The sequence below is a fragment of the Candidatus Marinarcus aquaticus genome, from assembly GCF_004116335.1.
Lineage (GTDB): Bacteria > Campylobacterota > Campylobacteria > Campylobacterales > Arcobacteraceae > Marinarcus > Marinarcus aquaticus.
Genome location: NZ_PDKN01000002.1, coordinates 56,762 through 114,432 on the forward strand (window position 1 = coordinate 56,762; position 57,671 = coordinate 114,432).

General features: G+C 34.6%; 60 protein-coding genes (2 of these 60 running past the window's edge). 40 read left to right on the plus strand and 20 right to left on the minus strand.

Annotated features, from left to right (window positions below; genetic code table 11):
• The 5 genes in view from CRV04_RS02940 to CRV04_RS02960 are tightly spaced (at most 12 nt apart) and all read right to left on the minus strand, a layout consistent with a single transcriptional unit that may run on beyond the window.
• Positions 1-539, minus strand: partial view of a sensor histidine kinase gene (locus CRV04_RS02940; RefSeq protein ID WP_128995227.1) — the 5' end (the start) only. 586 nt of this gene lie to the left of the window's left edge; the window shows 539 of its 1,125 coding nt (coding positions 1-539); its start codon is at positions 537-539; the stop codon falls past the left edge of the window.
• Positions 523-1,185 carry a response regulator transcription factor gene (locus CRV04_RS02945; protein ID WP_128995229.1) on the minus strand — a complete coding sequence of 221 codons (663 nt, stop codon included), beginning with the start codon at positions 1,183-1,185 and terminating at the stop codon, positions 523-525. Before CRV04_RS02945 ends, CRV04_RS02940 begins: the two co-directional genes overlap by 17 nt.
• Positions 1,182-2,075, minus strand: coding sequence for a cache domain-containing protein (locus CRV04_RS02950; protein WP_128995231.1), 894 nt, complete (start codon positions 2,073-2,075; stop codon positions 1,182-1,184). The genes CRV04_RS02945 and CRV04_RS02950 overlap by 4 nt, the downstream gene beginning before the upstream one ends.
• A 12-nt stretch (positions 2,076-2,087) precedes the next feature.
• The gene (gene ftsY / locus CRV04_RS02955) at positions 2,088-3,020 is read right to left on the minus strand and encodes a signal recognition particle-docking protein FtsY (protein ID WP_128995233.1); all 933 of its coding nucleotides are present in this window, start codon (positions 3,018-3,020) and stop codon (positions 2,088-2,090) included.
• Positions 3,020-3,577, minus strand: a complete 558-nt coding sequence (locus tag CRV04_RS02960) for a TlpA family protein disulfide reductase (protein WP_128995235.1) — start codon at positions 3,575-3,577, stop codon at positions 3,020-3,022. The genes ftsY and CRV04_RS02960 overlap by 1 nt, the downstream gene beginning before the upstream one ends.
• Before the next feature lie 61 nt (positions 3,578-3,638).
• Here CRV04_RS02960 and CRV04_RS02965 point away from each other — a divergent pair, with 61 nt between their 5' ends.
• Positions 3,639-4,178, plus strand: a complete 540-nt coding sequence (locus CRV04_RS02965; RefSeq protein WP_228126454.1) for a 5-formyltetrahydrofolate cyclo-ligase — start codon at positions 3,639-3,641, stop codon at positions 4,176-4,178.
• Positions 4,179-4,219: 41 nt separating this feature from the next.
• Complete coding sequence (gene rny / locus CRV04_RS02970; RefSeq protein WP_228126477.1) at positions 4,220-5,761, plus strand: ribonuclease Y; 1,542 nt, start codon at positions 4,220-4,222, stop codon at positions 5,759-5,761.
• Between the two features lie 59 nt (positions 5,762-5,820).
• Here rny and CRV04_RS02975 read toward each other — a convergent pair whose 3' ends face one another.
• Complete coding sequence (locus CRV04_RS02975; protein WP_128995239.1) at positions 5,821-6,660, minus strand: aldo/keto reductase family protein; 840 nt, start codon at positions 6,658-6,660, stop codon at positions 5,821-5,823.
• Positions 6,661-6,733: 73 nt separating this feature from the next.
• The gene (locus CRV04_RS02980; RefSeq protein WP_128995241.1) at positions 6,734-7,222 is read right to left on the minus strand and encodes a DUF4405 domain-containing protein; all 489 of its coding nucleotides are present in this window, start codon (positions 7,220-7,222) and stop codon (positions 6,734-6,736) included.
• A 133-nt stretch (positions 7,223-7,355) separates the two neighbouring features.
• Here CRV04_RS02980 and rsmD point away from each other — a divergent pair, with 133 nt between their 5' ends.
• The 3 genes from rsmD (at position 7,356) to CRV04_RS02995 (ending at position 9,258) form a co-directional block, all read left to right on the plus strand.
• Positions 7,356-7,946 (plus strand): 16S rRNA (guanine(966)-N(2))-methyltransferase RsmD, encoded by a 591-nt coding sequence (rsmD, locus tag CRV04_RS02985; RefSeq protein WP_128995243.1) that lies wholly within the window; start codon positions 7,356-7,358, stop codon positions 7,944-7,946.
• A 9-nt stretch (positions 7,947-7,955) separates the two neighbouring features.
• Positions 7,956-8,756, plus strand: coding sequence for an ABC transporter permease (locus CRV04_RS02990; RefSeq protein ID WP_128995245.1), 801 nt, complete (start codon positions 7,956-7,958; stop codon positions 8,754-8,756).
• Between the two features lie 67 nt (positions 8,757-8,823).
• Positions 8,824-9,258, plus strand: a complete 435-nt coding sequence (locus CRV04_RS02995) for a hypothetical protein (protein ID WP_128995247.1) — start codon at positions 8,824-8,826, stop codon at positions 9,256-9,258.
• 33 nt (positions 9,259-9,291) lie between these two features.
• Here the strand turns inward: CRV04_RS02995 and CRV04_RS03000 are convergent, their stop codons facing one another.
• Positions 9,292-9,972: a response regulator gene (locus CRV04_RS03000; RefSeq protein WP_164969110.1), complete on the minus strand. Its 681-nt coding sequence runs from the start codon at positions 9,970-9,972 to the stop codon at positions 9,292-9,294.
• Positions 9,973-10,086: 114 nt separating this feature from the next.
• Here CRV04_RS03000 and CRV04_RS03005 point away from each other — a divergent pair, with 114 nt between their 5' ends.
• From CRV04_RS03005 to CRV04_RS03030, 6 genes are all read left to right on the plus strand, one after another.
• Entirely contained in the window at positions 10,087-10,590 is a 504-nt protein-coding gene (locus tag CRV04_RS03005; RefSeq protein WP_128995251.1) for a lysozyme, read from the plus strand.
• A gap of 9 nt (positions 10,591-10,599) precedes the next feature.
• Positions 10,600-11,910 (plus strand): TAXI family TRAP transporter solute-binding subunit, encoded by a 1,311-nt coding sequence (locus CRV04_RS03010; protein ID WP_128995253.1) that lies wholly within the window; start codon positions 10,600-10,602, stop codon positions 11,908-11,910.
• Positions 11,911-12,016: 106 nt separating this feature from the next.
• Complete coding sequence (locus tag CRV04_RS03015; RefSeq protein WP_128995255.1) at positions 12,017-12,610, plus strand: DUF2589 domain-containing protein; 594 nt, start codon at positions 12,017-12,019, stop codon at positions 12,608-12,610.
• 59 nt (positions 12,611-12,669) lie between these two features.
• The gene (locus tag CRV04_RS03020) at positions 12,670-12,924 is read left to right on the plus strand and encodes a hypothetical protein (protein WP_128995257.1); all 255 of its coding nucleotides are present in this window, start codon (positions 12,670-12,672) and stop codon (positions 12,922-12,924) included.
• 10 nt (positions 12,925-12,934) lie between these two features.
• Positions 12,935-13,486 (plus strand): DUF2589 domain-containing protein, encoded by a 552-nt coding sequence (locus CRV04_RS03025; RefSeq protein WP_128995259.1) that lies wholly within the window; start codon positions 12,935-12,937, stop codon positions 13,484-13,486.
• A 14-nt stretch (positions 13,487-13,500) separates the two neighbouring features.
• Positions 13,501-13,896 carry a hypothetical protein gene (locus CRV04_RS03030; RefSeq protein WP_128995261.1) on the plus strand — a complete coding sequence of 132 codons (396 nt, stop codon included), beginning with the start codon at positions 13,501-13,503 and terminating at the stop codon, positions 13,894-13,896.
• On the opposite strand, the gene CRV04_RS03035 is transcribed toward CRV04_RS03030, so the two are convergent.
• Positions 13,893-14,714: an SDR family NAD(P)-dependent oxidoreductase gene (locus CRV04_RS03035; protein WP_228126455.1), complete on the minus strand. Its 822-nt coding sequence runs from the start codon at positions 14,712-14,714 to the stop codon at positions 13,893-13,895. The genes CRV04_RS03030 and CRV04_RS03035 overlap by 4 nt on opposite strands.
• A gap of 64 nt (positions 14,715-14,778) precedes the next feature.
• Here CRV04_RS03035 and CRV04_RS03040 point away from each other — a divergent pair, with 64 nt between their 5' ends.
• The 7 genes from CRV04_RS03040 to CRV04_RS03070 all read left to right on the plus strand — a co-directional run bounded on the left by CRV04_RS03040 (position 14,779) and on the right by CRV04_RS03070 (position 23,171).
• Positions 14,779-15,489: an SIR2 family NAD-dependent protein deacylase gene (locus CRV04_RS03040; protein ID WP_128995265.1), complete on the plus strand. Its 711-nt coding sequence runs from the start codon at positions 14,779-14,781 to the stop codon at positions 15,487-15,489.
• Entirely contained in the window at positions 15,486-16,250 is a 765-nt protein-coding gene (locus tag CRV04_RS03045) for a TIGR02757 family protein (RefSeq protein WP_128995267.1), read from the plus strand. Before CRV04_RS03040 ends, CRV04_RS03045 begins: the two co-directional genes overlap by 4 nt.
• 159 nt (positions 16,251-16,409) lie before the next feature.
• Complete coding sequence (locus tag CRV04_RS03050; RefSeq protein ID WP_228126456.1) at positions 16,410-18,515, plus strand: PAS domain S-box protein; 2,106 nt, start codon at positions 16,410-16,412, stop codon at positions 18,513-18,515.
• A gap of 65 nt (positions 18,516-18,580) precedes the next feature.
• The gene (locus CRV04_RS03055) at positions 18,581-20,008 is read left to right on the plus strand and encodes a phytoene desaturase family protein (RefSeq protein WP_128995269.1); all 1,428 of its coding nucleotides are present in this window, start codon (positions 18,581-18,583) and stop codon (positions 20,006-20,008) included.
• Between the two features lie 66 nt (positions 20,009-20,074).
• The gene (gene thiD, locus CRV04_RS03060; RefSeq protein WP_128995271.1) at positions 20,075-20,884 is read left to right on the plus strand and encodes a bifunctional hydroxymethylpyrimidine kinase/phosphomethylpyrimidine kinase; all 810 of its coding nucleotides are present in this window, start codon (positions 20,075-20,077) and stop codon (positions 20,882-20,884) included.
• A 200-nt stretch (positions 20,885-21,084) separates the two neighbouring features.
• Positions 21,085-22,041 carry an HD-GYP domain-containing protein gene (locus CRV04_RS03065; protein ID WP_128995273.1) on the plus strand — a complete coding sequence of 319 codons (957 nt, stop codon included), beginning with the start codon at positions 21,085-21,087 and terminating at the stop codon, positions 22,039-22,041.
• Positions 22,042-22,079: 38 nt separating this feature from the next.
• Complete coding sequence (locus tag CRV04_RS03070) at positions 22,080-23,171, plus strand: glycoside hydrolase family 3 protein (RefSeq protein ID WP_128995275.1); 1,092 nt, start codon at positions 22,080-22,082, stop codon at positions 23,169-23,171.
• On the opposite strand, the gene CRV04_RS03075 is transcribed toward CRV04_RS03070, so the two are convergent.
• A complete protein-coding gene (locus CRV04_RS03075) occupies positions 23,148-26,039 on the minus strand; it encodes a sensor histidine kinase (protein WP_128995277.1) in 2,892 nt (963 codons plus the stop codon). The two genes, CRV04_RS03070 and CRV04_RS03075, sit on opposite strands and share 24 nt — an antisense overlap.
• The gene (locus CRV04_RS03080) at positions 26,036-28,042 is read right to left on the minus strand and encodes an EAL domain-containing protein (protein WP_128995279.1); all 2,007 of its coding nucleotides are present in this window, start codon (positions 28,040-28,042) and stop codon (positions 26,036-26,038) included. Before CRV04_RS03080 ends, CRV04_RS03075 begins: the two co-directional genes overlap by 4 nt.
• A 141-nt stretch (positions 28,043-28,183) precedes the next feature.
• Here CRV04_RS03080 and CRV04_RS03085 point away from each other — a divergent pair, with 141 nt between their 5' ends.
• On the plus strand, positions 28,184-29,461 hold the full coding sequence (locus CRV04_RS03085) for a nitroreductase family protein (RefSeq protein ID WP_128995281.1): 1,278 nt from the start codon (positions 28,184-28,186) through the stop codon (positions 29,459-29,461).
• On the opposite strand, the gene CRV04_RS03090 is transcribed toward CRV04_RS03085, so the two are convergent.
• The 3 genes from CRV04_RS03090 to abc-f are packed head-to-tail and all read right to left on the minus strand — an operon-like array spanning position 29,458 to position 33,158.
• Positions 29,458-30,717 (minus strand): diguanylate cyclase, encoded by a 1,260-nt coding sequence (locus CRV04_RS03090; protein ID WP_128995283.1) that lies wholly within the window; start codon positions 30,715-30,717, stop codon positions 29,458-29,460. The two genes, CRV04_RS03085 and CRV04_RS03090, sit on opposite strands and share 4 nt — an antisense overlap.
• Positions 30,718-30,720: 3 nt before the next feature.
• The gene (locus CRV04_RS03095) at positions 30,721-31,164 is read right to left on the minus strand and encodes a GatB/YqeY domain-containing protein (protein ID WP_128995285.1); all 444 of its coding nucleotides are present in this window, start codon (positions 31,162-31,164) and stop codon (positions 30,721-30,723) included.
• Positions 31,165-31,208: 44 nt separating this feature from the next.
• Positions 31,209-33,158 carry a ribosomal protection-like ABC-F family protein gene (gene abc-f, locus CRV04_RS03100; protein WP_128995287.1) on the minus strand — a complete coding sequence of 650 codons (1,950 nt, stop codon included), beginning with the start codon at positions 33,156-33,158 and terminating at the stop codon, positions 31,209-31,211.
• A 258-nt stretch (positions 33,159-33,416) separates the two neighbouring features.
• Here abc-f and CRV04_RS03105 point away from each other — a divergent pair, with 258 nt between their 5' ends.
• The 3 genes from CRV04_RS03105 (at position 33,417) to CRV04_RS03115 (ending at position 36,818) form a co-directional block, all read left to right on the plus strand.
• Positions 33,417-35,309, plus strand: coding sequence for a HAMP domain-containing methyl-accepting chemotaxis protein (locus CRV04_RS03105; protein WP_128995289.1), 1,893 nt, complete (start codon positions 33,417-33,419; stop codon positions 35,307-35,309).
• Positions 35,310-35,486: 177 nt separating this feature from the next.
• Positions 35,487-36,161 carry a hypothetical protein gene (locus tag CRV04_RS03110; protein ID WP_128995291.1) on the plus strand — a complete coding sequence of 225 codons (675 nt, stop codon included), beginning with the start codon at positions 35,487-35,489 and terminating at the stop codon, positions 36,159-36,161.
• An 81-nt stretch (positions 36,162-36,242) separates the two neighbouring features.
• Positions 36,243-36,818, plus strand: a complete 576-nt coding sequence (locus CRV04_RS03115; protein ID WP_128995293.1) for a hypothetical protein — start codon at positions 36,243-36,245, stop codon at positions 36,816-36,818.
• A 4-nt stretch (positions 36,819-36,822) separates the two neighbouring features.
• On the opposite strand, the gene CRV04_RS03120 is transcribed toward CRV04_RS03115, so the two are convergent.
• The 3 genes from CRV04_RS03120 to CRV04_RS03130 are packed head-to-tail and all read right to left on the minus strand — an operon-like array spanning position 36,823 to position 39,324.
• Positions 36,823-37,260, minus strand: a complete 438-nt coding sequence (locus CRV04_RS03120) for a rhodanese-like domain-containing protein (RefSeq protein WP_164969111.1) — start codon at positions 37,258-37,260, stop codon at positions 36,823-36,825.
• 1 nt (position 37,261) lies between these two features.
• Positions 37,262-38,146, minus strand: coding sequence for a cation diffusion facilitator family transporter (locus tag CRV04_RS03125; RefSeq protein WP_128995297.1), 885 nt, complete (start codon positions 38,144-38,146; stop codon positions 37,262-37,264).
• A gap of 5 nt (positions 38,147-38,151) precedes the next feature.
• Positions 38,152-39,324 (minus strand): pyridoxal phosphate-dependent aminotransferase, encoded by a 1,173-nt coding sequence (locus CRV04_RS03130; protein WP_128995299.1) that lies wholly within the window; start codon positions 39,322-39,324, stop codon positions 38,152-38,154.
• A 106-nt stretch (positions 39,325-39,430) separates the two neighbouring features.
• Between CRV04_RS03130 and CRV04_RS03135 the strand changes: the two genes are divergently transcribed.
• Positions 39,431-40,027 carry a M48 family metallopeptidase gene (locus tag CRV04_RS03135; RefSeq protein ID WP_128995301.1) on the plus strand — a complete coding sequence of 199 codons (597 nt, stop codon included), beginning with the start codon at positions 39,431-39,433 and terminating at the stop codon, positions 40,025-40,027.
• On the opposite strand, the gene CRV04_RS12955 is transcribed toward CRV04_RS03135, so the two are convergent.
• A complete protein-coding gene (locus tag CRV04_RS12955) occupies positions 40,014-40,247 on the minus strand; it encodes a hypothetical protein (protein ID WP_228126457.1) in 234 nt (77 codons plus the stop codon). The genes CRV04_RS03135 and CRV04_RS12955 overlap by 14 nt on opposite strands.
• 153 nt (positions 40,248-40,400) lie before the next feature.
• Between CRV04_RS12955 and CRV04_RS13015 the strand changes: the two genes are divergently transcribed.
• From CRV04_RS13015 to CRV04_RS03210, 16 genes are all read left to right on the plus strand, one after another.
• Positions 40,401-40,526, plus strand: coding sequence for a hypothetical protein (locus CRV04_RS13015; RefSeq protein ID WP_265588967.1), 126 nt, complete (start codon positions 40,401-40,403; stop codon positions 40,524-40,526).
• Positions 40,526-41,977 carry an L-aspartate oxidase gene (nadB, locus tag CRV04_RS03145; RefSeq protein ID WP_128995305.1) on the plus strand — a complete coding sequence of 484 codons (1,452 nt, stop codon included), beginning with the start codon at positions 40,526-40,528 and terminating at the stop codon, positions 41,975-41,977. Before CRV04_RS13015 ends, nadB begins: the two co-directional genes overlap by 1 nt.
• The gene (nhaD, locus tag CRV04_RS03150) at positions 41,977-43,365 is read left to right on the plus strand and encodes a sodium:proton antiporter NhaD (RefSeq protein WP_128995307.1); all 1,389 of its coding nucleotides are present in this window, start codon (positions 41,977-41,979) and stop codon (positions 43,363-43,365) included. Before nadB ends, nhaD begins: the two co-directional genes overlap by 1 nt.
• Positions 43,366-43,549: 184 nt before the next feature.
• Positions 43,550-45,085 carry a glutamine-hydrolyzing GMP synthase gene (gene guaA, locus CRV04_RS03155; protein WP_128995309.1) on the plus strand — a complete coding sequence of 512 codons (1,536 nt, stop codon included), beginning with the start codon at positions 43,550-43,552 and terminating at the stop codon, positions 45,083-45,085.
• A gap of 278 nt (positions 45,086-45,363) precedes the next feature.
• A complete protein-coding gene (locus tag CRV04_RS03160; RefSeq protein WP_128995311.1) occupies positions 45,364-46,158 on the plus strand; it encodes a hypothetical protein in 795 nt (264 codons plus the stop codon).
• A gap of 155 nt (positions 46,159-46,313) precedes the next feature.
• Positions 46,314-47,888: an RNA-directed DNA polymerase gene (locus CRV04_RS03165; protein WP_128995313.1), complete on the plus strand. Its 1,575-nt coding sequence runs from the start codon at positions 46,314-46,316 to the stop codon at positions 47,886-47,888.
• The gene (locus CRV04_RS03170) at positions 47,881-49,491 is read left to right on the plus strand and encodes a DNA polymerase (RefSeq protein WP_164969112.1); all 1,611 of its coding nucleotides are present in this window, start codon (positions 47,881-47,883) and stop codon (positions 49,489-49,491) included. Before CRV04_RS03165 ends, CRV04_RS03170 begins: the two co-directional genes overlap by 8 nt.
• Positions 49,492-49,555: 64 nt before the next feature.
• On the plus strand, positions 49,556-49,831 hold the full coding sequence (locus tag CRV04_RS03175; protein ID WP_128995317.1) for a putative quinol monooxygenase: 276 nt from the start codon (positions 49,556-49,558) through the stop codon (positions 49,829-49,831).
• A gap of 228 nt (positions 49,832-50,059) precedes the next feature.
• Positions 50,060-50,665 carry a pseudouridine synthase gene (locus CRV04_RS03180; protein WP_128995319.1) on the plus strand — a complete coding sequence of 202 codons (606 nt, stop codon included), beginning with the start codon at positions 50,060-50,062 and terminating at the stop codon, positions 50,663-50,665.
• Positions 50,666-50,749: 84 nt separating this feature from the next.
• The gene (locus CRV04_RS03185) at positions 50,750-52,456 is read left to right on the plus strand and encodes an AAA family ATPase (RefSeq protein ID WP_128995321.1); all 1,707 of its coding nucleotides are present in this window, start codon (positions 50,750-50,752) and stop codon (positions 52,454-52,456) included.
• Positions 52,457-52,531: 75 nt separating this feature from the next.
• Positions 52,532-52,906: an HTH domain-containing protein gene (locus CRV04_RS03190; RefSeq protein ID WP_228126458.1), complete on the plus strand. Its 375-nt coding sequence runs from the start codon at positions 52,532-52,534 to the stop codon at positions 52,904-52,906.
• Between the two features lie 76 nt (positions 52,907-52,982).
• Complete coding sequence (locus CRV04_RS03195) at positions 52,983-53,381, plus strand: hypothetical protein (RefSeq protein ID WP_128995323.1); 399 nt, start codon at positions 52,983-52,985, stop codon at positions 53,379-53,381.
• A 46-nt stretch (positions 53,382-53,427) separates the two neighbouring features.
• Positions 53,428-53,817, plus strand: coding sequence for an adenosylcobinamide amidohydrolase (locus CRV04_RS03200; RefSeq protein WP_128995325.1), 390 nt, complete (start codon positions 53,428-53,430; stop codon positions 53,815-53,817).
• Between the two features lie 129 nt (positions 53,818-53,946).
• Entirely contained in the window at positions 53,947-54,108 is a 162-nt protein-coding gene (locus tag CRV04_RS12850; RefSeq protein WP_164969113.1) for a hypothetical protein, read from the plus strand.
• A complete protein-coding gene (locus tag CRV04_RS03205; protein ID WP_128995327.1) occupies positions 54,105-54,680 on the plus strand; it encodes a pseudouridine synthase in 576 nt (191 codons plus the stop codon). Before CRV04_RS12850 ends, CRV04_RS03205 begins: the two co-directional genes overlap by 4 nt.
• Before the next feature lie 106 nt (positions 54,681-54,786).
• Positions 54,787-55,650, plus strand: a complete 864-nt coding sequence (locus CRV04_RS03210) for a DMT family transporter (RefSeq protein ID WP_164969114.1) — start codon at positions 54,787-54,789, stop codon at positions 55,648-55,650.
• 26 nt (positions 55,651-55,676) lie between these two features.
• Here CRV04_RS03210 and CRV04_RS03215 read toward each other — a convergent pair whose 3' ends face one another.
• Positions 55,677-56,429, minus strand: coding sequence for a hypothetical protein (locus CRV04_RS03215; protein ID WP_128995329.1), 753 nt, complete (start codon positions 56,427-56,429; stop codon positions 55,677-55,679).
• Between the two features lie 194 nt (positions 56,430-56,623).
• Between CRV04_RS03215 and CRV04_RS03220 the strand changes: the two genes are divergently transcribed.
• Entirely contained in the window at positions 56,624-57,148 is a 525-nt protein-coding gene (locus CRV04_RS03220; RefSeq protein ID WP_128995331.1) for an NADPH-dependent FMN reductase, read from the plus strand.
• Here CRV04_RS03220 and CRV04_RS03225 read toward each other — a convergent pair whose 3' ends face one another.
• Positions 57,149-57,671, minus strand: the 3' portion of a protein-coding gene (locus CRV04_RS03225; protein ID WP_128995333.1) for a hypothetical protein. 554 nt of this gene lie beyond the right edge of the window; the window shows 523 of its 1,077 coding nt (coding positions 555-1,077); the start codon falls outside the window, past its right edge; it ends in the stop codon at positions 57,149-57,151.

Sequence of the window (57,671 nt, forward strand, 5' to 3'; positions counted from 1 at the left end):
GGGGTTTTGAGTTCATGCATGGCATCATTAAAAAAAGCATCCAAGTACTCATTGACTTTTTTATAAGGTTCAATGCTTGCTTGAATAAGCAAGAAGCTTGAAATAACAATAAAGAGTCCCACACAAATGACTAAAAGGAAGATTTTTAAATAAATCTCTTGATAACTGATGTTTTTAGAGATAATCAGTTTACTCGCACCCAAGCGGTTGTGTGCAAGGTTAAACTCTATACTCACAGGTTGTTTGATGTTCTCTAAGTGTGAAGTTTCATAAATAACATTGTCCTGTTTATCAAGTAACATCACCTCATACTTAAATGATTTTGGCACAACAAAAGTATCGCTTTTAGAGGTTGAAAAATCATAAATGGCACGTTGAATTTTTTGTGCATGTTCAAACAAAACACGTTGTTGAGCTGTGATGTGATTCTCTATTTCAAGTTGACCATAGAAGTATGAAGGTAAGGCAATAAAGATAAAAAAGATGGCACTGTATATCAGTGTGATACGCAGGATGAAGTGTCTACTGTTTTCGAGCAATTTTATATCCTAAACCTCGTTGGTTGATGATAAACTCTTTTGAGGTTTTATCGCGTATTTTTTTAATGCAGACACGAATATCTGCTTCACAAATATAGCGATCATCCCAAACTTCACTTCGAAGTTGCTCGATGGAAATGTATTGGTTCTGTTTAGAAATCAGACAAAAAACCACTTCACTCTCTTTTTTAGTCAGTGAAACCAACTCATTATTTTTAAAAAGCTCCTGTTTAACAACATCATAGGTGTAATCCTCAAGCAGTTCTAGTCGTTGATGACTCTTTGCATAATAGAGTTTAATGAGTTGTTCGAGTCGATACTTCAGCTCTTTTGGGGAGAAAGGTTTTTTTAAATAGTCATTGCAGCCCAACTCATACCCCAAACTTAAGTTATTGATATCTGTCAAAGAGGTGATATAAATCACTGGAGTCTCATCTCCTCTTGAACGTAACTCTTTAACCAGTTCATATCCATTGAGTGTGGGTACACGAATATCTAAAATCAAAATATGGTAGTTGTTATCATAAATTGCATCAAGAGCCTCTTGCCCATCTTCATAAGCATCCACGTCATAGCCTAAAGACTCTAAATACTCTTTGATACTTTGGTTATAATCGAAATCATCTTCAAGTAAAAGCAGTTTCATTCTATGTTCACCTTTGATTTGGATATATACGGTGCAGTGTTATTGTAGTTGCTGTTAAGTTGAACATGGTCTTCGTTATTAATGCCCGTTAAGATATAACCCAATTTGTGATGACTTAAATCATAATACGCAAAATAACTGAATGAATAGTGTGGGGTTGAAACATAACCATAATCTTTGAGATGAGTTAAGTTCAAATGTTCAAGTGCAACTGGAGAAACATCATTGACCACAACATACTCTTGGTAAATGGGCTGTTGTTTAAGTTCTGTAGCAATGTTAAGATGTTTTTTATCCAACAATACAAACAGCGTGTACCCTTTTTGTTTGAGTTGAGAAGAGAGATACTCAAAATCAATGATGGTTTCAAGTGAACCAATCATGTCATTATCTTCCATAATAGGAGAGATGGCTTTGATATTGAGACGTTTTCCCAGTTCAATTGAGACAAGGGGCTTTTTATCTTTTTTGACTTTGACCAAACCTTGTCTGAAATCTCGAAGTAAAACATCTTTGATAGAGATATCCCAGTTTCTTAAATAAGTTGTCAGATTTCGGTTGTGAATTTGTACTTCAAAATGGCTGTTTTGAAGCATCTTAAGTGTCTGTATTTTTTTATTGACAATGGAAAAACTCTCATCACGGTTTTGCTCTTTAAAGCTTTCGATGATCTCTTTGTCTTCTGCTAAAAGAAGTGAGAGTGAAAGGGCATAACGTTTCTGCTCTTCAAAGAGGTTTCGAGTCGTGTTCAGAGCATTTTCAAGTTGATTGATTTGAGAGGTATTATTATTAATTTGTGTGAGCACGTAAAAGACGCACCCAATTAAAATGGAGGCTAAAATAACGATGATACTTAAGTATCTGTTGGTTTTAGAACGCCAAAAGTTCATCGTTATGTACTCTTATTGAGTATAAATTTCATCAAGTAAAGAGTCTACAAACTCATCAGGGCTAAACGGCATTAAATCATCCGCTTGCTCACCAATACCAATATAAAAAATAGGCAATTCAAGTTGATTTGAAATAGAAAAGAGTGCGCCCCCTTTTGCTGTACCATCAAGCTTGGTGACAATAATACCATCTACACCGACCATTTCGTTAAATGCTTTGGCTTGTGCAATGGCAGTATTGCCTTGTGTTCCATCTAAAATCATGATTTTTTGATGTGGGGCACCTTCACACGCTTTTGCACACACTTTGACAATTTTTTTAAGTTCATTGCTTAAGTTGGTTTGAGTTTGTAATCGACCCGCAGTATCCACAATGACGTGGTTGATGTTTTTTGCACGTGCTGATGAAATCGTATCAAATGCAACCGCACTTGGGTCATGCCCTTGTTTGGTTTTAATAATAGGCACACTCAATTTGTCTGCCCAAGTACTTAACTGCTCAATGGCTGCAGCTCTGAAGGTATCACCTGCACCTAAAAGCACACTTTTCCCACTTTTTTTGTACATATTGGCAAGCTTTGCAATGGTCGTGGTTTTACCTGCACCATTGACCCCAATAATAAGTTCCACAAAGGGTGAGGGCATATTGCTCACATCAATTTCAGGAGCATGTTCAAAGAGCATGACCAAACGGTGTCGAAGTTGAGGGCGTGTAATCATCTCAGGAAGTCCATCCATGGCTTTTTCGATGATTTCATACTCCACATCTGCTTCAATTAAAAGCTCTTCAACCTCTTCAAAAGCTATCTTCTCTTTTTTTTGAGGCACGACATTTTTGATGTTGTCAAAGGTTTTTTCTAATGCTTTGGAGAGAAAGCTTTTTGATGCGTTGCTGCTTTCAATACTCTCTTGTGTTGCCTCATTTTTTTTGAAAATTCCAAACATTATTCTGCTTCCAACCCTTTTTTGATATCAATTTCTAACATCTCTTCAGGAACAATACCGATGTACTTACGAATAAGCGTTCCATTTTTGTCAAAAAGCAACATTGTTGGAATCGATTTGACACCACCTACGGCATCGGCAAGAGTGAAATTTGTTGTATGATTGGTCACAGGAAATTGAATTTCATACTCTTCAATAAAAGCATTCATATCCTCTTTGGTTTTACTTTTCTCAACCAATACACCAATGACTTCAAACTGCTCTTTGTAACGCTCTCTAAGTCTGTTTAAATGAGGAATTTCTGCCTTACATGGAGGACACCATGTTGCAAAAAAGTTGAGCAATACCACTTTGTTCTCTTGCCCTGAGAAGATGATTTTATTCTTAGAAATAGTAGTGCTTATGAGTTGGTCATTGTTTGTTTTTAACTCAATAACGGTTGGTTCTTGTTCTTTTGCAATCGCATTTTTAATTGCTTCTGGATCTTTTGAATCACAACCTGTTAACAAAAAAATAATAGATAAAATTACAAAAAATGATATGTTTTTAAACTGCATTTTAATTCCTTTGGGTAAAATCATTTATTGGGTTTGAATTCTACCCAAGTAAGGCTTAAATATGATAAACAAAGATCACTGTAAAAGTGATTTTAGAAAATCGTGTATTAATAAATTAAGGTTTATTAGTTCATACAACAATTTGAAGAAAGATAAGATAATAGTTAATAAACTGCAGGAAGTTATTGAGACACTGAATGCAAAAAAGATTTTAATGTATATTCCTATGGATATAGAAGTAGACATTTTACCTTTAATTCATAAACTTCGACAAAGGGGGGTTGAAGTTTTCGTACCACGGATGGAAGGTGAAAGTTTTAAAGCAGTTAAATTTAGGTTGCCGTTGCACAAAAAAAAGTTTGGTATCAAAGAACCATCAAACTCACACTTAAAAACAAAGATTGACTTGGCCATTGTTCCTGTGGTAGGAATTGATGGAGCAGGGAAGCGTATCGGCTTTGGAAAAGGCATGTACGATCGATTTTTTTATGCACTGAAACAACAACCGACTATTGTTTTTACTCAAAGAACACTTTGTATGACTCACCAAATCTTAAGTAATCAATACGATATTCAAGCAGATTATATAATTACAGGTTAAGTCGCAATAACCAAGTTTATTTTAAAGGTTTGGAAATGGAGATGTTTATAATAGAGGGATTATTTGTCGCTATTTTCAGCAGCGTCATTACTGCTTATGTAGTACGGAAAATTAACAAAGCAAAATTTGATATTTATATTGAACAAGCAAAAGCAAAAGCAAAAGTAATCGAACACGAAGCTGAAGTGATTTTAAAAGATGCACAAATAAAAGCAAAAAAAGAGTTTGAACGTGAATTTAAACACGCCAAACGTGACTACGATGATATGTTTTCTAAAATTCAACGAAAAGAGAAAGAACTCAATGAACATTTAGAATCCGAACTGACATCAATTAAAAAATCCAAAGAAGATATTGAAGAGAAAAATCGAATTATTACAACCCTAAAAGAGGGATTGAAAAATCAGAAAAAGACATTTGAAGAGAAGATTTCAAAAGCACTGAAAGTACTTGAAAATGCTTCAGGATTAACACAACAAGAGGCAAAAGAGCTGATGATTGAAAAGGTCAAAGAGGATTCAAGAGCCCAAATTGCTTCAATTTTTAGAAAGAAATATAAACTGGCAGAACAACACGCCAAAGAAGAGATTAATAACATGCTTTCTCAAGCAGTGACCAGATACGCTGGTGAGTTTGCAGCTGAACGTCTGATCAACAATATTCCAATTAATGATGAAGAGACCAAGGGAAAAATTATTGGTAAAGAGGGTCGTAATATTAAGGCTTTAGAGATGCTTTTAGGTGTGGATATTATCATTGATGATACGCCTAATACCATTACAATTTCTTCATTTAATCTCTACAGACGCGCGGTGGCAACAAAGACCATACAAGAACTTCTTGAAGATGGACGAATTCAACCTGCACGTATTGAAGAGATTTACAATAAAGTGAAAAACGAGTTTGACAACAACATCCAAAAAGAGGGTGAAGATGTGGTGATGGATTTAGGGATTAAATCGATGCATCCAGAGTTGATTAAACTTGTGGGAAGACTGAGATACAGAGCTTCATACGGTCAAAATGCCTTAGCGCATACACTTGAAGTAGCGCACCTTTCAGGTCTTCTTGCTGCGCAAATGGGTGGTGATGCAATTTTAGCACGGCGTGCAGGATTGATGCACGACATTGGAAAAGCATTGACACATGACATGCCAGGCAGTCATGTCGATTTAGGGGCACAAATCTGTAAACGGTATAATGAACCAGATACCGTGATTAATGCGATTTATGCTCATCATGGACATGAAGAACCAATCAATGTTGAGAGTGCATCTGTGTGTGCAGCTGATGCATTAAGTGCTGCTCGACCAGGTGCGAGAAGGGAAGTTTTAGAGAGTTTCTTAAAACGAGTAGAAGAGGTTGAAAACATCTCTACGAGTAAAATGGGCGTCATTAATGCCTTTGCTATTAATGCAGGACGAGAGGTTCGTGTGATTGTAAAAGCAGAGTTGGTTAATGATGATGAGGCGGTATTGCTTGCATCTGAGATTGCAAAAGATATTGAAGAGAAAGTTCAATACCCAGGTGAAATTAAAGTGAATGTGATTCGTGAGTTAAGGGCAGAATCATACGCACGATAAGAAGAAGCACTCGCTTCTTCAAACACTTTAGTGCTTAAAAGGTTTCATACCTTTTGCAACTACAGTAATGCATCTATACGAAGCAACTCTTCTTGATTGAGTTTAAATTCAAAAATACTCAAATCCTCTTGCATATGTTTTACTGAAGTAGTACCAATGAGTGGAATGATTTGTCGTTGTGTTAAATAACGATAAAAGAGTTGGGCTGGTGTTTTTTGATATTTTCTGGCAATATGAAAAAGAGTTTCACTGCCTAAAATATGAGGATTGGCGGTAAGTGTCCAAAATCCCAAATATAAAATACCTTTTTCATTGCACCAAGCTCTTATTTTTTGATCATAATTGGTATCTTTGTAAAAACGGTTTTGAACAACTGCTGGTTTGACTTTGGCATTTGTATAGAGTTTCTCAATTGTTTGCAGGTCATAACAGTTTGAAATACCCAGTTGTTTGACCTCTTTGTTTTCATACAGACTCTCCATAGCGCTCCAAACACTCATTAAAGATTTAAATGGAAAAAGAGGCGAGTGTAAGACTAAAGAGTCAATATAATCTGTTTGCAGGTTTTTTTGGCTTACTTGAAATGAATGAAGAACTTGTTGAAACAAAGTGTCGTTGGGGTTATAGGGAACAGAGTTTTCGTCTTGACCCTCTTTGGGCGTAAACTTGGTCTCTAAAAAGAGCTCTTCACGTGTGAGTAAACCACTTTGTATTGCTTGTGCAATACCATCCCCCACACCTTTTTCATTATAGTGTCTGGGTTGACATGCCGTATCAATGCCTCGAAATCCCGCTTTTAAAGCGGCTTCAACTAAAGTGGCTGTTTCCTCTTTTTTCCATGCCGTACCATAAAGTAAAGCAGGGATTTGAACGTTTTCATTGCTTATAAGATAATTCATACTGACTCTTTATATTTTTTATAAAGAGTATAACCACAGCAACTTTAGGTCAATGTTAAATAAAATGTGAAGGTTATTGTTTTAAAAGAGAAATAATGTTAAATCCTGAAGTGTTGTTTTTTTGAGCAAACTCTTCTAAACTATGTTCGTTTGATTCTACTACAAACCCTTTTGCTTCTAACACTTTTTTAGCTTCACTCTCATCTACTTTTAACACTTTAAAGACGTCTTGAAGAGGTGCTTTCATAATGCTTGTTAAGATAATAGCTTTGCCACTTGGGGGTTGATTTAGACTTTGAACAATAAATCCACTGGTCACAATAAACATCAAAGCAACACTGGTATAAAATGTTCTTTTATTGAAGTAACTTTTCATGGCATTCCAGTTTACCATCACGTGTCCCAATACGATTATTATAAATGCTAAACCTAAAAGCTCATGCAGAAGTTTAACATTGGCATTAAATATATGAAAATAGAGCATGATTCCTGTTAAACCCATTACAAAAAATCCTACGGTTGTAAGAGATGTTGCCCACTCTCTGAATTGTCGTTTGTTCACTTATTCTCCTTTATGTAATGAAAGTATAGCAAGCTTTTCATAACAGCAGTTAAACTTTATATTAATGAAATCTTAATAAACCTAACCCTTATGAAGTTTTGATTATAATGTCAAAAAAACAGATGAAGAGTATATGAAAAATCAAAAATTACACACACACATCATTGCAGGAAAATATCGAGGGAAAAGGCTGGAATTGCCATCATTGGATGTCACACGAAGTTCAAAAGCACGACTCAAAGAGTCATTTTTTAATGTATTGCAATTTGATATTATAGATAAAATTTTCATTGAAGCATTTGGGGGAAGTGGTTCCATTGGACTTGAAGCCATCTCAAGAGATGCAAAACGAGCCTATTTTATAGAAAAAGATAAAAACTCATATAATATTTTGGTGAAAAACTGTAAGGCCATTGAAGCACAAAAGTGTCAAACGTTTTTTGGAGATACTTTTAAAGAGTTGCCTACTATTTTAAACTCATTAAAAAACTCAACGGATGAATTGGTTGTTTATATTGACCCACCGTTTGATTATCGAGAGGGGATGAGTGATGTTTATGAACATTCATTTAAAATGGTGGAACAAATTGAAAACGACAATATTTTCTTAATCTGTTTTGAACATGAAAGCAGCATCGAAGTACCACAAACTTTAGGACTATTTGAACAGTACAAATCAAAAAGATTTGGTAAAAGTACTTTGACGTACTATCAACAAAAGTAGAGGAATCGTATGTATAAACTTGCAGCAGCTATTTTAATTGCGCTGATTACAATGGTTTTTTTGATGCCGTTTATATATACTGTTTCTCCTTATGAACTCAATCCCAATGCCATTTTGCTGCCTCCAAGCTTTGAATACCCTTTTGGAACAGACAGATTAGGCCGAGACATCTTGGCTCGAATTTTACAAGGGGGACAAACCTCTTTGATTATTGGTTTTTTAAGTGCGGCCATTTCATCACTACTGGGGCTTTTTATTGGGATTAATGCAGGTTATTTTAAAGGTAAAATTGATAAAAGTATTACGATTATCATTGACCTATTTTTGACGTTTCCCACCTTCTTTTTACTGTTGGCATTGGTGTCGTATATTCAAGCATCATCATTGGTGCTGATTATAGTTATTTCCATTACAGGCTGGATGGGAATGGCCAGAATGATACGCAGTGAGAGTTTTGCAATTACCAATAAACCGTTTATGAAAGTGTTGACACTTTCGCGTATGAGTCCTTTTAAAATCATCTTTAAATATTTTGCACCATTGTTGGCTCCTATTTTTCTCATCTCTTTTACATTTGGAGTAGGGGGTGCTATTTTAGCTGAGTCTGGGCTCTCTTTTTTAGGATTGGGGATTAATCCTCCTCAAATGTCGTGGGGGAGTCTTTTAAGCAGTGGAAAAACAGTCATGGATATTGCATGGTGGGTGAGTTTTTTCCCTGGTTTGTTTATTTTTTTAGTGACGTTTAGTTTGATGCAGATTTCAGACTTTTTACAAAGTAAAGCCAATACTAAAGAGATACAAAACTCATAACCTGACAACAAATTTTCTTCAAATTTTCCTTTTTTATAATGTCATATCTTAAAATAAAGGAAAAGATATGACAAATGTAGTTATTGCATCAAATGATGAGGTATGCCAAAGTGCAAAGAATTGGTTTGTGAATTCACAAGGGTATTTAGAAGGTTTTGAAAACTTCAGTGAACTGTCTGAAGACTCAAAGTTAATTATTATTGGACATGATGAGGAGTTAGGCGATGGAGATGAGTTATTGGCTTTATTGCAAGAACAAGATTTTCCAATGGTCGATTTTGAAGTGATTTTAATTGTTTGTTCGGCACATTCATTAAAATGCACAAAAGATATTATCACACCTGCTGAAAAAATTGCTAACAGTTTAAGAAGAGTTGTCTGGGCAGCCACAGATACTGTTTATGGTCAATGGGATCAAGATGGAGCACATTTTAGTGGTACTTATATTGCAGTAGAACCAGACAGTGATATTCTCTCTAAATTCAGACAAATGACACTTTAATAAGTTAAGTATCCTTTTTAGGATACTTAACCTTCAAAGAATAGTGTAGCCATGCTCTTTACTGTTGTGTATTTTTAATAGTGGCAGTTTTCTTTTGATTCTAAAAATAGAACCTCTGATTTTATTTAAGCAAAACTCCTCTTCTTCCCATACTTGTGAAAAAAGACTCTCATAAGAGACATAATTGTTTTTATTTTTGCAAAGTACTGAAACCAAAATTCGCTCTTTTTTTGTAAGGTTTATCTCTCTGTTTTGATAATAGAGGGTCAGTTTCTCTGTACAAAAAGAGAACTCATCGCTCAAAGTGATTTTTTTATCTTCTGGGGTAGGTTGGTTTTCATGTTGATGATTCAAGACAAAATAGATTTGCATGTAGAGTTGTTCATAAATAAAAGGTTTTGATATATAGCCATAAGCACAGCTTTGTTGTATGAGTTCAAGGGTTTCATAGTCATAAAAACCACTGACAAAAATAGTTGGAATATTATATTGATAATGAATAATATTACAACTTTGAATACCATCAATATTCCCTTTTATATTGATATCCATTAAAATCAAATCCACATTATGCTTTTTGAGTGCCTCCATTGCTTCATCATGACTTTTAACGATATCAACGACTTCAAGATCATACAGTTTTAAGGCTTTTTTCATGCTCAAGGCAATCATTATTTCATCTTCAACGATCAATAAATGTCTCTTTCTGAACATTTTTCCCTCCTTTTGAGGCAATAGTAGTATAAAAAATGATGCGAAAAACAAATTTACTGCAAATTTTTGCGAAATAAAATAATAAAAGAGTTCATTATATAAAGGAGGTAATATATGCAATACTCTATTAACAAACAAGGGCTTGAACTGATAAAACATTTTGAAGCACTCAAACTTGAAGCATATCAAGACAGTGTGGGGATATGGACAATTGGTTGGGGACATACAAGCAGACAAGATGGCACTGTTTATGAAGGCCAAGTCATCACGCAAGAAGAGGCAGAAGTGTTGTTGAAAAAAGACTTAATACATTTTGAAGCACGTGTGAAAGAGTTGGTGAGTGTTCCAATCAATGAGAATCAATTTTCAGCTTTGGTGTCATTTGCTTTTAATATAGGAATAGGCAATCTGAAAAGTTCGACGTTGTTAAAACATTTAAATCTACAAGATGAATTTAATGCATCCAAAGAGTTCGTAAAATGGAGCAAAGCAGGAGGAACAAGGTTAAAAGGATTGGTGCGCAGAAGAGTTTCAGAACGCAATCTTTTTTGCTCTTTTACTCGTATTATTGTTGAAGAACTTGCAGAGGATTGGAAAGATAACTATCTTAATATATAAAGAGTGAACATGCAGTATTGTAGAGTCTTAATTGTGGTTATATTAACAGTGCTCATCGCATTGGTTTTTGTCTATAAGTTTTTTATCAATGTGATACCCAACAATCTTAAAATTGCAACAGGACGAGAATCAGGCGGATATTACTATTATGCAAAAAAATATCAAAAAAGTTTAGAAAAAGAGGGAATACAATTAGAGATCATACAAACAGCAGGTTCTTTAGAAGCATTGGAGTTATTAAACAAAGGGGAAGTGGATATTGCCTTTGTACAAGGAGGAACCGCAAAAAATTCTCAAACAAATAATTTACTTTCTATGGCGAGTCTTTTTTATGAACCTTTGTGGGTTTTTTATAATGATGATTTGAGTGTCAAGTACTTAACCGATTTAAAAAATAAAAAAGTCTCTATTGGTGAAAAAGGGAGCGGAACGCGAGAACTTTTTCAAATATTGTTTGAGCAAAATGGCATTGAATCGAACCAATTGCTTGCTTTACATGATCAAGATGCTGTTAAAAAATTGCAAAAAAAAGAGATAGATGCACTTTGTTTGGTCATATCTCCTGAAGCTCCTGTCATAAAAGAGTTGCTCAGTACCAACGGCATTAAATTGATGAATTTTAATCGAAAGCTTGCTTATCGAGATAGATTTGATTATATCAACAGTGTTAACTTAAGTGAAGGGGTGATTGATTTGGCAAGAAACATTCCAAATCATGATATTAAACTCTTAGTAACAACTGCTTCACTGGTTGTGAAAAAAGATTTTAACCATAACTTGCAACGCTTGATTATTAAAAATATTAAAGATATTCACCGTCATGGAGGGATCTTTGAGCCTGAAAACTTTTTTCCCTCCATTCAATTTGTAGAGATCCCCATCAGTGAACACACCAAAGCCTATTTAAAAAAAGGAGAAACATGGGCAGAAAAATATCTTCCATTTTGGTTTTCCTCTTTGATTGAAGCCTTATTGGTTGTCATTGTGCCTTTGATTCCTATTTTGATTATTTTTATAAAAGTGGTTTTGCCCTCATATTCACTCTATTTTAAATATAAGATTTATACATGGGAGAATCAAATCTATTTGTTGGATCGCAAAATCAACAATGAAAAAGAGAATAAAAAAGAGTATATCTTAGAGGAGATTGAACTTTTAAAACGTATTATTAAACACAGCTGTGTCATTTATTTTTTTTATACACATCAATATTATGATTTGCTTTTAAAACTTGATGGTTTACGAGATACATTATTAAGTAAAAAAATGGTTCATAACCATTTTGTAGAGTATCAACATGAGTTGTATGGCTTATCTTAAACTATAAATAACAAATTTAACTCAAATTTTCATATGACACAATGTGTTTGCTTATTCAATGAAATGTCGACATTTTGTCTAAGTAATTTAATACAAAGGATGTAAGATGGCATTAGGTGAAGAATTCAAAGGCTTACCAATGGAGTCCTTAATTGGAGCTCCTTTAACAGCTGCATGCGACTCTAACTTAAAGTTAGCACGAACGACGGCTGAGTTTATTGATTCAGTGGGTTTCATCACAGAAAAAGATGGTACTAAAACGGTAAGAACAGCACAATTTGCTTACAACGTTATGACCGATAAAGGAGTCGAGAAAAAAGTCGATATCGATGTTCCTTTACTCGCAGTTGTACAAATTCCAAGTTTAAAAGTGGACATGGTGGATATCACGTTTGATATGGAGATTAAAACTTCTGAACAATCAAAAGAATCCAGCAGCAAAGAAGGAAGTTTTCAAGCTGAATTATCTGCAGGTTGGGGACCCGTGAGCATTAAAGCTTCTGTCTCAGGTTCAGTCTCTTCTCATAAAGAAAACACCCGAAGTACTGATAAATCTGCAAAATATCATGTCCAAGTCAAAGCTGTAGATCATGGTATGCCAGAAGGGCTTGCGCGTGTGCTTGATATCATGAACAAAGCGATTGTTCCCAAAGGATTACCCGAAAACAAAGAGAGTAAAAAACAAGAAAAAGCGGCATAAGATAAATGCAAAGCAAAAAACAGAGGGTACAGTGATGTACCCTTTTTAAAGGAGTCAGTGTGGATACACCATTTGCTCTTTCAGATGTAAAGTGTATAAAACGTATAACAGTTGGTAATATCGATCCAAATAGTCCAATGACCGATGAAAAAAAAGAGGAACAAATTAAAAAGTTAAATGATTATTTGAATGGGTATCCCAAAGGTAAACTTATAGGAAAAGATGTGAGTTTTGGCATTTTTCAAGTGGGCGAACACCAATTGACTATGCAATCAACAACGTATCATATTGGTTTTCCAAGAGAAGTACAATAAAAGGATTATCATGGCTATTTTTTTAGATAATGTGCTCAAAGCAATTCATAATTCAGTCATTGAAGCTCAAAAAATTTCAGAACAGCAACACATGCGTGCCTTGGGACGTTATTTTTATTTGAATAAAAATAAAGAGAGCATGGAACAAGAGGGAATCAGCATTGAGGATTTAGGTATGCCTAAAAATGTGGATGTTAAACTCCCTTTTTTAACCGAAAACCAAATTGTTTATCATGATGTTGCCATCCCTTTAATCGCTTTGAACCCTCCAAGTTCGATCAAAATTAAGAATATGAAAGTCAGCTTTGAAGCCAAAATCACAGGTGTGGATGAGAGTCAAAAAAAAGAGAAGGGTTTTTTTCGTTATTTTCAAACAAAAGATGGGCAACAACAAATTGAAAAACCAAGCGATAACTCTCCCAAAGGGCCAATTCAGCTTGATTTAACAGGAAGCAATAAAAATGCAGGAATGGCAAAAATCGAAATTGAGTTTGAGAATTCAGACGTACCCGAAACCTTTGCCCGAATCAACGATCATATCGTTAAAAGTTTTCCATTTTAAATAAAGGAGTTAGTATGAAAAAAAATATTCTAGTTATGTGTCTGTTTATTGGTTTGAACCTTTGCGCTGAGGTTCTTTTTTGGGAGGTGCCAAATGATGAACAAGCGGAGTTTACAACAGCCTTTCAAACACATTGTTCAATAATAGATGAAAAATTTACTCAGAGTCAAAATCGTTCAGCTGTGGTTGTGGGTAATTATCATGCTTCACCCTCAGATTATAAATGGCATTATCTTGTCAGGTTGTATGATTTACCTCTTAATGAGTTAACGAAACAAGGTCAGTTGACGCATGTAAGTGAGTTTGATTATGAGGGCAACCAATATGTAGCTTCATATCATGTCTATAAAGCTGCTCCATGCCGAAAAATGAGTCAAAAATCTATTTGGATTAGAAAAGATTCAAATTAAATTTTATTGAGCAATCTGTCCAACCATGAAGTAGGAAGAATACGCTTAAAGGCTCCTAAAAGATGTGTGGCTTTAGTGATATAATATCGTGGTTTAGGCTGTTTTGTTTCTATGATTCTAAGAACAACTTTTGCCACTTCAATAGCAGGAAGGTTAAAAGGTGTGCTGTCTTGAGTATTCTCTAAGCGTGCTTTGAGTTCATTTTTGTATACTTTTTCAAACGCACTTCCTTCTATTTGGATATTTTGTTTAAATTTTTTAAGGGCATTCTCTCTGAATTTACTCGTAACAGGCCCTGTATTAAGCACAGAAATATGAATATTACTGCCCATGAGTTCTTGCCGTAAGGTATCATTTAATCCTTCAATGGCATATTTACTCGCATTGTATGCTCCTCTGAATTTTAACGCAATGATGCCCAATACGGAGCTGTGTTGGATGATTTTGCCATAACCTTGTTGTCTCATGATTTTAATAGCTGCACAAGTGAGTTCATGTAGACCAAATAGATTGCTTTCAAACTGCTCTTTTAAAACTTCGGTTGTTAAATCTTCCACGGCACCGGGTTGTCCATATCCTGCATTGTTAAAGACCACATCCAAACTGCCTGCTACAGCTAAAATGTTTTCAAGTGTTGAGTGTATTGTGTCGTATTGAGTAAGATCAAGCAAATAACTCTCTAAGCCCAATGTTTGAAGTTCTTGCACATCTTCTTGTGTTCGTGCGGTTGCAAATACACGATGTGAATGCTGTTTTAAGTACAGTGCGGTTTCTCGTCCAATTCCACTTGAACAGCCCGTTATAAGTATGTTGGCCAAAACAATCCTTTTATGGTAAGCTACTAAAATTTTGGTATTATAACAAAAAAAGATTGGATACAAGATGAGTGCAAAGGTGATTATTTTCAGTGGTGCAGGTTTGAGTGCCAGCAGTGGTATTTCTACTTTTAGAGAGCGTGATGGGCTTTGGGAGAAACATGATATCAATGAGATTTGCATGGCAGGATGTTTAGAGTGGAACTATGATAACACGATTGAATTTTACAACAAACGTCGTAAAGACATTAAAGACAAACACCCCAATGCCGCTCATAAAATGATTGCACAATTCAAAGAGAAGTTTTCTCAATATATTGAAGTCATTACTCAAAATGTGGATGATTTGCTTGAAAAAGCAGGGTGTCAAGATGTGTTGCATTTGCATGGATTTTTAAAAGAGTTACGGTGTATGCAGTGTGAAACGGTTGTGACTGTGCAGTATGAAATACAAACAAAAGAGAACTCAATTTGTAAGAAATGTGGTGCAAAATTGCGTCCTAATATTGTCTTTTTTGGTGAACATGCACCCCTGTATGAAAAACTTTATGAAAAGCTTCAATCATGCGGACTGTTAGTGGTTATTGGCACCAGTGGCAATGTGATTGATGTGAATTATCTCTCTCAATATGCTGATATTGCAGTGTTAAACAATTTAGAGAAAAGCGATGCAATTTATGAAGAGTGTTTTGAAAAAATCTATTATGAAGATGCCGTCACTGCTTCTAAAAAGATTGAACAAGATATTATAAACTACATTGAAAATGGATATGTATGACATTAAAAGAGCAATTAGATTTAGAAGTAGCTTACAGAAATAAAGAGTGTGAACTCTCTTTGGATAAACCTGATCCACTATTAGTTGCTCGAACGTGCGAAGATGAGTTCAGTATGCTGTTGTGTGCTCTGTTTGCTTATGGCAATGCAAAACTCATTGTACAATTTCTTCAAAGTTTGGATTTTTCACTTCTAAATGAATCTGAAGAACGCATACAAAAAGAGTTACAAGGGAAGTATTACCGTTTTCAAAATGAAGCAGATATTCAAAATATTTTTATTGCACTGCGCAGGTTAAAACAAGAACAAAGTTTAGAAACAATCTTTTACAAAGCATACTCAAAAGAGCAGAGTGTACTTGAAGGCATTGATGCACTCATTGCCGCTATTCGTTCTGTGTCAGAATATGAGTCTCAAGGTTACAATTTTCTACTCTCTAAAGCGATGAAAAGAGATAAATTCCATCAGATAAAAACTGTGGGCAATGCCCCTTACAAACGTTGGAACATGTTTTTGCGTTGGATGGTGAGAAAAGATTGCTTGGATTTAGGCTTTTGGACTAAGGTTGAGAGTAAAGATTTGATTCTGCCTTTGGATACACATACGTTTCATGTATCTCGCCATTTGGGTCTGTTAGAACGAAAAACATATGATTTACATTCAGCCGTACTGGTCACAGAAAAACTCAAAGAGTTTGATGCGCAGGACCCTGTTAAATACGACTTCGCATTGTACAGAATCGGGCAGGAGAAAATATATTAAATAAAAATAAAAATTAATTATTATTTTGTTACAATGAGTTAATATTAATAAAATAAATTAGGATATTATTTGAATAGTTGTGAATCAAGAATACAATTTAATCCCTCTTTTGTACATATTATCGTTCTCAATCAAAATAACACATGGCAAAAAGATGTCATGAAAACTCTTACAAAAGAGGGGTTTAATACAGTTGAACTCTCTGACATAAAGGAAGTATATAACTACTTGGATACCCACGAGGTGGATTATCTTTTAATGGGGAGTAAAAGCAATGAGTTTACAAGTCTTATTGAACAAAAAAATTATAAACACGTTAAAAAAATTATTTTTGATGACTCTTTGGAGTTAATTGATGAAGCGTTATTGCTTTCAAATCGCATCATTGAAGTCATTGGTACTCAATACGATATTGAATCAAAAATAAAAAACTTACCCAATTTGTTAGAACGTTTTGAAAAAAACAGCTATAAAACGGTGTTGGTAACTTCTGAGGATGAACAAACACTCAAAAAAATAGAGTTGGCTTTAATCAATCGTAATTTTGAAGTATTAACTTCTCAATCCAATAATGAAGTGCTTGAATTGGTTCAAAAACACACTATTGATATGGTATTACTGGACTTAGAACTTAATGAAAAGACATATGAGTTTTTTATTCAAAATCGAAATCACTTAATTGAAGAGTTGGGGGTAAGTTTGATTGTTTCAACTGCTTCACATATTTCAGCACAATTTATTAAAAATACACTTCGAAGTGGAGTCGTAGATATACTGCGAAAGCCTCTTTTGCTCGATGAGCTAGTGGTTAAAATTGAGTTAAGTATTGAAAACAGTGAACAAGCGTGGGAATTGAAATGTTCCACTCAATTGTTAGAACAGTACAAAAGTACAGTTGATCGTAGCAGTATTGTCTCTAAAACAGACCCTAAAGGTATGATTACCTATGTCAATGAAGCATTTTGTAAAATCTCAGGTTACACTCAAAAAGAACTCTTAGGCAAAGCACACAATCTTGTCCGACATCCTGATATGGATCCTTTAATATTTAAAGATATGTGGTACACCATTAAAGAGTTGAAACAACCTTGGAAAGGTAAAGTTAAAAACCGAAAAAAAGATGGCAGTGATTATTGGGTACAAACCATCATTAATCCCATAATTAATGCCAATGGAGAGATCATAGAGTATATTGGTATTCGCACAGATATTACTGATGTGGAACGAACCAAAGAGTATTTTCAAAAGCAGTATAACATCACACGAGGAAACTTCAATGAAGTGATGAACCTTTCAAAACTTTATGAAGATGCGATTGAACAAAGCAATATTATTTTACGAATAGATACCCAAAGAAAAATCACCTATGCCAATGAGATGTTTTATGAGATAAGTGGTTATAGAAAAGAGGAACTTATTGGTCAACCTTATAATATCATTAAACGTCCCGATGATGTAAAAAAGAGTTTCATTGATGCCATGTGGAAAACCATTGAAGCAGGAAAGATATGGAAAGGACAACTTAAAAATATCAATAAGAAAGGAAAAGTGTATCACTCAATAGCTACGGTGGTGCCTATTAAAAATGCTAAAGGTGAAATTTTAGAGTATATGAGTATACGAAAAGACATTACACCTGTTGTTGAGTTACATGAAGAACTCGAAGCCACTCAAAGAGAGATTGTGTATAAAATGGGTGAAATAGGGGAAACAAGAAGCAAAGAGACTGGCAATCATGTTAAACGAGTTGCTGAGTACTCTCAACTTCTTGGAAAGCTTTCTGGTTTAAGTGAAAAAGAGTGTGAGATCCTTTTTACTGCTAGTCCAATGCATGACATTGGAAAAGTAGGCATTCCTGATGCAATTTTACATAAACCAGGAAAACTTGATGAAAAAGAGTGGAAAATAATGAAATCACACTCAACTATTGGGTACAACATTTTAAAAAATTCAAAGCGAGAAGTCTTAAAAGCAGCAGCAATTGTTGCACGAGAACATCATGAGAAATGGAATGGAACAGGCTATCCAAGAAAACTTAAAGGTGAAGATATTCATATATTTGGACGTATAACTGCACTTGCAGATGTATTTGATGCTTTGGGAAGTGACCGATGTTATAAAAAAGCGTGGAAAGATGAGGATATTTTCAAACTTATAAAAGAAGAACGGGCAGAACACTTTGATCCCAATTTAGTGGATCTGTTTTTTGATCATGTGGACTCTTTTAAGGCAATACGAGATAAATATCAAGATAAAATAGAGTAAATAAAATGATGCTCTATGTTGATGTGATACAGCATGACACACTGTATGGGTGTGAAAGGTAGAAGATGAGTTCAAATATAAAAGATTTGATTATCGTAGGTTCGGGTATGGGTGGTGCACTTACAGGTGTACTTAACCAAGATAAAGAGACACTCATACTTGAAAAAGAACCAAACTTAGGAGGTTGCGCGAGCAGTTTTAAACATCATGGATATTATTATAATACGGGTGCTACAACGTTAGTGGGGTATGAAGAGAACCATCCTTTAAAACGTATTTTTGATAAGGTGGGTTATACACCCAATCTAAAAAGAAGTTCCATTGCTATTCGAACCATTCAAAACGGTAAAGTACTGGACAGAGTTAAAGATTTTGAGACGTTTTTAAAAGCACTGGATGAGGTCTATTATCATCCAAACAATCGACTTTTTTGGGAAACAATCAAAACACTCGATGAACTCTTTTGGCAACTAAAATCCGTGCATTATGCAAAGCACTCTTTGAAAGCCTATCAAAAGACATTGTCATGTGTTTGGGAGCTATATGGTACGTTTAAAAACCTGCTTTTTAAAGAGGCATCATCGTATATCAATGAAGTGTTGCCTAATATCTCTAAAGAGTACCAAGCTTTTATTGATGCTCAACTTCTTATTACGGTGCAAAGCAGTTCTAAAAATATTCCTCTTTTAAGTATGGCTTTGGGATTAAGTTATCCTTTTCATGATGTCTTTTATGTCAATAATGGAATGGGACAAATTTTCAAAGAGTTGCTTGAACCTTTGAATGTGCAGAAAAATGAAGAGGTTTTGAAAATAGAGAAACATAAAAATGTACTTTTAGTGAAAACACGCAAAGAGGAGTATCAAACAAAAAATGTGGTGATAAATCTGCCCATTTTTGAGAGCTTTAAACTTTTTGATGATTATGATTCATATCTTTTTTATGAACAGTTTCATGCTCATGAACAAAGTGCGTTTGTGGTCTATTTGAAAATTAAAAGCAAAGAGAAATTTTTGCACCATTATCAACTCATACTCAATAAGCAAATTGCGCATACCACATCACAAGCGATGTTTGTCTCTTTTTCAGACAGTGAAGATACAGTTCTGAGTAAAGATGGCTACAGTGTGACCATATCCATGCATACAAATGTAAACTTTTGGAAACAGCTCTCAATCAGCGATTATGAAGTGCAAAAACATCGTACACAAACACAAATGATTAAAGAGTTTTTAGCTTGTTTTGAAACACTTAAAGCAGAACACATTGAGAGTTTTTTCTCAGCCACATCAAAGACATTTCAGCGTTATATCAACCGAAGCAATTGTGGAGGACACGTGTTAACCATAGAGAATATGTTGAGATTTCCTGCTTGTACAACGCCTTTTAAAGGGGTGTATCATGTCGGTGATTCGGTGTTTGCAGGTCAAGGGTGGCCAGGTGTGGCTTTGGGTGTGGAGGTTTTACAAGAAGAACTTAAAAGAAGATTTTAGATTGTTTAATTAAAGGCATACTGAAGAAAATGTCACTACCATACTACTTGTAAATAAAGGAGAAGTATGAACGTTGTTTTAAGTATTGCAGGCAGTGACAGCAGTGGTGGAGCAGGCATACAAGCCGATTTAAAAACTTTTGAAGCCTTTGGTGTGTTTGGGTGCAGTGTATTGACCGTATTAACTGCACAAAATACGACAGGTGTGAATGCTATTTCTGAAATAAAGCCTGAGTTTGTAAAAGCTCAAATAGAGGCTGTTATGAATGATTTTGATGTAAAAGCGATTAAAATTGGTATGCTTTTTTCCAATGACGTCATTGATGTCATCAAAGCATTTTTACAAACAGTCGAGCATATTCCAGTGGTATTGGATCCCGTTTGTATCTCTAAAAGCAATGTAAAACTTCTCAGTGATGATGCCATAGAGAATTTAAAAACACTTTTCCCCTACAGCACGCTTATTACTCCGAATTTATATGAAGCAAAAATGCTTTTTTCTGATGGTTTTGATACAAAAAAAATGAGCAGATTTGATGAGTGTGCTGTGGTGATTAAAAATCAAAAGTTACATATTAATGGGCATGACCGTTCGGTTGATACGTTATATAAAAATGGAAAAACCATTCAGTTTGATACGCCATTTTTACAAAGCAGCCATACTCATGGCACAGGTTGTAGTTTTTCAAGTGCCATTGCTGCAAATTTGGCATTGGGCAAAGAACTTAAAGAAGCCATTGCTTTATCAAAAAAGTTTATCTATTTGGGCATTAAAAATGCACCCCATATTGGTCATGGGAAAGGGCCTATTGCACATAAAAAAGCAGCAGAAATTTGTTTTATCAAAGAAAAAAGAGAAGAAAATAGAAAGACATAAGGGTTATTAAAAGAAAATTATTTTCCATAAAACATACTTTTTGTATCTTAATAATTTATTAAATTATTAGATTGTTTTATTTTTTTAAAAATTTTTAAAAAAGTCTCCAAAGTGTACTTTTTTGCTATACTTCTTGCTTCTAAAATGGTATAATATTAAGCAATAGAAACAATTCAATTTGTAGAAATAAAGAAGATATTATGAATCAGAAAAGTTATATCTTTACTCCCATAGTAAAAGATATTTTAAAAGAGGGTGATTCTTACCCTTATTCATTGTACAGACAAGTGGATGAAAAACTTTTTGGTTTAATATTAAAAAAAGAGCAGCTTCTTGACCCTACTGTTGACACCTCATTTTTGAGAGATACGACCCCTGTCTTTATTAAATCAAGTGAACGACACTATTATCAACAATACATACAAAAAAATATTTCAGAAATTTTAGATAACGATGAAGTCGATTTAGACTCCAAAGCGACTTTAATCAACCATATTGCTATTGAGACCATGAATGATCTTTTTGAAAGCGATGTGACATCAGAAAATTTGATTAAAATAGATAAGGTGATTAATAATACCATTAAACTGATGCTCAGTGAGTATAAAGCGATGTACTCTATGCTTAAAGTCACTACATATGACTATTATACCTATACGCACTGTATTGATGTAGCAACGTATGCTATTGCATTTGGTATCTATTTGAACTTTACCAAAGAGGATTTAGAGGTTTTAGGTAAAGCTGCCATGTTGCATGATTTGGGGAAAAAAGAGATTGACAGTCGAATCATCACCAAACATGGAAAACTGACCAAAAATGAATTTGAAATTGTCAAGGACCATCCTGTTTTTAGTGTGAAAATTTTGCGTGATTTGGGTGAGACCGATATCAGACTTTTAACTGCGATTGCCCAACATCATGAGAAGTGTAATGGAAAAGGGTACCCCTTAGGGTTAAAAGCAGATGAAATTTCTGAGTTTGCTAAAATAGTCTCTATTTGTGATGTATTTAATGCCTTAACTACGCGACGTACTTATAAAGATAGAATGAGTACTTTTAGTGCCTTTCAAATCATGTGTAAAGAGATGATGCACGATTTGTCTATTTATCATTTACGAGAATTTATACAGTTTATGGGGTATAAAGATATTTAAATAATTCTTGCTATAATGGATTAAAAACAGGACACTTTATGCTGTATCGACTTTTTTTCGCTCTTATTTTTCCTTTCATGATATTACATGCTCAACCCCCTTCTGAAATGCGTATTAAAAAAGAGATAGCGCATATGCTTATCATTGGTTTTGATGAAAAAAAACTCTCTTCTCAAAGTCAATTTATACAACAAATAAAACAGTATGAATTGGGTGGTGTAATACTTTTTGATCGCTTTTACGATGATGCAACTCGGACAAAAAATATTGCTTCGTTTGAACAACTCAAAGCTTTAACGACTCAACTTAAAAGCGCCAATGCAAATATTTTAATTTCCGTTGATCAAGAGGGAGGAAGAGTAGAGCGTTTAAAAGTCAAACAGGGTTTTAAACATACACCAAGTGCTCAAACAATAAGCAGTTTACCTGACAGTGAAGCAAAAAAAGCGTACGACACACTCGCTTTACAATTGCGAGAAAGTGGGGTTAATACCAATTTTGCTCCAGTGCTTGATTTGGCTTTAAATTTAAACAATAAAGTGATTTATCAGTTACAACGCAGTTATTCTAAAGAGCCATCACAAGTGGTGCAATATGCCTCCGTATTTATGGATGCTTTACGTGAACAAAATATTATCAGTGTATTAAAGCACTTTCCAGGGCATGGGTCTTCATCAGAAGATTCACATAAAGGGTTTGTGGATGTCTCTGATACTTGGAGTTCAAAAGAGTTAGAGCCTTATAGACAACTCATCAAACAAAAACAAGTACCCATGATCATGATAGCTCATGTCTTTAATCAAAAATGGGACACACACTATCCTGCAACGCTTTCATACAACGTCAATACAAAGTTATTGAGAGAGCAATTGGGTTTTAAAGGTGTCATTGTCAGTGATGACATGCAAATGAATGCCATACGAGCACACTACAGTTTAGAACAAAGTGTTGTATTGGCAATCAATTCAGGGGTCGATATACTGCTTTTTGGCAATCAATTGGCGTACGACTCTTTAGAGAGTATTATCAATACCATTTATAAAGCATATGAAAAAGGACTCATCACATATGAACGTATTCATACTGCTAATCAACGAATTGATCTATTAAAGCGTCGATTTCTTAGGTAATGAGATGATGAAAGAAGAGCCTTTTAAGCTCTCTTTTGTAACCTCTTTATAGAGTATTTGACCACTGAAAGTGTGTTCAATAAGGGTTTGACAAATATAGAGTCCAAGCCCTGTACCCATCTCTTTGGTTGTATAGTAAGGTTCAAAAATTCTCTTAGAATCTGATGTGTTAATTCCACCTGCTAAATCATTGATGATGATTTCGACAAGACTCTTTTTGTTTTTTATAATAATCTCAATAAAACGTTGCTTTGGAGTTGCATTGCTTAGAGCTAAAATGGCATCTTTACTGTTATTCAAAAGGTTTAGAACCACTTGTTTTAAATCACTTGGAGAACCCATCAACGTCACATCATCTTTGCACTGCTCAATCGGTATTAATTGCGAGTTTGAGTCTTCACACATGACGTCAATAGTAATATTGTGTGCTTTAAATTGTGCCCAAGAGAGTTTGATGACCTCTTCAATATTTTTATATAAACCAAACTCAACTCTTTGATCTGTTTTCGTAAAAAAGTTTCTGAATTCATCAATGGTATCGGACATAAGTTGCAGTTGTTGCATGATCTCATTTTTGGAGTTATGTAAATAGGTCTCATCCAACTCTTCATATTTATAAGCATACGTCAAATCTTGCATGGTGATACCAATAGAGTTTAAGGGTTGTCTCCATTGGTGGGCAATGGCAGCAACCATTTCACCCATGGAAGCGAGTTTAGATTGTTGCATTAAAAGCAGTTCTTGCTGTTTCTCTTTGTTAACCAGATGTTTGATTTGAGTGATGTCTTGACAGGTACCAAATAGTTGCACAACATCCTCTTCTGCTTTTTTGATTTGACCTTTGGCATGAATGATTTTTTCTTGGTTATTGACAAGAATTCGATACTCGGTATCAAAAGGTTTTCCAGTGCGGATGGTGTCATTAATGCGCTGTTTTACATTTTGTTTATCATCGGGATGAATAGTGGCAAGCATGGTTTCATACTCAAAAGAGCTTTTGTCAGATGTAAGATCAAAAATAGTTTTCATCATTTCAGAACACGTAAATGTGTTCTCTTTTTGTTTCCAGTCCCAATGTCCCAATGAAGAGATTTTCTCTGCCTCAACCAGACTCTTTTGAGTCTCTTGTAAGTTTTCAAACACTTTTTTTCGTTCACTGATGTCTTCGATAACAGCAATAAAATATTCAATCTCATCTTTCTCTTCACTGACATACACTGCTGTTACAGTGAGGTTCACCCAAACAATATGCCCTTTTTTGTGAATGTACCGTTTTTCAAAGGTATAGATGTTGATCTCTTTTCGGATAAGTTGGTGTACCAATTCTAAATCTTTTTCTAAATCATTGGGGTGAGTGATGTCTTGAAAGGTTAAATTTAATATCTCCTCTTCACTGTAACCAATGATGGAGGTAAACTGAGTGTTGGTTCTCCAAAAAGTTCCATCTTCAAGAACCAAAGCAATGCCCAAGGGCGAAGTTTTAAAAACCGTTTCAAAGAGTTTTTTATTGTGCTTTTCTACACTGATATTTCGCACAGTGCCTATAAAAAAGAGTTCATCGTGAATGACCATTTTAGTGATGACCAAACTGATGGGTATGAGTTGACCACTTTTATGCTGACCAAAAAGGTCACGCTCTGAATTAATCACCGTAGAGTGTTGCTCTTTTTTATAGTTTTTAATGTAGTTGTCATGATTGTCATGGTAAGGGTGCGGCACTAAAATATTGACATTTTTACCAAGAAGTTCCTCTTTGTTGTATCCAAACATTGTTTGTGTGGCTTGATTGATTTGTTGGATAAGGCCTTGTTTATTGATGATGACCATCGCATCAAAGGTATTATTAAAAATAGAGTTCAGACGTACTTCTCTCTCTTGAAGTTGCCATTTATCATTTTCGATGCGTTTCACATAATTACGGATTATTTTAAGCAGTGGCAGAATGGGAATAATCAAGCCCAACAAAATAAAAAGTCCAATTTTTTTGATTTGTTCGTGATAGGATTGCACATAACGTTCTTTGATTTTATACGCAATATAGTAATCATGGTTCATGATTTCTAAATAAAAAGAGATTAAGTTATTGTTTTTATTACTCATAAAATCATTGAGTTTGATGTGTTCAAACTCTTTTGTGTCATTATATCTCAGAGGAACCTTTAAATATTTTGACCAATTGAGGTTTTCTAAAGCGTGACTGATAAAATACCCTTCATCATCAATGAGATAAGTATCAACAAATGATGAAGAGAAAACTTCATTGAGCCAATCTCCCACATAATAGTTAATCACAATCAGAAATTTTTGATGTTTATATGTAATTGGTGTTGCAATACGGATTGTCTCTCGATACGGTTTTTCAATCTCACCAAACTCTTTGTTTAAATCAATACGTGTGAAACCAATTTCATTATCGTCAAGCTGTGAGAACTCTTTAAAATAGTCTCGATGCGATTTATTTTGTAATTTTTCTTGTGGAACAACAAATACTTTTTTAATACGACTGTCTTGATCAATTTTAACAAGCTCATTTCCTAAAGGGTCAATGATACGTATTTGCATCACATAACGATCTGCTTTGACTTGATTTATAAAGAGTTTCTCAAGCTCTTGTTTGGTTTGTACAGAAGGGTTTTGTATAAAGTTGTTGACGGTTTTATTCTCTTTAAGTGCTTGAATGGTGACTTGTTTATTGTATTTAAAGATATTAACCTGTCGTTGTATGAATTCGTGTTCATGTTCAATTTGAGATTGATATGACTCAATTAAACTCTCTTTGTTTATTTGAAAGAGTAAATAAAAAACGATTAAAGAGAGAACGAGAGCAATACCTAAAACAATCCAATACTTCTCTTTTTTTAAATTCATGATAACTCTTCTAATTTTTCTTTAGAGATAGGCTCACTGAAATAATATCCTTGTGCTAAATCAACACCCAACTCTTGAATCACATCAAATACCTCTTGTGAATTTACAAATTCAGCAACGGTTTTGATATTGAGCTCTTTGGTAAAACTCAGAATGGATTTTACAATTGAACGACTGCTGATATTTTGATCGATGTCTTTGATTAAAGAACCATCAATTTTTAAAATATCAATATCCAGGCTAATTAAGTGCGCAAAATTGGAGTAACCCGTACCAAAGTCATCAATGGCAATTTCTATACCATGCCCTTTGAGCTTTTCAACAATATCAATTACTTTATTGTAGTTATCAATTCCTTCAGATTCTAATATTTCAATAATTATGCGATTGAATAAATGGTGCTGTTGTACTTCTTTGATAAGAAAATCGATGGTCTGTTCATCCACAATGTCTTCAATAGAGAGATTAATACTGAACTTCTCTTTGCGTTGTGAAAAGACTTCACACGCTTTTTGAATGACCACTTTGGTGATGTCGTTATAAAGACGTGAACGTTTGGCTACTTCTAAAAAGTAAAAGGGAGAAATGACACTTCCATCACGTTCGATGTATCGAACCAAACACTCAAATTTTACTGTCTCTTGTGTAATGGTGGAGACTAATGGTTGAAAGTAGATATCAATACGGTCTTCATTTAATGCATCTTTGATTTTTTTTGTCCATTCAAAGTTGTATTCATATGCTTTTTGTTGGTTTTTATCTTGTGAATACAAAGAGTAGAGTTTGTGCTCTTTTCTGGCATCTGAAAGTGCCGATTCAGCCATACCTATGAGCATGTTGTTATTGATATCTTGTGTGTTGGTCACAATTCCATAGGTAATATCAATATCAAAGCTGATATTATTCTCTTCAAAGGGCATGAGTTTTATATCTTGTTCCAGTTGATTGATGGTCTCAATAAGTTTCTCACTGCTTTGGTTGTGACTTAAAAGGATAAATTCATCAGCAGAGATACGATAACACGAACACTCTCTTTGTAAAGAGAGGTATTTGAGTTTTTGTGCAATAAATATCAGAATTTTATCTCCAAAATCAAGTCCAAAGAGGTTATTGGTTTCATGAAATTTTTCAATATCTAACAAAATGATGGATGCACTTTGAAACTCTTTAAGGTCTTGTGATAGTTTGATTCGATTTGGTATGCCTGTGAGTCTGTCGGTGACGATCTCTTTTTGTAAATCACGCTTGTTATTAACCAGTTCAGTGACGTTGTTTTTAATGGAGATAAACTCTTCAATGTTATTGTTTTCATCTAAAATAGGAGCAATGGTGGTCTCTATATAAAAAGCATCCCCATATTTGGTTTTACTTTTAATGGTGCCATGCCATGTCTGTTTATTTAAAATGGTTGTCCACATACGTTTGAAAAATGAAGCAGGCATATCTTCATGACGTACAATATTGTGAGGACTACCTATGAGCTCTTCTTGTGTATAACCACACAGCTTACAAAAACGATCATTGGCATAGGTGATAGTGCCTTTAATATCGGTTTTAGTGATGTGATTGCTTTTATCAACGACTTCCTTATATTCATTGAGCAGTTTATTTTTTGCATGGTACGCTTTTTCGATGGTAAGATTTTTCTCTATTTCTTTGAGTTGATATAACAGTTCATCAATATCAATGGGTTTGACCAAAAAATTTTCAACTTTGAGTTTTATGGCTTTTTGAAAATAAGCAGGTTCACTGAATGCTGAAGCGACAATCACTTTGATAGGCAGATTGAGTTTTCGAATCTCTTCCACCATTTCAAGACCACTCATTTCAGCCATTTTGATGTCGGTTAAAATGATATCGGGCATTATCTCTGGAATTTTTCTAAGCGTCTCTTTTGCACTTGAAAATGCATAAACCACTTCAACTTCTCTTTTAAGAATTTTCTCCAGTTTTTCACGTAAGAATGTTTCATCCTCTACGAGTGCTAATGTTAGATGAACCATATTGATTAACCTTCAGTTTAATTCATAATTATTCATTCTAACCAAAAAAGCTGACTTTGACAATAAAGCATAAGGTTAATTTTGATTTTATATTGATGTGTAAAGATAGTATGGTTATAGTGGGGCAAAAAAGAGGTTTTTATGTTTACAAGCATACCAGAGTATCATGCTGCGACCAAACACTCTTATTACTCTGTACGAAGCATGCCCAATCGATTAGATTGGGACAATCAGCCTTGGGCTTTTAAAAGTTATCCTGAAAATTATTTGGGCATACCTTTAAATTTAAAGTTAGAATCACATGCTTTTTTATACTATATTGCGAGCATTGATGCTAAAAAGAGTTATCCTGGGGTAGAGTATTATTTACGAATTAACCCAAGTGCAGGGGCTCTTTACCCCAATGAAATCTATTTTCAAAGCAGAAATAATGAAGGCATTGATGATGGGATTTATCATTTGAATATTGCTCAAAATGCCATCACGTTACTTAAACCCATCAAAGAGGAGGGCATTGAGCCTTTTTTACATTTGAACAAACAAATTGAGGGTTTTATCTTTTTGAATTCAGCTTTATATTACCGAAGTGCTTGGAAGTATAAAAACAGAGCATTTCGATATTGTTTATTGGATTCGGGACATCTTTTAGGCTGCATTGAAAACAGCTGTTATGTACACGAAAAAGAGTATGAGCTTGTTTATGATTTTGAAAAAAAGAGGTTGAATACCATGTTTGGTTTTTCAAAAGAGGAGTTTTTCTTGTCTGCATGTGTGGTTGGAAAAACAACTCAAAATTCTGTATTGCAACTTCAAATGAATTTAGAAAACATCGATGGTACAGGTGTATTTGAAAGAAATGAGATGATTGAAACAGCGTATCAAAATAGTTGTGAAGTAAGTTATAAAATACCTCAATATTTAAAACCACAATTTCATTACCAAAAAGAGATGTTTAAAGAGGTGATGTTAAAACGAAGGAGCATACGTGGGTTTGAAAAACGAGCCATTTTAAAAGAGCAACTGCACACTTTGCTTTCTCTTTTAAATCAACCCATCACTTCCGATTGCGATGAACAAATTGATATTTATTATGTCATCAATCGAGTTAAAGGGATGCCTTTGGGTTTATATAAAAATGGCGAACTGGTCATTCAAGGGGATTTCGCTTCAAAAGCAGGTTATTTGTGTTTAGAACAAGAGTTGGGTGCACACAGTGCGGTGACCTTTTTTTTGACCAGCACTTCCAAAAATTATCAAGCGATGTATCAAAAAGCAGGTATTATTGGTCATCGACTCTATTTAGGCAGTAATTATATGCACATAGGGTGCAGTGGTATTGGGGCTTATTACGATGATGAAGTGTGTGAGTTTATAAATGAGAATACACAAGTGCTTTATGCACTTGCAATTGGTCATTAGATGACTTTACCATCATCAATGACAATTTGATTTCGTCCACCATTTTTAGCATCATACAACAGTTCATCGGCTTTTTTGACGGCACTTTCATAGTCGTTGTAACTGCTTCTTAACGCCACTCCTGCACTAAAAGAGATATGAATACGTTGATCTTTATAGATAAATTTGTTGTCTGCAACGATGGTTTTGATTCGTTTTAAATACCCTAAGAGTTCTCGTTTGAGTTTATAGTGTACGATGGCAACAAACTCTTCTCCACCGTATCGACACACTACATCAAGTTCTCTGGTCTGTTTGAGCAGAATTTGAGCAAAAGTTTTAAGTACAGTATCACCTGCATCGTGCCCATAAGTGTCATTGATTTTTTTGAAGTAGTCAATATCAAAGAAAACAACGGCATACTCAATGGTATTTCTTTCATAATTACTCTCTATTTTTTTAATCTCTTTTTCATAGGAGCGTCGCGTTAGAAGGCCTGTTAAGTGATCTGTTGCACTCTCTTTTTGTGCGGTTTCAAGTTCTGCTTCAAGTGTTTTAATACGATCTTCTAAACTGCACACATTGTTTTGATCTTTGGCCAAGTTTTTATTGACTTGTGACATCTCATTTTCAATGTCTTCAACGGCATTGACCAAACGACTTTGTAAATCGGATAAATCTTTGGGATTGCTTTTTGATATGTCGATGGCTTGAATTTGTGCTTTAATACCTGAAACATTTTCACTTCCAGAGGTATTGTTGGTGATGGCATCATTGAGGTATTTTCCCATAAGTGTTACGAGTTTTGCAATGTCTTCGGTTTTTTGTTTGACAAACGCTTTATCCGCATGAAAACGTTCAGTAATAAAGTCTTGCATCTCTTTTTGAATGTCTTCTTCAAAAATCAAAGCAGGAGAGTTGCCAATTTTAATGTTAAATTTTGCCAGTTTTTCATCCAGTTGCAGACTGATTGATGGAATAAGTGAATTAGATAACATCTCACTTAATGAACTGACATTTTTAACCGCAATTCGTTCAAGTAAAATAGGAATAAGGTCTTCTGGAGTTTGAATTTTTCGGTTTTCAACCTCTTTAAGCTCCTCTTCGTTGAGCTTTTGAATAAACTCTTTAAATTTTTTGCAATCTTTCACCGGAACATCAAACTCTTTTGCAACCAAACAGAACTCTTTGTTGTACTGTGCAGGTGTAGCAAGGATGTTTTTCTCTTTTAAGTTTAAAAACGTTTGCTTAACGACTTTCGCAATCTCTTTACTCATAAGTTATCCTAATAGTTTTTTCACCATTTCATTGATTCTTTTCCCATCTGCTACGCCTGCAAATGTTTTAGTAGCCATGCCCATGACTTTTCCCATGTCTTTCATGGTGGTTGCTCCTACTTTGGCAATAATCTCTTTCATACCACTTTCAAGCTCTTCATCGCTTAATTGTTTAGGTAAATATGCCTGAAAAACTTCCACTTGTTCAAGCTCTTTGTTGACCAACTCATCACGTCCAGCCTCTTTGTATTGAGCGGCAGCTTCTTCTCGTTGTTTGATGCCTCGTTGGATGAGTTTAACAACCTCTTCATCGCTTAAATCTTTTCTTTCATCCACTTCAATTTGTTTGATCATGGTATTAATCGCACGAATACTGTCTCTTTTGACAATCTCTTTTGCTCTCATTGCTTCTTTTAAATCGTTTTTCAGTTGTTCTTTCAGACTCATTTTCTCTCCAAATATATCAAAAATTGTTATTTCATTATAATCAATTATTCTTTAAAGCTCTCTACGAGCTCTTCAAGTTCCAAAAAACGTTCGACTTTCTCTTCATAAATTGCTTTGATCTCTTCAAGCTCCTGTGAAACCGCTACGATGCCTTTTTGTTCATAACATGCGGGGTTACTTAAACAGGCATTGATTGCTTCAATTTGTGCTTCAATTTGTTCTATCTCTTTAGGCAGTGCATCATAAACAATTTGGTCTTTATAGCTGAGTTTATTCTGTTTCTTTTTTGCAGGTTGTGTTGTTTTTGAACTGTTAGAATTGTTCAGTTCTTTTTCAAAGCTTTCTAATTCATGAAGCTCTTTTTCAATCTCTAAATACTCCGTATAGGGTTGGTAACTCTCAAAGACTTCTCCTTGTCCTTTAAAGACAAAGAGTTTTTTGGCAATTTTATCGACAAAATATCGGTCATGGCTTACAAATATCAAGGCTCCTTGGAAGTTTTGCAGATACTCTTCAAGGATATTAATCGTTGGAATATCCAAATCATTGGTGGGTTCATCTAAAACCAAACAGTCCACTTTTTTAGTAAACAGCAGTGCCAAAGCCACACGGTTTTTTTCTCCACCACTTAATACCCCAATCTTTTTATCCAAGTACTCTCTTGGGAATAAAAAGTTTTTTAAGTATCCAAAAACATGCAAGTTTCGCCCGTCTTGTAATACAACTCGATCACCTCCATTGGGACAGAAGGTTTCCATGAGGTTTTTAGAGTCATCGAGCATCTCTCGGTGTTGATCAAAATATCCAATCTCAAAATCCCCTTTTTTAAATTGCCCTTTGTCTATTTGAAGTTTTCCCATAAAGATTTTAAGCAATGTCGACTTTCCACTTCCATTCGGGCCCACAATTGCAATCGTATCTTTTTGTAAAATTCGAGTAGTAAAATCTTTTATGAGCAGTTTATCACCTAAAGATTTTTCAATATCATCAAGTTCAAAGAGCATCTTCTTTCTGTTTTGTTGTTTCTCTTCGGTGTTAAAAGATTTTTGTTCTCTTTGAAGTTCCAGACTCATTTTTCGTATTTGTGCGGGGTTACTTTTGGCCTGTTTTTTAAGGTCGAAATATTCCGCTTTTCGACGTTCATTTCTTTTTCTTCGAGCAGTCACACCTCGTTGCATCCAGTGTGCTTCTCTTTTAACTAACCGAAGCAGGTTTTCATGGTCTTTTTGCATGTTCTCTAAAATTTGTTGTTTTTGCTCTAAATAACTGCTGTAACCACCATTGAACTTTCGTAAAACGCCGCCATCTATCTCAACCACACTTGAAGCGATGTTATCAATAAAGTATCGGTCATGCGAGATAAAAACCAGTGTGAAGTTGTTCTTTAAAAGAAGACTTTCTAAAAACTCCACCATGTATACGTCGAGGTGGTTGGTGGGTTCATCGAGCAGAAGCACATCGGGTTTTTTAAGCAGAAGTCCTGCTAAACTTACTCTTCGTTGCTCTCCTCCACTTAAAAGGTTGACGTCTTTAAACTCATACTCTTTGAGTTGAAACTCTTTAAGCACACGTTCAATCATATTGTCCAAGTCCCACGCGTTGTGAAAGTCAATAAAGGTTGCCAGATGGGCTTGTTGATTCAGTAAATTTTGATTTTCATAATCTTCAGTTAAAGCATGCGTGACCTCTTCATACTTATCTTTGGCCTCTTTGAGTTCTGTCAGTTGTGCTTCAATGGCTTGCCGTACAGTCAGGTTATCTGGAAATTTTGGTTGTTGTGCGAGCATCTCTATTTTAATGGATTTATCAATAGAAATTTCTCCACTGTCAACTTCAACCTCATTCATGATGACTTTCATTAAAGTCGATTTCCCTTGTCCATTTTGCCCAATCACAGCAACACGCTGTCCTTCAAGAAGTGTAAAATTGACATTTTTTAAAATAACTTTTGTATCGTATTGTTTTGAGATGTTTTGTAAGTCGACGAGTGCCATAAGTGTAAAATTGTCCTTATAATAATAAAAATAGATATGGGTTTTAAAGTGATAGTGTATCGTAAAATGAGTTAAGGCTTGTTTCTTAAAACCAGAAGTTGTTTCTAATCTTTTTTATGCAGTCATTTGTCACTAAAAGATTGGAAGACTTAATGTGTTGTGTTAAACAAGCCATGTAATTAATTTGTCACTTCCAAAAAGCTATCATTATAAACATGCAATGCATTTGTTTGCATAAGTCTAAAAGAAGAGAGCACAATGTTTCAAAACATAAAAACAAAAATGAAGTTATCCATCATGGCCTTGGTTGCTTTGGTTGCACTATTGGTGGTGGGTGTCCTTGGAATTATCCAATTAAAAAAAGTGAACAATGGATTAACTACGGTTTATAATGATCGAGTGGTTCCTTTGGAACAGTTAAAAATCATTGCAGATGCGTATGCTGTGAATATTGTTGATACGACACATCAAACACGAAACGGTAATCTTACGTTTGAGCAGTGTATTGAAAATATCAGCAATGCTCAAAAGAGTATTGATACACAGTGGAAAGCTTACACTTCTACGTTTTTAACTCCTGAAGAGTTACAGTTGTCTAAAGAGACCAATGTGTTGATGAAAACGGGCAATGAAGTTTCCAAAACCATTAAAGAAGCCTGTATAGAAGGAGATTTAGACCTCTTAACAAAAATTACGATTGAAGATTTGTACCCTAAAATTGACCCTATTGGAGAGAAGATTTCTGCGTTGATCTCTTTACAATTAAAAATTGCTAAAAGTGAAACTGAAAATGCGTATGACATTTATGAAAAAAGCAAAATCACAACCATTGTGGCGATTATTCTTTTTTTAGTTATTATTTTATTACTTGCATATATGATCATTGTGGATATCAGTAAAAAACTCGAACGTTTCCAAATGGGATTAGGTTCATTTTTTGCATTTTTAAACCGAGAATCGCAAAGCGTAGAGTTGATTGACATTCGTTCAAACGATGAATTTGGCGACATGACAAAAGTGGTCAATGAAAATATCAATAAAACCAAAATCGGCATTGAAGAAGATCGTAAATTAATTGATGAAACCATCTATGTTTTAGGAGAGTTTGAAAATGGAGATTTAAATCAACGTTTACAAACCAAAGTTGCTAATCCTGCTTTAATGGAATTGAAAAATGTGGTTAATAAAATGGCAGATAAATTAGAAAACAACATTGATCATGTTTTATCAATTTTGGATGATTACAGTAAATACAACTACTTAAATCGTATTTCAACCACGAATTTAAAAGAGCATCTTTTAAAATTGGCTAAAGGGGTCAATGACTTAGGTGACTCTGTGACTGAAATGTTGACTGAAAATAAAATCAATGGATTAACGCTTGATGAGAGTTCAAACACTCTATTAAATAACGTTGATAAACTCAATGCCAGTTCAAATGAAGCTGCCTCAAGTTTAGAAGAGACAGCAGCAGCACTTGAAGAGATTACGTCAAATATTCGACACAACACTGAGAGCATTGCAAAAATGTCTAAATACTCAGGCAGTGTGACACAATCTGCGCAAGAGGGTGAAAAACTGGCAAATAAAACCAACATCTCTATGGATGAAATCAATGAACAAGTCACCGCAATCAATGAAGCAATTTCAGTGATTGATCAAATTGCATTTCAAACCAATATTTTAAGTTTAAATGCAGCCGTTGAAGCAGCCACTGCAGGTGAAGCTGGAAAAGGGTTTGCTGTTGTTGCTCAAGAGGTGAGAAACTTAGCATCACGTTCAGCAGAAGCTGCCAAAGAGATTAAAACATTGGTTGAAACGGCAACATTAAAAGCCAATGACGGTAAAAATATTGCAGGTGAAATGATTGAAGGGTATAAAGTGCTTAATGATAATATTTCACAAACGATTGGTTTAATCTCTGATATTGAAGGGGCATCCAAAGAGCAACTGCTTGGAATTGAACAAATCAATGATGCCGTTAATGAGTTGGATCAACAAACACAACGAAACGCTATGGTTGCCTCACAAACCCATGATATTGCTATTTTGACAGATGAAATTGCCAAACTTGTTGTCAGCGACGCGGACAAAAAAGAGTTTAAAGGTAAAGAGAGTGTAACTGCAAGAAAATCAAACAATAAAGAATAACCGTATTGAATTAAGTTCAATACGGTTGAACCCTTTCTTTCATTAAATATCTACATTGTTTAAAAATAGATTAAAACAACCAAAAATTAAGCAAATAATAATAAATTCATAATTTTATGGGTGTTCAAATGCCCTAAATTGCTATATAATGACAAAACGCACAACGAAGGAGAAGGTATGACTGTTCGAAGTTCTACTGTCAACCAAGAGTATATCTCTCAAGTATCAGCAAATAATCAACACAATTCAGACGAACAGTTTGAAATCAATGAAGCCTCTTTGAATATGGAACTCTCTTTTGAAACAGTTTCAAATATGACGTTTCAAGAGCTTTCTAATCAGTATAACAGTGAAACAGTACCTACATTGCAAGAAGCACAATCACTTAAATCCATGACGACATACAGTGATGATAAGCAATTTAATACGCTTCTTTTTAGTCAAGCAGTCACTTCTTTAAAACAACACGGGAATTTAACGACTTTTTCACGAAACTTTACACTCCCTATGCTTTTAATCAGTGAAGGGGGTTTTATAGAGTTACAAGATATCACTTCTCCAGAAGCTGCATCGAAATATGGCATTAAAAGCAGTGAAGCTCTTGAAGATGTCATTGAAAAACAAAAAGTCGCTGCACAAAACAAACAAGCACACAAAGTGGATGATGTTATAACAACCATGAAAAAACTGCCAGAGTTGTATAAAGAGAAACAAAGTGCACTTCAAATGGATGTAGCAGGTATGTTTCAAAACTTTATGCAGATACTCTCTGATTTTCAAGCCCTTCAAAATCACAACAAAAATGCAATGGAAAGTTACACCAAAACAAATCTACACAATCCTTTGATATAAAAGTAACAATACAGTTTCAAGGGTTTTTTTCTAATAAAGCTTTGTGCTTTATTGTTGTAGACTTCTTTAAAAAGAGGTAGAATGTTATTTTTAGAGGCAGTGGGTGCAATTTTTTCTATTTTGGGTGCATATTTGATGTCGACAAGCACCAAAAAAAACACCAAACCACTCTATTATGGTTTTGCCAGTTTTTTTATCTCCAATGCAGCATTGTTAACCTTTTTTACTTTTAAAGGCAAAATTCCCATTATCATACAGATGATTCTCTTTTTTGTTACGGCAATTTTAGGGATCTATCGACATTCACCCAATATGAAACGAGACATGTTTTTAGTTTGTATGGCGTGTACGGCTTTAGCTCTTGCTTTGATAAAAAGTGTTGTACCTCAAATTCAAGAGATCGACTTCTCTGTTTTACCGATTGATTTTGCTGCTTCATCGTTGGCCATTTTTGGAAGTTATTTGCTTTCAAGCCATCGACATACGTTACGAGGATATGCATTTATCTGTTTTTTTATTGCGGATGTGGTGTTTGTTTATATTGGGTACAGGAATGCCTTTTATTTCTTTATGGTGCAGTCAATGTTTTATTTGTATACCAGTGTGAAAGGGTATACAAATACCATGCACGAAGAGCTACGCAGATGGTTGAAATAAAAAGTTATTTCTCGACAGGAAGCTCGGTTTTACTCCAGTCGTAAGCAAACCCTTGTTTGATATTATAAACATTTGAAAAGCCTTCATACGCTAAAAGGTTTGAGGCAAATTTGGTTCTTGAACCCGTACGACAGATTAAAATCACTTTTTTATCCATGTCGCCTTTTAAAGCATAATCGATTTGTTCAACGAAGTTTTTATTAAATACGCGCTGACCAAACTGTTCATTAAATACAGGGATATTGACTGAATCTTTTGCATGTGAATAGGTATATTCACGTTTGGTTCGTACATCGACGATCAGTATGCCTTCTTCTTGTTGCATTTTATACGCTGTGTGTGAATCAATATCAGCTTTATATAAATTGGCTTTGCTTAAATCTGGTTGTGCCAACAGTGATGTGAACGTTAAAAAAAGTGTAAACAGCAGTTTATAAATCAAATTATTTCTCCTCATTTATTTCTAAATCATCATAGGGATCCATATGAATGGTGATGCTCCATTCACGAGTCTCATCGAGTTTTCTGATTTTGTCTTCAATTCTATCTACAACTCTATGCGCATCCATTAAGGTAATCAGACAGTCAAAGACCAAGTGTACATCAACAAAAGTTTGATGACCTGCTTCTCGTGTTTTTAAAAGGTGAAAGGTATTGGTCTCTTTTTCTGAAAGCAGGATGCCTTCAATATTTTGCACCAGCTCTTCATCCAAAGCTCTGTCTAAAAGAACCAAGACTCCTTCTTTTATGAGTTCATACGCAGAGTAGATAATAAACACCGAGATACCCCCACCAACGATGATATCAAAGAGTTCATACCCAGTCACATTCACAAGCACAAGTGAAACTAAAACAGCCACGTTGGTATAGACATCTGTTTTATAGTGCAGGGCGTCTGCTTTTACCACCATACTGTTGGTCTCTTTGGCTATTTTATGTAAGTACACGACCAATAAAATGGTAATCACAAGTGAAATAATCATCACAATAAGTGAGGTTGAAAGGTATGAAGATTTTTCACCTGTAAAGGCTTTTTCAACGGCTTGATAAAACAAAAACAGACCCGAAATGGTGATAATCGTTCCTTCAATAACAGATGCTAAAGCTTCTATCTTTCCACGACCATAGTTGAATGTATCATCGGCAGGTTTCTCTGAATTATTAATGGCAAAGTAGTTAAAAATTGAGACAAACATGTCTAAAATAGAGTCTACAGCAGAAGCCAAAACAGCCACAGAACCACTGGCAACTCCTATGATGAGTTTAATCAGTGTGAGAAAAGCAGCAACGGAAGTGGAAACGACCGTTGCTTTTTTTTGTTTTGTCATAGCTTTTAGTAGTTCGCCTCAACGAACTCTTTGATTCTTTCAATACCTTTTTCGATACTTGTTAAATCTGTTGCAAATGAGAATCTAAAATATCCTTCTGTACCAAATGCAAGTCCTGGTACAACCGCAACTCCTTTTTGTTCTAATAAATCTGAACAGAACTTCATAGAATCTTCTGTTACTCCTTTGATGTTGACAAATAAGTAGAATGCACCATCAGGTTTTACACAAGAGATTCCTTTGATCGCATTGAATTTTTCAACAGCGAAATCTCTTCGTTTTTCAAACTCTACTCGCATCATTTCAATCGCGTCATCTGCTTGACCCTCTAAAGCTAAGATTGAAGCGTATTGTGTGATTGAGTTGACGTTTGATGTGACTTGACCTTGAAGTTTAATCATCGCTTTTACTAAATCAGGGTGTGGGGTTGCAATATATCCAAATCTCCAACCTGTCATGGCAACTGCTTTACTCAATCCATTGATGGTCACAGTTCGTTTGAACATATCTTCACTCACTTGGGCTGCTGCAGTGAATTTTCTTCCATCGTAGATGATTTTTTCGTACATTTCATCCGATAATACTAAGATATCTGTACCTTTTAATACTTCTCCAATGGCAATCAATTCCTCTTTTGAGTAGACTGAACCTGTTGGGTTTGAAGGGGTATTTAAAAGCAGAATTTTTGTTTTTGGCGTAATGGCAGCTTTCAATTGCTCAGGTGTAATTTTAAACTCTGTAGAGTCGTCTGTATCAATAAATACGGGTACACCATCAGAGAATTTGACTTGTTCAGGATACGTTACCCAATACGGCGCAGGAATAATGACTTCATCACCCTCTTCAATTAAAACTTGGAATAGGTTAAATAAAGAGTGTTTTGCTCCGTTACTGATAACGATATGATTGAGTTCATAATTTAATCCATGATCTCTTTTTAGCTTGTTAATAATTGCTTGTTTGGTTTCAGTAATACCTTCAACCGCTGTATACTTCGTATGACCAGCTTTGATAGCATCAATAGCCGCTTCTTTGATGATATCAGGGGTATTAAAGTCAGGCTCTCCTGCACTGAAGCTTAAGATATCTCTACCTTGAGCTTTTAACTCTCGACCAAGTGCAGTAATTGCCATAGTTACTGATGGAGATAAATTTTCCATTCTTTTTGCAATTTTCATTTACGCTTTTCCTATGTTAAATTTTGGTAGGATTTTATCAAAAATATACTTATATGAAATACAAAAAAAAGAGGATTTCATTAAAAATTTAAAAAATGGGTAAAAGTTGGATTTTAATATAACAATCAATAATGAAATTGTCACCGTACAATTTATTCAAACACGAAGCGTCAAACACTGTTACATCAAAATTTTAGATGCTTCACATATTCGTATCAAAGCCCATCCTTCCTTTAGTTTAAAAGAGGCTCAAAAGGTGATTGATAAAAAGTTTGCATGGCTTGAAAAACATATTGTACGTCTTAAAGCCAAAGAGCTTGAAAGTCACGAGTTTTACTATTTAGGAAAAAAATATGATCGCAGAAAAAATTTTTTATCCCAAGAAGAGCTGGATGTTTTTTTTAAAAAAGAGGCCAAAGAACAGATTCTGCCTTTGGTTGAAAAACATGCTTCACGTATGCAGTGTTATCCCAGCCAAGTTAAATTTCGAAAAAACAAAAGTCGATGGGGAAGTTGCTCAATACACAATGTGATTAATTTCAATTTTTTACTGATGAAATTCCCTAAAAGTGTCATTGAGTATGTGGTGATACATGAGTTGGCGCATATCAAACACAAAAACCACTCAAAAGCATTTTGGAATTTTGTAGAAGAGTTTTGCCCAACGTATAAAGAGCAAGAGAGGTTACTTAAGCTTTTTTAATCAAGGCTCGAATGGCTTCAACTTTATTGTGCAGTCGTTCGTCTTTGATTGCATTTTCAAAAATACCATATGAACGTTCAGCAAATGTGGGTTCTTCTTCTATTGGCTCCTTTTTTTTCTCCATGACATTGGTTACAAAAAAACGAATATCCGTAATATTGGCAATGCCTAAAGTTTTAAGCAGACTTCGTATCAAATCTTTATTATGTGTAAATTCCATTTTATAAACAGGATGGGTTAAAACAAAAAAGAGAATTTCTTGTTTAACATAGGCAAATTTTACCCCTTTTTTTAGCTTTAAAGGTAAGGTATTTATTAGCTTTTCTAGGGTAGTATGAGTCTTTAATTTTTTAAATTCAGGACTGTATTTCAAATGAGTAAGAATTTCGTTAACTTTTTTCATGCTGCTATTATAGCAGTTTTTCTTTTATCTTTAAGTGGTTGCGGGTATAAAGCCGATCCCGTATATGTCAACGAGCAACAACAAGTTCAACCATAATGGTGTATGACTATATTATTATAGGTACAGGTGTGGCGGGTTTGAATGCCGCGCGTTTGATACCTAAAGATAAAAAAGTATTGATGTTGTGTAAAAAAGCACCGTGGGAGTGTAACACCTTTTATGCTCAAGGAGGTGTTGCTACTGCCGTTGATAAAACCGACATTGAACCACATATCAACGACACGCTTGTTGCAGGTGTGCATCACAACAACATAGAAGCTGTACGTAAACTCAGTGAGAACTCACGAGCAGGGATTGATGACCTCATTGAAGCAGGCTTACAGTTTGACAAAAATGCCAAAGGGGAACTTGCTTTTACCAAAGAAGCAGCTCATTCCCGAAGCCGAATTTTACATGCCGATGGCGATGCCACAGGGCGTATGATTCACATGTTTTTACTGCAAGTGTGTCCTCACACCATTCAAACCGATGCGGTGGTTTGTGATTTGCTCATAGAAGATGGTGTTTGTTATGGAGTGCAGTACTTTACAGATGAAACGACACAAAAAGTGGCGTATGCGCATCAAACCATTATTGCAAGTGGTGGGATTGGTTCGATTTATAAATATCACACCAACTCAACGGCGATTGCTGGAGAAGTTCAAGGTATTTGTATTGAAAAAGGGCTTGAACTCAATGATATGGAGATGATGCAGTTTCACCCAACAGTATTCAAAGGGACTTCCTATGCCAGAAAACCTCTTTTAAGTGAAGCGTTAAGAGGTGAGGGAGCGTGCATTGTGGATGATGACGATAAACGTTTCTTATTTGAGTATCACAAAGATGGAGAACTGGCTCCTCGTGATGTGGTCAGCCGAGCTATTTTTGACTACAATAAAAAAACCAATAAACCCATTTTCCTTTCGTTTAAAGAGTTTGATAAAACCTATTTTAAACAACGATTTCCCAACATTTATGCCAACTTTAAAGATTTAGGTTATGACTTGCCGTTTGAGCGTGTACCAATTTCACCTGCCTTTCATTATGCTATGGGGGGTATTGCCATTGATACCAATGCCAAAGTTAAAGGGGTTAAAAATCTCTATGCCGTTGGTGAAGCGGCGTGTTCAGGTCTGCATGGTGCCAATCGATTGGCTTCAAACTCTTTGCTTGAAGGCATTGTCTACTCAAAAATTGCGGTTGAGGAGAGTTTGAAACATCCTTTTGAGATAGTGTGTGAAAACTACACAAAACCAATTAAAAACTATATTCGTAATCAAACAATTGATAAAGAGATTAAAAATAATCTTCGAAAAATCATGTGGAAAAGTGCATCAATATCACGTAATCAAAACGATTTAAAAACTGCTTTGATACAAATTGATACATTTTTAAAAGAAGATGTTGGTCGCCTGCTTTTTTTAAGGCTACTTACGGCAAAATCTATTTTAACGTCTGCCATAAAGCGGACAAGCTCGCTAGGAGCGCATTATATTAAGGAGAATTGATGTTTAAAACGTTAATAACATTGTTGCTCTCTTCTGTTGCACTGTTTGCATCAGCAGGAGGTAATACAGGTGAAGTGGCACCAAATATAACCATGACATGGGTAGGATTTGCATGTCTGTTTATTTTTGTGATTGGGTACTATTTTATTGCTGCTGAAGAGAAATACGGTATCGATAAAGCAAAACCAGCACTTTTTATTGGTACGTTTATGTTTTTATTGGTTGCAATTTACTATGCAATCAATGGATTGTCGCTGGATTTAGTGCACACAGAAGCACAACACTTGATTTTAGAAATTGCTGGAATTTTCTTCTTCTTATTCGTTGCAATGACCTACATTGAATCTTTGATTCATATGGGTGTATTTGACCGATTAAAATACAACTTGGTCTCTAAAGGGTATTCATACAGAAAACTATATTGGTTGACGGGTATCTTGGCTTTCTTCCTTTCTCCTGTTGCAGATAACTTAACAACAGCGTTAATTTTATCAACGGTTCTAATTACGATTGAAAGAGAGAAAAAAGAGTTCTTGGTTCCTGGAGCTATTAACATTGTAGTTGCAGCAAATGCAGGTGGTGCTTGGTCGCCATTTGGGGATATCACTACGCTTATGGCATGGACAGCAGGTAAAGGAACATTTACAGACTTCTTCTATATTTTCCCATCAGCAGTATTAGGATACTTAGCAACAGCAGTTATCTTAGCTCGATTTGTTCCAGATACGCAACCTGATTTCGATGCTACTAAAGAGGTGAAACCAAAGATGCATGAGGGTGCAAAAGTGGTTATGGCTTTAGGTATCTTTACAATCTTCTGTGCAGTTATGTCTCACCAAGTATTACACTTACCAGCAATGTGGGGTATGTTATTTGGTCTTTCATTATTAAAACTCTACGCATACTCTTTAAAGAAAAAATTCGGAAGTGAACACTTCAACGTATTCCACTCAATTGCTAAAATTGAGAACAACACACTGCTATTCTTCTTTGGTATTTTAGCAGCGGTTGGTGCGTTATACTTTATTGGATGGCTTGGATTAGCAGTTGTGGTTTATAACCCAGATGTATTAGGTCCTACGTGGTCAAATATTGGGGTTGGATTCTTATCTGCAATCGTGGACAACGTTCCTGTTATGTCGGCTGTTCTTAAAGCAAACCCAGATATGGGACTTGACCAATGGATGTTGGTCACATTGACTGCTGGTGTTGGTGGATCATTGATTTCATTTGGTTCTGCAGCAGGTGTTGGTGTTATGGGTAAACTTCACGGGATTTACACATTCGGTTCACACATGAAATATGCATGGGCTATTTTAATTGGATATATCATCTCTGTTTCAGTGTGGTATTTACAATACGAAGTTTTAGGTATTCAACACGCCTAAGCTTTCATACAAAAGTGCTTTGGCACTTTTGTATTTTTCTCTTTATTATTATAAAACCTCTTTTTTCTCAGTAAGTAGCTTTTAACCAATTTTTAGATACTATCGCACATTATATTACCACGAACTACAAACCAACTTATGTCCATCTACAGACATAATGACGTTATTTAAAGGAAAAAAACAGATGAAACATGTTCCAATCGTTGTGTTAGATTTTGGAAGCCAGTACACTCAAATCATTGCACGTAAACTCAGAGAATCCGGTGTATACAGTGAGATTGTACCTTATAATGAAAAGATTGAAGACATCAAAGCAAGAACGCCTAAAGGGATTATCCTAAGTGGAGGTCCAGCTTCAGTGTATGCTAAAGATGCGTACCATCCAGACCCAGAAGTATTTGAATTAGGACTTCCTATGTTAGGGATTTGCTACGGTATGCAGTTAATCTCTCAACACTTCGGTGGAAGTGTAATTCCAGCAGACCATCACGAGTATGGAAAAGCGAAGTTAACATTTGAAACACCCAGTGATATTTTCAAAGATACACAAGATGGACAAATTGTTTGGATGTCTCATGGTGATCGAGTAGAGAACATTCCAGAAGGGTTTGAAAAGATTGCAACGAGTGAAAACTCTCCGTATGCTGCCATTGCAGATTTAAATCGATTGGTGTATGCTTTTCAATTTCACCCAGAAGTATACCACTCACAAGAGGGAAGCAAACTGCTTAAAAACTTTGCAAAATATATTTGTAACTGTGAAAGCACTTGGAACATGGGCAGTTTTGCAAAAGAGCAAATTCAAAAGATTCAAGACCAAGTAGGAAGTAAAAAAGTGTTATGTGGTGTTTCAGGTGGGGTTGACTCATCGGTTGTTGCTACGCTTTTAGCTGAAGCCATTGGTGACCAACTTATTCCTGTGTTTGTAGATAATGGATTGTTAAGAGCCAATGAGCGAGAGCAAGTAGAAGCGATGTTTGCTGCTCGTGGAGTGAATCTTATCACAGTAGATGCAAGTGAAACATTTCTTTCAAGACTTGAAGGGGTGACTGACCCAGAAACGAAACGAAAAATCATCGGTGAAACATTCATCGAAGTGTTTGATACAGAGGCTAAAAAACATGATGGTATTGAGTTCTTAGCACAAGGTACATTGTACACAGACGTTATTGAGTCTGTTTCAGTGAAAGGACCTTCTAAAACCATCAAATCTCACCACAACGTAGGTGGACTTCCTGATTGGATGACATTTGAGTTAATCGAGCCATTAAGAGAAATCTTTAAAGATGAAGTTCGAGCTTTAGGATTAGAGCTTGGATTACCAAAAGATATGATTGGACGACACCCTTTCCCTGGTCCTGGACTTGCTATTCGAGTCATGGGGGATGTAAATAAACCAGATTTAGAACTCTTAAGAAAAGCGGACGTTATTATGTTGGACGTGCTTCATGCAACAGGTTTATACGACAAAACGTGGCAAGCCTTTACAGTTTTATTAAACGTAAAATCAGTGGGTGTTATGGGTGATAACAGAACGTATGACAACACGGTATGTGTAAGAATCGTTGAAGCAACCGATGGTATGACTGCAACGTTTGCTCATATTCCTCATGATGTGCTTGAAACCATTTCAAGACGGATTATCAATGAGGTGGATGGGATTAACCGTGTAGTGTACGACATATCTTCTAAGCCACCAGCAACCATCGAATGGGAATAAAAGCTTATCTTTTAAGCAATTTCTACGTCAAATGACCGAATTTATTTCGGTCATTTACTCCTTGTAAATTCCCTCATAAATTCACTCCTTTTCCTTGAAGCCTTCTTAAAATATAAGCTTTATCTAACTAGTATTTTGACCTAACATTTAACTAGTTTGTCTTACACTAATAGTTCATTGAAAGGGTTTACAGAAAATGTTATGTTATCGAGATATTTAAGTAATAAATTTATATAATGTATGTTTAATAAATAGTTATATAAAAAGGAATTGAACACTTGATAATTGAGCTTATTACTATTGCATTATTATTAATTATGGTGATTATGCAATTTTTTGTAAACAAAATCACAAAGATTGTTGCTATATTTACAGGAATTATTTTATTAATTCTACAAAGCCATAACACATATCAAACATATTTACATAATAAATCTGTGGAGAGTAAGCTTAATGATATAAAGTCTTCTGTTGAATTTACAATTGATTGGCAAAAGTCGAAACCAAAGTTAGAATTTATGACTAACAATATTGATGAAAATATAGCTAATCGTCTTGTCGTACCAATAAAAGTTTTTTCACTAGATAATTTAAAACTATCTACTAATATGAATGTTGATTTTCAAAAAATAATTGAAAATGCTTATGAGAATAGTGTCTTTAAATATAAGGAGCTACGCTCTGAAGATGCATTAAAAATATTTAATCTATTTACAGATACTGATGGGAATATTTATCAAGACATTGAAGAAAAAGCAAATATTGGTCATTTATATTTGATGCCTAGAGTAGTTAAAAATAACTATTTAGATTTTGGAATCCAATATTCTGGCATGGAACCATTAGGAAACTTCAATACTTTACAAAAGTTAAATAATACTATCCTGATTACACGAGTTCCTGCATTGGGTGATGTAAAAACTTTTAATTTTATCAAGAGTTTGCAATTAAATTTAGAAACTGATCAAGGGATAAAACGTTTATATTTTAGTAGTAGACGATCTGATAAAGATAGAAAGCTAAAAATCATTGATTACATGGGTATTTATATTCCAAAAGGATTTTTCAAATGATATATAACAAACCAGAGGAGCCAATAAATTACCCTGCGGGAAATTTATTAGCTCCCTTCAAACGTTAACAATACAAAGGAATCGTCATCAGTAGTTTAAATTTTGGAGCTTTTTCATTAGATATTCAATTTTTGATCAAACAACTAAAAATTGATATGAAAGATGATTGGTTTAAGGACACATACAACTACAAAGACTTTTTAAAGCCAGATGTTTTACTTGAATATTTTGACAAAAATATAGTTCAACACAATGGCATATACATACCATCAGAAAAGCTTTTACTGAATATTCCTAAAAAGAACTTTTCTATTAGATATGCACTAGAAACGAATATTTACGACAGGTTTTTATATCAAGGATATCTGAATGAATTAGCACCTTACTATGACCCTTTGCTTTCCGAGAGAGTATACAGTCACAGATATCAAACAAATGAATCTAAAAGAAAAAACTACATTTTCAAACATCCTATTGAGCAATGGAGCAAGTTTATTGGGTACGTTAGAGATGGTTTGCAGAGTAGTGAAAAAGTACTTCTAGAAACTGATATACAAAACTATTTCGAAAATATTAGAATTGAAGATCTCAGTAAAACCTTACAAGAAAATTTGAAAAATATTCAAGCAACAGGTATAGAAAAAATCAGGCTAAGACATGTAATTGACTCCTTAATTAATTCATTGCACCTGTGGAGTTTTAATCACAAGAATGGTCTCCCCCAAAATAGAGACACGTCATCATTTTTAGCCAATATGGTTATGAACGTTGTAGACAAAAAAATGATTGAGGGACATGGGTATGACTATCACAGGTATATGGATGATATCCGAATTGTATGCAATGATAAATATGAAGCAAGAAAAGCATTAAAACAACTGATTATTGAACTTCGAAAGATAGGTTTGAATATCAATTCTGCAAAAACTAAAATAATCGATACTGACCATGAAGAGTATAGCAGTTTGTTTGAAGACGATTTAGATATCAAACGTCTTGACAATATGTTTCGTTCTAGATCACTTCCTGTAATTATGAGAAGTTTTATACCGCTAAAAGGGTATGCCTTACGGCAAATAGCAGAGGGGAATACTCAAGAACGAGGATTTAGATTCAGTATTAACCGTTTGACAACATTGGCAATGTGTAGTGATGTAAATAAGCCAGATGGTTATTTTGATGAAATTACTGACGCTGTCATTACTGAATTGGTTGAGCAACCATTTTCTAGTGATAAATTTATGGATTATCTGAAATCAGTTGAACTTCAAGACTCACATATTGAAAGAATAAAAGCATTGTTACTAAACACTGATCAGTCAATTTATGGATGGCAAAACTATTTATTGTGGCAATTGTTAGTATATAAAAATATTACCGATGATCATTTATTACAGCAAGCTGGTCAAAAATTGTCATCAGTCAGCATTATTGCACCCTCAGATGTGGCAGGTTCAGCTTTATATCTTGGTGCTCAAGGAAGGGAAGCAGAAAAGAATATAGTTGCTGATAATTTCCAGAATTTTAACAACTTTTTTACGCAGAGAAATGCACTAATAGCCTTACATGAACTAAACTACCGAGATATAAAAGAGAAAATTGTTAATGTTGATCCTGCGGTAATAGGAACACTTACAAGAGTTAAGTGTGAATTTAATGGAAAATATTTCCAAGAAAAAACTCCAATTAGTTGGAAGAAAATTTATGACGAAGGAACTAGTTATGAGTGATATTTATATGCATTTTATAGTTTCCCCGTTTGATGATTCTTATGAGCCAAAAATATACGTTTTAGATGAACATGAAAACTGTCAAATAATTAGTTTATCTGAACTTGCAAACTATAAAAAAACCGTTGTGACACACAATTTTTGGATGCTTGTAGAAAGTTTTAGAAAGCAAAAAATTCCCTTACCTACGAATATTTTAGATTTAACATTTCTTTCGAAATTTATAATTGGTAAACCAAAATCTGATTTTAATCATATTAAACCATGGGAGCTATGGGCATTATTGGCACCGTTTTATGAAACAAATAAAGAAGAGCTGGAAGAAGTTAAAAATATATTCTATAGCAAAATTTCATATAAAGAAAATGATTCACTTAAGTTAAAAATTCAATTTTTTCTTAGGCATATCAAATCTTGTAATGACATGCAACTACAAGAATTAAAAGACAAACATGAAGAAGAACGCTTTTTTCGAATTGAACTTCCAGTATATAACCTGATGCTAAACCGTCAATATAATGGCATAAAATATGATGAAACGAAGTTAACAGAAAAGATAAAGCAAATTGAATCAGATTATTATCTGAAATTAAAAAAGTTGAATTTTGAATATTTTATAGATGAAAATGAACTAAGCAATAATAGAATTTATGACTTATTAAAAGAAAAAGAAGCAATTGACTTTACCGAACTTAAATCATATAACAACAATGAAGATTATTTAGATTTACTATCAGAAAACTCGCAACTTGCAAAACTAATTCAAGACATAAAACGCTTAAGAACTGATCGAAGTGCACTGCTGAAGTTTGGCTCTTTGGGTGAAGATAGAATTTATCCTATATTTGATACTCATGGTAGTGTTACAAGTAGAATATTTATTCAAGATCCATTGATACAGTATATTAAAAAATCCTCAAGAGATGTCATAGTTGCAGATGAAGGTAAGAAGTTTATATATGCAGATTATAGGCAGTTTGAGCCTGGTATTCTCGCCAATTTATCTGGTGATAAAACCTTAATCGATATGTACAACTCAAGTGATATATATACTTCTCTGAGTAATGCTGTTTTTGATAATGGAAATCATAGAAAGCTATGCAAAAAACTCTTTTTGGCATATTCATTTGGTATGACGCAAGAAAGTATGGTGAAATTTATAAAATTAAATACTGAATTGATAGATGTAGAAAATAAAGTTGCAAGATTTTTTGGACAGTTTAAACGTATTGAAGAGTTTAAAAATGAACTGTATGCAGAACTGTTGACTAACTCAAAAATTTCTTCTGTTTTCGGGAACAATAGGTATAGAAAATTTGAGGGTGCTTTAAAAGCAGAAGAAAAAAGATGGTGTTTAAGTCAAAAAGTTCAAGGCACTGCATCCTTAATTTTGAAAAATGTAATTTTATCAATCATAAACAAACTTCCAGAAGTAGACATTTTAATCCCAATGCATGATGCTATATTGGTACAAGTAGATTCTGGTCAGTTTGAAACATCTAAAACTGATATTGAAAGAATATTTATAGATGAATACAAATCGATATGTTCAGAGATCAATCCAAAGGTGTCATTTGAAGCTTTTTCGGAAGAAAATTGTTAACAAATCCTAGCACCAAACAGCGAACTGTTTGTGAAGTCAACCGTTATGCGTCACAAGGAAATTCATGTCAAAAGTAACATTGAAAGGTTTTATTTTAGTTCCAGAGTCGGAGCTTGAATTAGTAAAAAATGAGTTGGTAAATCATAAACGTCTTACTCTAGAAGAAAGTGGGTGTATCACGTTTAGTGTCATTCAAAATTCCGAAGACGCTCTTCGCTTCGACGTTTATGAAGAGTTCACGGATAAAGTGGCTTTTGAACAACATCAGAAAAGAGTTAAAGCTTCTCATTGGGGAAAAGTGACAGTAAATGTTGAACGACACTATGAAATTTTTGAGTAAACGCATAACAAACTGTTCAAGCAGATTCGGCATGCGTGGCATTTTTGGTTTGCAGCGATTTTGGTGTTTACGGAGTAGTGCAGAAGCCTTTGTATTGCATGCCTCACTACTTAACAGGGCGTTAATTTTCTAAATATACCTAACTTAAATCACAGCATATAAAATAAACCCCAACTTCAACAAATAAACGTTACAATTCCACAAAATATATAGTACAAGTTTAATTTAATGCCAAACACCAATCAAGAGAATATGCAACAACACCATCATTTTAAAATCTTCAAACCACACAACTGTTTGAGTCAATTCAAACAAGAGGTCATGAAAAACAAAACCTTATTGGGTGATTTGTATGACTTTCCAGAAAATACCATGGCAATTGGAAGGTTAGACCATGACTCAGAAGGATTATTACTGCTCACAACCGATGGTATGATGAGTCACAAGGTTCGAAATAAAAGTATTGAAAAAGAGTACTATGCCCAAGTTGATGGCATCATCACACAAAAAGCGGTCGAACAATTGCAAAAAGGTGTTGAGATAACTGTGAGTGGGAAAAGGTATCAAACACTTCCTTGTAAAGCATTTGCAATAGATGGTGAGCCAGATTTACCACCTCGTGGTCGTTATATAAGGCACGAAAGACATGGACCTACAAGTTGGGTATCGGTAACTGTAAATGAAGGTAAAAAACGTCAGGTTCGAAAAATGACTGCAGCTGTTGGTTTCCCTACATTACGATTGGTGAGAGTTCGTATTGGAGATATTCATATCAATAATTTAATGGCAGGTGATGTTGTTCCTCTAGATAACATTGATGCTGCATTGAGTTGATAACATTAGGTGTTAAACGTTTTATTATCTATTTTCAAAACCTTATACGCTATTATGCTAACAAAATATCTAAATAGGTAACTAATGCAAGAAACAGCACTTAAAATACTAAAATCAGGTCAAAATGTTTTTCTAACAGGATCAGCTGGTACGGGTAAAACCTATGTTTTAAATGAATATATTCACTATCTTAAAGAGCGAAAAATCATTCCTACTATTGTAGCGCCTACGGGTATTGCTGCTTCACATTTAAATGGTCAAACCATACACTCTTATTTTTCACTGGGTCTAAGGGACAGTGTTGATGAGCCTTTTATTTCAAGCTTGTTGGATAAAAAGAAGTTACAAATGAGATTTAAAAAGCTGAAGGTTCTCATTATCGATGAGATATCGATGGTAAGTCCTAATATTTTCAGTGCAATGGATAAAATTCTTCAAGCATTTAAAGAAAACGAAGAACCATTTGGTGGTATCCAAGTGATTCTTTCAGGTGACTTTTTCCAGTTGCCTCCTATCTCACAATCGAATGATTCTAAGAGGTTCTCATGGCAAAGCCCATCTTGGAAAGTACTTGACTTACAAACCTGTTATTTGCAAAAGAAGTTCAGACAAGATGATAATAAACTTATTTTTGTGTTAGATGAAATACGCTCAGGACAAATCTCTGAGCAAACTTATAATATTTTGAATCAAAGATATGAAAAAGAGTTGGCTATAGAATTCACTCCTACGAAACTTTATACCCATAATCTGGACGTGGATAGAATCAATAATGATGAGCTAAACAGGCTTCCATCATTAGGAATTACCTATAACTACAAGAGTGAAGGCGCGAAAACAAATATTGAAAAACTGTTTAAATCTGCTCTTGTTCAAGAAGAGCTTACTTTAAAAAAAGATGCGGTTGTTATGTTTATTAAGAACAATCCAGAAAAGTACTATATCAACGGAACAACAGGTGTTGTGATTGATTTTTCTAAAGATGAACAACCACTTCCAATCGTAAAATTATCAAATGGGTACGTCATAAAAGTAGAATTTGAAGATTGGGCGATTGAAAATGAGAAAGGAAAAGTGTCAGCTAAAATCTCTCAGATACCTTTAAAACTTGCATGGGCGATTACTATTCATAAATCCCAAGGTATGACTCTAGATGCTGCTCAAATTGACTTGTCAAAGACTTTTGAAGTAGGGCAAGGGTATGTTGCTTTATCAAGAATCAAAAATATCGAAGGGTTAAAGCTTATGGGCTTTAATGAAAAAGCATTGAGTGTAGACCCTCTGATTTTAAGTATTGATCCTAGAATTAAACAGGCTTCACAAAAAGCATATGCAAAAATTGAAGCTTACGATGTGAATCAATTAGAACTTATGAATCTATCTTATATTGAAAAGTTAGGTGGACTTGTTGATAAAAAAGCAATCAATAAAGAAAAAGAAGTGTTAGCAAAAGAGCCTCAAATAGAAGAAAAAGTAGCCAATCATATTAAGACAAAAAATCTTGTTGAGTCCTCTTCTTCTTTAGAAATTTTAGCGCACAAAGCAGGTTTTTCTGTTGCTACTATTATGAACCATCTCTGCTTAATCAAAGAAGAAGAACCAAGGTTTGATATCTCAAAATATATGCCAAGTTTGAGTATTGTAAACAAAATAAAACAAGCCATAAATGAAATAGAGAGTGCTAATAATGAAGAAGATTTTACTGAAGATGGAAAGATAAAACTCAAACCAATCTTTGTAAAGTTGAATGAAGAAGTATCATATAACGATATAAAAATGGTTTTAGTTTAAACTATATGAATTAATTTAGGCTATCTTTTATATAATCCAGTATTTATTAATAGTGAAAACAGAAAAAGATAAAGATTGATTGAAAAAATAAAAGAAGCAACATTGAAAATCTCATATCACCGCAGACGTAAAATGAAAACCAGAAGAATTGCCATAAGAGATTTAATAGAGCAAGGCATTGAAGAGCCAAAAGAGTTGGCAAAAGAGCTCAAAGTAACGGTACAAACCATCAAAAGAGATTTAGAAGCGATGAAAAGTATGAGTGAAGAGGATTTCACCTTTCAAAAAAGAGAGAGTTCACAAGAGATATTGGAGAAAAAAGATACGATTCTAAGACTTTTAGACGATGAAGCGTATTACACTGAAAATGGTGATATAAACATTGCTAAAATAACACAAGAGCTTAAAACAAGTCGCGCAACGGTACTTTCCGTTTTAAATGGAGAGTAGAACTCAATATTCAGTCTTGTTTCTGTGTAATAATGCTAAAATGACTTTTTAATCCATATATTTTAAAGGCTTTTTTGTGTCTCTTTTTGCATTACAATCTTTAGCAGGTGGTTTTTTAGATGAAGATTGCGAACATTTTAATAAACGGTTTGATGACTGGTGTCTGCAGTTTGATTCTTATGATGAAGCGAAAATGATATTAGAAACGCTTGAAAACAATGAGCGTATTGATATTGTTGAAATCACCCCTTTAAGTTATCCCAAATATTTTTTCAATGACCTCCAAGGCACGGTTCATGTAACACGACAAATAGGAGATAAAATTGTCTGCGTGGTTGAACCACAAATGGGCGCAAACTTTAGACTTGCCATTTGTGATTTAAATACTAAAAAGGTCAGACTAACAAAAACGAGCTACAAAAGTATTCCCAATGTTGAGAGTGCCTTTGCCAATATAGACGAGTTCGAGAATTGATATCTCCTTTGGAAATAAAACAGATAAAAAGGCACAGAAATAATTCATGTCTCAAATAAAACTGATACAACATGCTGACTATATTGCACTTCATTTACCCTATAACTGCAAAGTATTAAGCTCTGCAGTATTAAATGGTGGGATGTCCAAAGTGGTTTCGTTGTTGAATCTTAAAGTTAATAAAAATGCTTCAGTGTGTGAAGATGCACAAGATACTTTACGCAATAAAGCTTGCACACTTGAACTGCCTGAACCAACTGTGGGTATGATGACTGCGGCATCAATGAAATCTTTAGGTTACACTAAAGAGACCCATAAAGAGTTGGAAGTAGAGTGTTGGGTGACCAGCGGATTGAGTAATTTAAGGCGAGTAGGGGACAGTGCAGATGAAAAGGCGCAAATTTATAGACTCTCTTTTAAAATCTTTCATAATTAAGTTGAAACGCCATAAACCTTTGATATAGTCAATACCATATAAACGTAAGTTTTTAGGGCATTTTACTTATATTCAAGTATGATGAATTGTTCTACCAATTTATTAATATGAAAATATAAGAGGAAACCCATGGCTAAACCCAACTACAATTATGAAAAACGAGCTCGAGAGATAGAAAAACAGAAGAAAAAAGAGGAAAAACGTCTTAAAAAACAGGCGTTAAAAGAGAATACAAGTGAAGAAGAGACACCCGTTTCTCCTGATACATCTGGCGACGAGAACTTACAATAACAACAGCAACCCAATCAGACAAACTACTCGTACTCAATAAACCTAAAGGGTATGTGGTTACACGCTCTGATGAACTGGGGCGAAAAACAGTCTATGAACTTTTACCTGCTTGGGTGTTTGAGGAACAATGGATGCCTATAGGTCGTCTTGATTTAGAATCTAAAGGACTACTTCTGTTTACAAGAGATGGTAAAGTAGGGGATGCTCTGACGCGTCCTGGAAATTGTATTAAGACATATGAAATCTGGGTGAGAGGACATGTCACGGATGAACACCTTACTCAAGCAATAAGAGGTGTTGAGAGTAAATATGGACTTCTCAAAGCTCTTAAAGTTGAAAGAATAGGTATGGGTGGAGCAAAAACAAAACTCAGAATAAAAATAGACGAAGGTAAAAACCGACACATACGTAGACTTTTCGGTTCACTAAAAGACCCAAAGTTTGGGACTCCCTTAAAAGTTTTGAATTTGACTCGTGTGAACATTGGCAGTTTTAAACTGGACATTGAGAGTGGCAAGTGGCGATACCTTACTGTAGAAGAGGAGCAAATGGTTCTTAAGAGCTTAAAATAAAAGAAATAACTCATAATACTCAAAACTCAGTTTCTTCATTTTATACAAAAAGTAAGTCTCTTTTTATAAATTTTAACTACAATTCCACTATTAAAAAGGGTCATAAATGTGGGAACAGTTAAAATCAATCGACAGAGGTGTTTTGTTTATACTTATCAGTGCTCTGCTTGGAGCACTTAACGGTGCAACAGCCAAACTGCTTTCACAAAGCATCGACCCTCTTGAAATTGTCTTTTACAGAAACTTACTTGGATTTATCATCATTTTGTTTACTCTTAAAAAGTTCTCTGTGAGCATTGATACTTCTAAACTGCATCTACTATTTTTACGAGGTTTCTTTGGTGCAGTAGCCATGGTGTTTTTCTTTTATACCATTGCCACTATTCCTTTAGGGGAAGCGGTGGTTTTAAATAAAACTTCGCCCTTTTTTGTCACCATACTTGCCTATTATTTAATGAAAGAGACCATCAGTCTGCGCACATTTTTTGCTCTTTTGATTGGGTTTTTAGGAGTCATTTTTATCATGAAACCATTTGGCATAGAAATCTCTTTTGAACACATTTTAGGGGTTTTAGGTGGTTTCTTTGCAGCAGCTGCGTATGCTACGATTAAAAAAATCAAAGACATCTACGACGCACGCGTGATTATGCTCTCCTTTATGGCAGTTGGATTGCTTATACCTCTGTTTTTAGCCCTTTTTACGCCACTTGTGACCATACACATCTACTCTGAACCCATGATATGGTTGCTTATTGGTTTGATGGCGGTTATTTCAACAACCTCACAATGGTTTTTAACACGCGCTTACAGTATCAGTAAAGCGAGTATCATAGGAGTGGTGAGTTACGCTAATATTCCATTTGCGATTGGTTTTGGGGTGATGTTGGGAGATGCTGTGCCGGATGTGGTTACGTTTATAGGGATTGTGCTTATTATTATCGGTGGTATTACTGTGAGCAAGAAGTCATAACAACACATCTTCATAGATGTGCGTGGTTATAAGTAACTGTATAACAGTGTTGTTGATTGAAAGTGATTTAATATTTGAAAATTTTCATTGGTTTCATTGCTTGTGTATACTTCATTAAAGATTTCACCTTGCGTATCAAGCCAATTATTCAAATCTTCAAGCGTTGCATTTTGTGTACTGTTTTGTTCTGATTGGGAGACTTCAATCGACATATTTTTATAATTTACCTGATTGATCAGATTTAATATATTCGAAGTATCCGTGCTGTTGTCAGTTTCATCTACTCTGTTATAACTTTGTGTGAAAGAGAATGAAATGTCGACATTATATTGTCCTTTGGGCGTTGAGATATTAAATGATTCGGAAAAACCAATTTCAGTTTTATACGTGGTTCTCTCTTTGACAAGATCTTCTTTATTTGGATTTAAAAAGGCTTTGACTCTGTCGGTTTGTTCTCCTGAATGAAGCTCTTTTGCAAGACCTTCCATCTCTTTTTTAGCATTGTCGATACTGCTGGTATCCTTATCATGATGAAATTTCCAGAAATCTGAATCCTCTAAAGGTGAGCTTGAATAGGTATTTAAAATTTGTTCAAAAATCTTTTTTTCAATGAGTTGCTCTTCACTCATTTGTGACTCTTCTATATACTTTGTAGGAAGGTTGCTTACTTCAACATTATTAACACTTTTTGAACTTCCTTCAAGTTTTTGAACCTGTTTCATTTGTTTTGATATATCATTGGTATATTGTTGTAATGAGTCTAATTGATTGATAAGCATTCTCTTTCCTTTTAAACTATTATTAAGAATTGTAAAGTATATTTGCTTAAGTCATGCTTATAAAAGTTTCTAAAATGTGGCATATTCTCTTTTTTTGATGAGAATTGACTGATCATAACTGAATGAAATATATCAGAGTAGTTTAAACTTTTTCATATATAATACTAATTAGAACTATATCTAAAGGAGTAACCATGAAACTCTTAGCATTTGCAGCAAGTAACAGCTCAACGTCAATCAATAAACAGCTGGTCAAATACGCTTCCTCTCTTGTTCCAGCGGATGAAGTAGAGATATTAGATTTAAACGATTATGAACTTCCTTTGTACTCACAAGACAGAAATGATGCCATTGGTGAACCTGCTTTGGCACAACAATTCCTAGATAAAATTGCTTCAGCAGATGCCATTATCATCTCCTTTGCAGAGCACAACCTCTCATATTCAGTGGCATATAAAAATATTTTTGATTGGGCTTCTCGGATCAATATGAGAGTTTTTCAAAACAAACCCATGATTATGATGGCAACTTCTCCTGGGGAAAGAGGGGGCTTAAGTGTACTTGAAACTGCTGTAAAAACCGCACCGTTTTTCAAAGGAGAGGTTAAAGGACAATTCTCTTTGCCATTTTTTCAAGATAATTTTGACACCCTCAAAGGGGTTATTTCTAATAAAGAGAAAGATGAAGAGCTTAAAGTCGTTTTAAAACAATTGATGTAGTTATACCACTACATCAATTGAGTTGATGACTCCTAAACCCGAACCATCCTCTTTTATGAAAAAGCCATTGCTTTTTTGCACTGCTTGAATGTCTTCAAACCCTTTTTGATAAGTAAAGCCACTTTGTGCTTCTCCTAAGTAGATGGCTCCTACATTGGCATCCACCAATGAAATCAATGAATTGTTTCCTTGTTCATCAATGCTCCATATTTTGAGTTTATCAAAAATGGCATCGTTTTCATCAATAAAGTTGTTGTGATCACGGTCAAATTGTGCCAACTCTTTAAAGCCATTGTTCGTTTGAGGTCCAAAGAGTTCACTGCCGTTATCAATTTTTTCATTGCTATTTTTATCCCATGCTAAGAAACCTGCACCGTGTTTTAAATAAGGCACCATCTCTGTGCTGCCATCATTGTCTAAATCAAATGCAAATCGTGTGGAGCTTAAGTTATCAAATGGATTTATCTCTTCATCAAAATTGATAATAAGAGGATCGATAAAACTTTGATCTCCAATGACCATT

What these genes read in the sequence shown, in the direction of transcription:
- CRV04_RS02945 (WP_128995229.1), bottom strand. Translation starts at nt 1,185, where the DNA reads ATGAAACTGCTTTTACTTGAAGATGATTTCGATTATAACCAAAGTATC.
- CRV04_RS02950 (WP_128995231.1), bottom strand. Translation starts at nt 2,075, where the DNA reads ATGAACTTTTGGCGTTCTAAAACCAACAGATACTTAAGTATCATCGTT.
- ftsY (WP_128995233.1), bottom strand. Translation starts at nt 3,020, where the DNA reads ATGTTTGGAATTTTCAAAAAAAATGAGGCAACACAAGAGAGTATTGAA.
- CRV04_RS02960 (WP_128995235.1), bottom strand. Translation starts at nt 3,577, where the DNA reads ATGCAGTTTAAAAACATATCATTTTTTGTAATTTTATCTATTATTTTT.
- CRV04_RS02965 (WP_228126454.1), top strand. Translation starts at nt 3,639, where the DNA reads ATGATAAACAAAGATCACTGTAAAAGTGATTTTAGAAAATCGTGTATT.
- rny (WP_228126477.1), top strand. Translation starts at nt 4,220, where the DNA reads ATGTTTATAATAGAGGGATTATTTGTCGCTATTTTCAGCAGCGTCATT.
- CRV04_RS02975 (WP_128995239.1), bottom strand. Translation starts at nt 6,660, where the DNA reads ATGAATTATCTTATAAGCAATGAAAACGTTCAAATCCCTGCTTTACTT.
- rsmD (WP_128995243.1), top strand. Translation starts at nt 7,356, where the DNA reads ATGAAAAATCAAAAATTACACACACACATCATTGCAGGAAAATATCGA.
- CRV04_RS02990 (WP_128995245.1), top strand. Translation starts at nt 7,956, where the DNA reads ATGTATAAACTTGCAGCAGCTATTTTAATTGCGCTGATTACAATGGTT.
- CRV04_RS02995 (WP_128995247.1), top strand. Translation starts at nt 8,824, where the DNA reads ATGACAAATGTAGTTATTGCATCAAATGATGAGGTATGCCAAAGTGCA.
- CRV04_RS03000 (WP_164969110.1), bottom strand. Translation starts at nt 9,972, where the DNA reads ATGTTCAGAAAGAGACATTTATTGATCGTTGAAGATGAAATAATGATT.
- CRV04_RS03005 (WP_128995251.1), top strand. Translation starts at nt 10,087, where the DNA reads ATGCAATACTCTATTAACAAACAAGGGCTTGAACTGATAAAACATTTT.
- CRV04_RS03010 (WP_128995253.1), top strand. Translation starts at nt 10,600, where the DNA reads ATGCAGTATTGTAGAGTCTTAATTGTGGTTATATTAACAGTGCTCATC.
- CRV04_RS03015 (WP_128995255.1), top strand. Translation starts at nt 12,017, where the DNA reads ATGGCATTAGGTGAAGAATTCAAAGGCTTACCAATGGAGTCCTTAATT.
- CRV04_RS03025 (WP_128995259.1), top strand. Translation starts at nt 12,935, where the DNA reads ATGGCTATTTTTTTAGATAATGTGCTCAAAGCAATTCATAATTCAGTC.
- CRV04_RS03030 (WP_128995261.1), top strand. Translation starts at nt 13,501, where the DNA reads ATGAAAAAAAATATTCTAGTTATGTGTCTGTTTATTGGTTTGAACCTT.
- CRV04_RS03040 (WP_128995265.1), top strand. Translation starts at nt 14,779, where the DNA reads ATGAGTGCAAAGGTGATTATTTTCAGTGGTGCAGGTTTGAGTGCCAGC.
- CRV04_RS03045 (WP_128995267.1), top strand. Translation starts at nt 15,486, where the DNA reads ATGACATTAAAAGAGCAATTAGATTTAGAAGTAGCTTACAGAAATAAA.
- CRV04_RS03050 (WP_228126456.1), top strand. Translation starts at nt 16,410, where the DNA reads ATGAAAACTCTTACAAAAGAGGGGTTTAATACAGTTGAACTCTCTGAC.
- CRV04_RS03055 (WP_128995269.1), top strand. Translation starts at nt 18,581, where the DNA reads ATGAGTTCAAATATAAAAGATTTGATTATCGTAGGTTCGGGTATGGGT.
- thiD (WP_128995271.1), top strand. Translation starts at nt 20,075, where the DNA reads ATGAACGTTGTTTTAAGTATTGCAGGCAGTGACAGCAGTGGTGGAGCA.
- CRV04_RS03065 (WP_128995273.1), top strand. Translation starts at nt 21,085, where the DNA reads ATGAATCAGAAAAGTTATATCTTTACTCCCATAGTAAAAGATATTTTA.
- CRV04_RS03070 (WP_128995275.1), top strand. Translation starts at nt 22,080, where the DNA reads ATGCTGTATCGACTTTTTTTCGCTCTTATTTTTCCTTTCATGATATTA.
- CRV04_RS03075 (WP_128995277.1), bottom strand. Translation starts at nt 26,039, where the DNA reads ATGAATTTAAAAAAAGAGAAGTATTGGATTGTTTTAGGTATTGCTCTC.
- CRV04_RS03080 (WP_128995279.1), bottom strand. Translation starts at nt 28,042, where the DNA reads ATGGTTCATCTAACATTAGCACTCGTAGAGGATGAAACATTCTTACGT.
- CRV04_RS03085 (WP_128995281.1), top strand. Translation starts at nt 28,184, where the DNA reads ATGTTTACAAGCATACCAGAGTATCATGCTGCGACCAAACACTCTTAT.
- CRV04_RS03090 (WP_128995283.1), bottom strand. Translation starts at nt 30,717, where the DNA reads ATGAGTAAAGAGATTGCGAAAGTCGTTAAGCAAACGTTTTTAAACTTA.
- CRV04_RS03095 (WP_128995285.1), bottom strand. Translation starts at nt 31,164, where the DNA reads ATGAGTCTGAAAGAACAACTGAAAAACGATTTAAAAGAAGCAATGAGA.
- abc-f (WP_128995287.1), bottom strand. Translation starts at nt 33,158, where the DNA reads ATGGCACTCGTCGACTTACAAAACATCTCAAAACAATACGATACAAAA.
- CRV04_RS03105 (WP_128995289.1), top strand. Translation starts at nt 33,417, where the DNA reads ATGTTTCAAAACATAAAAACAAAAATGAAGTTATCCATCATGGCCTTG.
- CRV04_RS03110 (WP_128995291.1), top strand. Translation starts at nt 35,487, where the DNA reads ATGACTGTTCGAAGTTCTACTGTCAACCAAGAGTATATCTCTCAAGTA.
- CRV04_RS03115 (WP_128995293.1), top strand. Translation starts at nt 36,243, where the DNA reads ATGTTATTTTTAGAGGCAGTGGGTGCAATTTTTTCTATTTTGGGTGCA.
- CRV04_RS03125 (WP_128995297.1), bottom strand. Translation starts at nt 38,146, where the DNA reads ATGACAAAACAAAAAAAAGCAACGGTCGTTTCCACTTCCGTTGCTGCT.
- CRV04_RS03130 (WP_128995299.1), bottom strand. Translation starts at nt 39,324, where the DNA reads ATGAAAATTGCAAAAAGAATGGAAAATTTATCTCCATCAGTAACTATG.
- CRV04_RS12955 (WP_228126457.1), bottom strand. Translation starts at nt 40,247, where the DNA reads ATGGAATTTACACATAATAAAGATTTGATACGAAGTCTGCTTAAAACT.
- CRV04_RS13015 (WP_265588967.1), top strand. Translation starts at nt 40,401, where the DNA reads ATGAGTAAGAATTTCGTTAACTTTTTTCATGCTGCTATTATAGCAGTT.
- nadB (WP_128995305.1), top strand. Translation starts at nt 40,526, where the DNA reads ATGGTGTATGACTATATTATTATAGGTACAGGTGTGGCGGGTTTGAAT.
- nhaD (WP_128995307.1), top strand. Translation starts at nt 41,977, where the DNA reads ATGTTTAAAACGTTAATAACATTGTTGCTCTCTTCTGTTGCACTGTTT.
- guaA (WP_128995309.1), top strand. Translation starts at nt 43,550, where the DNA reads ATGAAACATGTTCCAATCGTTGTGTTAGATTTTGGAAGCCAGTACACT.
- CRV04_RS03165 (WP_128995313.1), top strand. Translation starts at nt 46,314, where the DNA reads ATGAAAGATGATTGGTTTAAGGACACATACAACTACAAAGACTTTTTA.
- CRV04_RS03170 (WP_164969112.1), top strand. Translation starts at nt 47,881, where the DNA reads ATGAGTGATATTTATATGCATTTTATAGTTTCCCCGTTTGATGATTCT.
- CRV04_RS03175 (WP_128995317.1), top strand. Translation starts at nt 49,556, where the DNA reads ATGTCAAAAGTAACATTGAAAGGTTTTATTTTAGTTCCAGAGTCGGAG.
- CRV04_RS03180 (WP_128995319.1), top strand. Translation starts at nt 50,060, where the DNA reads ATGCCAAACACCAATCAAGAGAATATGCAACAACACCATCATTTTAAA.
- CRV04_RS03185 (WP_128995321.1), top strand. Translation starts at nt 50,750, where the DNA reads ATGCAAGAAACAGCACTTAAAATACTAAAATCAGGTCAAAATGTTTTT.
- CRV04_RS03200 (WP_128995325.1), top strand. Translation starts at nt 53,428, where the DNA reads ATGTCTCAAATAAAACTGATACAACATGCTGACTATATTGCACTTCAT.
- CRV04_RS12850 (WP_164969113.1), top strand. Translation starts at nt 53,947, where the DNA reads ATGGCTAAACCCAACTACAATTATGAAAAACGAGCTCGAGAGATAGAA.
- CRV04_RS03210 (WP_164969114.1), top strand. Translation starts at nt 54,787, where the DNA reads ATGTGGGAACAGTTAAAATCAATCGACAGAGGTGTTTTGTTTATACTT.
- CRV04_RS03215 (WP_128995329.1), bottom strand. Translation starts at nt 56,429, where the DNA reads ATGCTTATCAATCAATTAGACTCATTACAACAATATACCAATGATATA.
- CRV04_RS03220 (WP_128995331.1), top strand. Translation starts at nt 56,624, where the DNA reads ATGAAACTCTTAGCATTTGCAGCAAGTAACAGCTCAACGTCAATCAAT.